Origin of the sequence: Streptomyces sp. 142MFCol3.1 (assembly GCF_000424945.1) — a bacterium.
GTDB lineage: Bacteria > Actinomycetota > Actinomycetes > Streptomycetales > Streptomycetaceae > Streptomyces > Streptomyces siamensis.
The window spans coordinates 1-57,671 of sequence record NZ_AUKV01000038.1 but is presented as its reverse complement, the minus strand read 5'-3'; the positions used below and the strand labels follow the sequence as shown (position 1 = coordinate 57,671).

Sequence of the window (57,671 nt, the reverse complement as noted above, 5' to 3'; positions counted from 1 at the left end):
TCCTCGCCACGGCCCGGACGGTGTACGACTCCGGCGTCACCCCTGTCTCCGTCGGTGGCGCCGACGGCTGGACCCTCACCGACTGGTTCGAGAACGTCTATCTCTCGCAGGCCGGACCGGAGAAGTACGACCAGCTCGCCCAGCACAAGATCAAGTGGACGGACCCGTCCGTGAAGGACGCCCTGACCACACTGGCCGAACTCTGGGGCAACAAGGACTACATCGCGGGCGGCCCGGACGGCGCGCTCCAGACCGAGTTCCCGGCCTCGGTGACGCAGACGTTCACCGGCGGCGACCAGCCGAAGGCGGGCATGGTCTTCGAGGGCGACTTCGCGCAGGTCAACATCGCGGAGACCAAGGCGAAGGTGGGCACGGACGCCAAGGTGTTCCCGTTCCCGGCGGTCGGCGACAAGGCGCCCGTCGTCAGTGGCGGTGACGCGGCCGTCATCCTCAAGGACTCCAAGGCCGCGCAGGCACTGGCCACCTTCCTGGCCTCCCCGGACGCGGCGACCGTCCAGGCGAAGCTCGGCGGCTACCTCTCCCCCAACAAGGCCGTCGCGCCGTCCGCGTACCCGAACGCGGTGCAGCAGAAGATGGCCGAGGCCCTGATCGCCGCCGGGGACGACTTCCGCTTCGACATGTCCGACCAGGCCCCGCAGGCCTTCGGCGGCACACCCGGCAAGGGCGAGTGGAAGGCCCTGCAGGACTTCCTGAAGAACCCGAAGGACGTGGCGGGGACGCAGGCGAAACTGGAGGCGGACGCGACCGCGGCGTACAAGGGCTGATCCGGCGATGACGTCGGCTACGGCGGGAGGGGCCTCCGGGGCCCCTCCCGCGGCACCGCGGCACAAGAGCGTGACCGGCACCCGCAGAACGGTGGTGGCGCTCTTCCTGCTGCCCGCGCTGGTGCTGCTCGGCGCGCTCGTGGTCTACCCGATCGGGTACTCGGTCGTCCGCAGCTTCTACGACCAGTCCGGTGACGGCTTCGCCGGGATCGACAACTACAAGTCCCTGTTCACCGACGACGGCATCCGTGCCGCGCTGAAGAACAACATCATCTGGGTGGTGTTCGCCCCGACGGTCGCGACCGCGCTCGGTCTGATCTTCGCGGTGCTCACCGAACGGGTGCGCTGGGGCACGGCGTTCAAGCTGGTCGTCTTCATGCCGATGGCGATCTCGATGCTCGCCGCGGGCATCATCTTCCGGCTGGTCTACGACCAGGACCCGGAGAAGGGCGTCGCGAACGCGGTGTGGGTGGGTGTGCACGACACCTTCGCCGAGTCGTCGGCCTTCCCGAAGGCCCATCCGGGACGGCAGTCGCCGCTCCGGCCCGACCAGGGCGGGTTCATCACCAGGCAGCCCGTCCGGGCCGGGCAGCCGGTCTCCCTCCCGCTCGTCGGTGTCGCCCCCGACCAGATGCCCGGCAACGCGAAGAAGGCCGCGCAGGCGAGGACCGAGCCCGGCAAGGTCACCGGCACGGCCTGGCAGGACTTCACCCGCGGCAAGGGCGTGGGCAGGCTCGGCCAGGTCGACGCGAGCGAACTCGGCTACCCGGGCATGAAGATCGAAGCCGTCAAGGACGGCAAGGTCGTGGAGTCGGCGAAGGTCCGCGACGACGGCACCTTCACCCTCTCGGACAAGGCCGACGGCGCGCTGCTCCGCCTCCCTGCGGACAACTTCCGCGAACCGTACAACGGGCTGGACTGGCTCGGCCCGTCGCTCGTCACACCGGCCATCATCGGCTCGTACGTGTGGATGTGGGCGGGTTTCGCGATGGTGCTGATCGCGGCGGGGCTCGCGGGTGTGCCGCGTGAGCTCCTGGAGGCGGCGCGGGTGGACGGCGCGAACGAGTGGCAGGTGTTCCGCAGGATCACCGTGCCGCTCCTCGCACCCGTGCTCGCGGTGGTCACCGTGACGTTGATGATCAATGTGCTGAAGGTCTTCGACCTGGTCTTCATCATCGCGCCGGGCTCGTCCCAGGACGACGCCGACGTGCTGGCCCTGGAGCTGTACCGCAAGGGCTTCTCCGAGGACCAGCCGGGCGTCGCGAGCGCCATCGCGGTGTTCCTGCTGCTGCTCGTGATCCCGGTGATGCTGTTCAACGTCAGGCGGCTCAGGCGGGAGGTGCGGCGATGACGGCGCACACCGGAAGTCCCACGAAGACGGGTCCCACCGCGGAGTCCCGTGCGAGGAGGTCGCTGGGCGCCCGGCTCGCGGAGGGCGTCAGCGGCGGACTGCTGCGGCTGTTCCTGATCGTGGTCGGCCTGTTCTGGCTGGTGCCCACGATCGGGCTGCTGCTGTCCTCGCTGCGCGATCCGCAGGACATGAGCGCGAGCGGCTGGTGGAAGGTCTTCACCGAGCCGTCGCAGCTCACCGTGGACAGCTACCAGAAGCTCCTGGAGAACGGCGACATCACCGACTCGCTGGTGAACACGGTGCTGATCACGGTGCCAGCGACCCTTCTCGTCGTGGTGATCGGCGCGCTCGCGGGCTACGCCTTCGCCTGGATGGAGTTCCCGGGCCGCGACTGGTGGTTCCTCGGCGTGGTCGGCCTGCTGGTGGTGCCCGTGCAGGTGGCGCTGATCCCGATCGCCGAACTCTTCGGCAAGATCGGCATCTTCGGGTCCGTGATCGGGGTGGTCCTGTTCCATGTGGGCTTCGGTCTGCCCTTCGCGGTGTTCCTGCTGCGGAACTTCTTCGCGGAGATCCCGCGGGAGCTCCTGGAGGCGGCCCGGCTGGACGGCGCGGGTGAACTGCGCCTGTTCGTGCGGGTCGTGATGCCGCTCGGCGGCCCGGCGATCGCCTCGCTGGGGATCTTCCAGTTCCTGTGGGTGTGGAACGACATGCTGGTCGCGCTGGTTTTCTCCGACTCGGGCAGCCAGCCGATCACGGTCGCGCTGCAGACCCAGGTACGCCAGTTCGGCAACAACATCGACGTCCTGGCCCCCGGCGCGTTCATCTCGATGGTCGTCCCGCTGGCCGTGTTCTTCGCGTTCCAGCGTCAGTTCGTGTCCGGTGTGATGGCGGGCGCCGTCAAGTAGGACACGGAGGAGCGCAGTTGAGGGGCGGGCCGGACGCCGGCCCGCCCTTCGTCGTTCACCCGGCATCCCCCGGATGCCACATCTGGCGTAACCAAGTCACCCCTTCGGCCGTTGCCGGGCAGGTATGCCCGCGCCGACCCATGGATGTCCCGTGCCCAGGTTCAGTGTCATCGTCCCCGCGTACAAGGTTCAGGCATACCTGCACGAGTGCCTGGAATCAGTGCTCGGACAGTCCTACCCGGACCTCGAACTCATCGCCGTGGACGACTGCTCACCGGACGCCTGCGGCGCGATCATCGACGAGTTCGCGGCCCGCGACCCCCGCGTGCGGGCCCTGCACCTGCCCGAGAACGTGGGCCTGGGACGCGCCCGCAACGCGGCCCTGGAGCACGCCACGGGCGACTACCTGCTCTTCCTGGACAGCGACGACACCCTGACCTCGGACGCGCTGCGCGCCATCGCCGACCGGCTGAAGGAGACCGCCGAACCGGACGTGCTGGTCTACGACTACGCACGCACGTACTGGTCCGGTGAGGCCGTCCGCAACCAGTTCGCGGGGCAGCTGACCGAGGAAGGCCCGGCGCCGTTCCGGCTCGACGACCGGCCGGGGCTGCTGCGGGTCCTGATGGTGGTGTGGAACAAGGCGTACCGCCGGGAGTTCGTCGAGCGGGAGGGCTTCACCTTCCCTCCCGGCTACTACGAGGACACGCCCTGGACGTATCCGGTGCTCATGTCCGCCGAGTCGATCGCCACGCTCGACCGGGTCTGCGTCCACTACCGGCAGCGGCGGCACGGCAGCATCCTCGGCACCAGCAGCCGCAAGCACTTCGACATCTTCGACCAGTACGACCGGGTCTTCGCGTACATCGACGCCCACCCGGAACTGACGCGCTGGCGCCCGGTCCTGTTCCGCCGCATGACCGACCACTTCTCGACGGTGTTCCTCAAGCGGGGCCGGCTGCCGCGCGGCTCGCGGGCCGAGTTCCTGCGCAAGGCCCGTGTCCACTACCGCCGTCACCGCACCCCGGGCGCCCCCGTCCGCCCGCGCACCCGGCTGCGGCACGCCCTGGTCGGCCTGGGCGCCCACCGTACGTACCGGCTGCTGTCCCTGGCGTCACGTTCGGGCCGTCTGGCCCTGCGCCGCTGCGCCGCCCTGCTGCGCGCCGTACGGGCGGCCGCGCTCCAGTTGCACTACCGCGTCCAGCTCCGCCTTCCGCTGCGCTCCGACCGCGCCGTCTTCTCCAGCTACTGGGGCCGCGGCCACGGCTGCAACCCGGGCGCCCTGGAGGCCGCCTTCCGCAGCCACGCCCCGCACATCACCACCGCGTGGATCGCGCACCCCGAGCACCACCACACGATCCCGGCCGCGACCCGCCGACTGCGGCCCGGCACGGCCGCGTACTGGACGGCGCTCGCCCGCTCCAAGTACCTGGTGAACAACGTCAACTTCGACCGGAGGCTGGTCAAGCGGCGCGGCCAGATCATGATCCAGACGCAGCACGGCACGCCGCTCAAGCACATGGGCCTCGATCTCCAGGACCGCCCGGCGGCGGCGCGCGGCACCGACTTCGCCGAGCTGCTGCGCAGCGCCGACAAGTGGGACTACTGCCTGTCCGCCAACCGCCACTCCACGCTGGTGTGGGAACGCGTCTTCCCGTCCTCCTTCACGACGCTGGAGTACGGCATGCCCCGCAACGACGTGTTCCAGCAGGCGACTTCGGCCGACGTGTCGCGGCTGCGCGAGTCGCTCGGCATCCCGCAGGGCACGGTCGCCGTGCTGTACGCGCCGACGTACCGGGACTACCGGCGCACCCAGCGGCGCACCCTGGACCTGGAACGCGTCCTGCGCCGGCTCGGCCCGCGCTTCGTGGTGCTGACCCGCGCCCACCACTCGTACGAGGCGCCGCTCGCCCAGGCGGCGGGCGGGCGGCTCATCGACGTGTCGGACCATCCGAGCGTCGAGTCGCTGTGCCTCGCCTCGGACGCGCTGGTCACCGACTACTCGTCCCTGATGTTCGACTACGCGAGCCTCGACCGGCCGATCGTCGTGCACGCCGACGACTGGGAGACGTACGAGGCCTCCCGCGGCACCTACTTCGACCTGCGGGCCTTCCCGCCGGGCGCGGTCGCGCGCAGCGAGGACGAACTGATCGACATCTTCGCCACCGGTCACTGGCGCGGCTCGCGCTCGGCACAGCTGCGCGCCGCGTTCCGTGACCGGTTCTGTCCCTACGACGACGGGCAGGCCGCCGAACGCGTGGTGCGCCGGGTGGTGCTCGGCGAGAGCGCCGGTCTGCCGCCGTTCGTCCCGCTCGCCGACCGCCACCCGGTCCCCTCGGCGATGGCCGCCCGCCCGACGGCCGCCCTCACGACCGTCCCGGCACCGGGTGGTCCCGTCACCGTCACCGAGAACCTCTGAATCGCAGGCCACGTGCCCTCCAGCTCGTCGCGACCCACCCCGACGCGACCCACCACGTGGCGGCCCACCGGACGCCCCGGGCGTTGAGAACCGATCCCGGCGCCCCTGAGAGAAAGAGCAGAATGCCCCGCTTCAGCGTCATCGTGCCCACCCATGGAGTCGCCGGGCGCCTGTCCCAGGCCCTGGACTCGGTCCTCACCCAGTCCTTCGGCGACGTCGAGCTGATCCCGGTCTGCGACGCACCCCGGTCCCCGGCGGGCGAGGTCGCCGCCTCCTACGCCGCGCGGGACGGCCGGGTCTCACCGGTCCACTCGCCGCCGTCGGGAGGGCTCGGCGCCGCGCGCAACGCCGGGATGGCGGTCGCGACCGGTACGTATCTGCTCTTCCTCGACGGCGACGACGTCCTGGTGCCGGGCGCGCTGGCGGACCTGGACGCCGGGCTGCGCGACGACGACGCGGACGTCCTCTGCTTCGCGCACGAGCGGGTGCACTGGTGGGAGGGCGAGTCGAGCGTCCCGCCGCTCGACAAGGGCCCGCAGGTCATCGGCGTACACGTCCCGGCGTGGAGCGCGGCCTACCGGCGGGCTTTCCTCCAGGAGCAGGACCTCACCTTTCCCGACGGGCACTTCACGGACGCCGGCTGGGGCGGCCTGATGGCCCTGGCGGGCGGGCGGACGGCGGTCCTGCGCTCGGTGTGCGTGCGGCATCACCTGCGGCGCCAGGGCAGCCGCCTCAACGCGCCGGGTGAGCACCAGCTCGATCTCCTCGACCAAGTGGAGCTGGTGCTCACCCGTGCCTCCCGGACCGCGGCTGTGCCCGCGGCCGTGTCGCAGGCACTGTTCGGCGGGCTGTTCGCCCTGGTGCTGAAGTCGGCGGCCCATCCGGCACGGGTGCCCGCACGCCGCCGCCGGTCCTTCTTCCGTCGCGCCGGCCGGCTCTACCGGCGCCACCGCCCGGACGGCTTCCGGCCACCCGAGGGCAGTCTCGGGGTGCAGCACCGGCTCCTCGCGGCCGGCGCATACGGAGCGTTCCGTGCGCTGCGGGGCGCCAACCAGGGGGCGGCGAGGACGATGCAGTGGTTGCCGCGACCGCGCGGCCTGCGCACCCGCGTCCGCTACGCGGCGCAGCTGCGCCGCCCGCTCGACGAGAACCTCGCCGTGTACTGCGCGTACTGGGGCCGCGGCTACGCCTGCAACCCGGCCGCGATCCACGCCAAGGCCCGCGAACTCGCCCCGCACATCCGCTCGGTGTTCCTCGTCGAGCCCGACGCGGTGGACGCGCTGCCGCCCGGCGTCGACCACGCGGTGATCGGCAGCCACCGGTACTGGGAGGTGCTGGCACGCGCCAAGTACCTGGTCAACAACGCCAACTTCGCGGACGCCGTCGTCAAGCGCCCCGGCAGCGTGCACGTGCAGACCCAGCACGGGACGCCGCTGAAGAAGATGGGGGTCGACCAGTCGACGTACCCGGTGGTGGCCGCGGCGACCGGCAGCTTCACCAAGCTGCTCAACCGGGTGGACCGCTGGGACTACAACCTCTCCTCCAACCGTCACTCCACGCAGATGTGGGAGCGGGCCTTCCCGGGCACGTACGAGGCGCTGGAGTACGGCTATCCGCGCAACGACGTCTACTACACGGCGACCGCCGAGGACGTGGCCCGGGTGCGCCGGTCCCTCTGCGTCCCCGAGGGCGCGACGGCCCTGCTGTACGCGCCCACGCACCGCGACTACAGCACCGGCTTCGAGTCCCGGCTCGACCTGGAGGCCTTCTGCGAGCAGCTCGGCGACGACTTCGTCGTCCTGCTGCGCGCCCACTACTTCTACGACGCGGGCACCGCGCGCGGCAGCGGCCGGATCATCGACGTGACCGGACACCGGTCCTCGGAGGACGTCTGTCTGGCCGCCGACGCGCTGATCACGGACTACTCGTCGATCATGTTCGACTACGCCAACCTCGACCGGCCGATCGTGGTGTACGCGGACGACTGGGAGGTCTACCGGGAGACGCGGGGCGTCTACTTCGACCTGCTCCAGGCGCCCCCGGGGCCGGTGGCGCGCACACCCGGGGAGCTGGCCCGGGTCTTCGGTGACGGCATCTGGTCGGACGCGGTCTCGACTTCCCTGCGGGCCCGGTTCCGTGAGCGCTTCTGCCAGTTCGACGACGGAAGGGCCGCCGAACGGGTCGTCCGCAGAGTGCTGCTGGGCGAGCCGCCGGAGGCGATCCCGCCCGTCGTGCCGCTCGCCGAGCGCATCCCGGCCCCCGCCGCGACCCTGGTCAGGAGCTGACGTGCCCCGCTTCAGCATCATCGTCCCCGTCTTCAAGGTGCAGGGCTTTCTGCGCGAGTGCCTCGACTCGGTCCTGGAGCAGTCGTACACCGACCTGGAGGTCGTCGCGGTGGACGACTGCTCGCCGGACGGCTGCGGCGCCATCCTCGACGAGTACGCGGCCCTCGACCCGCGCGTCCGGGTGCTGCACCTGCCCGAGAACGTGGGGCTCGGCCGGGCCAGGAACGCCGGGATGCCGCACGCCACCGGCGACTTCCTGTTCTTCCTGGACAGCGACGACACGCTCACGCCGGGCGCACTGCGCGCCATCGCCGACCGTCTCGACGAGACCGCCGACCCGGACGTGCTGGTCTTCGACTACGCCCGCACCTACTGGTGGGGAGGCACCCGCAGGAACGTGCTCGCCCGGCTCCTCGCGACGGAGGGCACCTTCACCGCCGCCGAGCAGCCCGAGATCCTCGACCTGCTGATGGTGGTGTGGAACAAGGTCTACCGGCGGGAGTTCGTCGAGCGCGAGGGCTTCGCGTTCCCGCCCGGCTACTACGAGGACACGCCGTGGACGTTCCCGGTGATGCTCAGCGCGAGGCGGATCGCCACGCTGGACCGGATCTGTCTGGCCTACCGCCAGCGCCGCCAGGGCAACATCCTGTCCACCACCAGCCGCAAGCACTTCGACATCCACGACCAGTACCAGCGGGTCTTCGCGTTCGTCGACGCCCGTCCCGAGCTCGCCGGCTGGCGTCCCTACCTGCACCGCAAGATGGGCGAGCACTGTCTCGACATCCTCTCCAAGCCGGACCGGCTCCCCGAGTCCGACAAACGGGAGTTCTTCCGGCTGACGGCGGCGCTGTTCCGCACCTTCCGGAGCGGTCCCGTACCCGCGGAACTGCGCGTCCTGGAGGGCGGCTTCACGCGCTACCGGGCCCGGCGTGAGGCGGGCCGGGCGGTCCGTGAGCTCGGGCGTCGCGGCGCACAGGCACGCAGGGCCGCCGCGACGCGGGCCGGGCGGGCCTGGTCGGCCGTCCACGAGCACCGGCCGCTGGACCCGGATCTGGCGGTGTACTCGGCGTTCTCGCACCGGGGTGTGCTCGGCGACCCGGCGGCCGTGTACCGCGCGGCGCGCGAACTCGCCCCGCACATCCGGGGGGTGTGGGTGGTGCGCGACGAACAGCAGGCGGCACTGCTGCCCCCGGACGTCGAGCATGTGCTGCTCGACTCGCCGCGCTATCGCCGGATCACCGCGCGGGCCACGTACTTCGTCAACAACGTCAACTGGCCCGGCGCGCTGGTCAAGCGCCCCGGCAGCGTCCACATCCACACCCACCAGGGCACCCCGCTCAAGCACATGGCGGCCGATCTGCTCGACAAGCCGGGCGCCCGGCACGGCATCGACGTGCCGCAGATGCTGCGCCGCGCCGACCGCTGGGACTACAGCCTGGTCGCCAACCGCCACTCCGAACTGGTCTGGGACCGCGCCTACCCCTGCCACTTCGCCTCGCTGCGCACCGGCAGTCCGCGCAACGACGTCCTGGTGCGCGCCCGGTCCGGGGACGGCACGGCGGCTGCCGCGGTCCGCGCCCGCCTCGGCATCCCGGACGGCCGGCAGGTGGTGCTGTACGCGCCGACGCGTCGCGACTACGTCCGGGGCGGCCACGCGGACCGGCTCGACCTGGCCCGCTTCGCCGACGACCTCGGCGAGGGCCGCACGCTCGTCGTACGGCTGCATCCGTCGCTCGCGGACGGTCCGGCACGCGGGATGGGGCTGTCGGAACTGCACCGGCGCGGCGTCGTCGTCGACGCGACGGACGAACCGCACGTCGAGGACCTGATGCTCGCCTCCGACGTCCTGATCACGGACTACTCGGCCCTCATGTTCGACTACGCCAACCTGGACCGGCCGATCGTCGTGTACGCGGACGACTGGGGCGCCTACGCGGCGAGCCGGGGCGCGTACTTCGACATCACCGCCGACGCACCCGGCCATGTGGCGCGCTCCTACCGGGAACTGGCGTGGCTGTTCGCCTCCCAGGCGTGGCGGGACGACGAGTCGGCACGGCTGCGGGCCGGGTTCCGGGCGCGGTTCTGCGAGTTCGACGACGGGCGGGCCGCCGAGCGGGTGGTGCGGACGCTGATGCTCGGCGAGCGGCCCGGGGAGCCGGCCTCGGTCGTCACGGTGCCCGCGCAGGCGGCGCACGACGCCGTCACCGCCTCGTGAAGCCGCGCTCGCCCCGGTTCTGGGTGCTCGTCCTGGCCGCCGTGTTCGCGCTGCTCCAGCTCGCCAACGTCACCGGCCGGGACACCCCCGACACCAAGAACTACCTCTCTTACGCGTTGAGTCTGCGCGGCGAGAGCAAGCACGACGCCGCGGCCGCCACGATCGACTACGCCTGTGCGGGCAAGGTGGCGATCGCGCACCGCAACCACGACGTGGACGTGATCCGCTTCCACGCCGCGAGCCCCGACGCCCGGGTGCTGGAGGAGTGCCGGCGCGACCAGTGGCGTGGGGTGTCGAAGCGGCTGGCGGCCGGGGAGACGGCCGGGCACACCGTGCCGTTCATGCCGCCGCGGTTCATGCGGATCTTCGAGGTGCGGCCGGGCTATCCGGTGCTGCTGGTGCCGTTCATCACGGTGCTGGGGGTGACGTGGGGGCTGTGGGCGTCGGCCGTCGTCATCACCGTCGCCGGGGGCGTCCTCGCCTTCCTCGTGCTGCGCAGCCTGCGCGCCTCCACCGTGACGGCGCTGACCGGGCAGGCCCTGTTCTACGTCCTTCCGTGCGGCACGACGGCCATGCGCCCGATGACGGAGGGGCTGCTGCTGACGCTGACCCTCGCCGCCCTGTGGGGCTGCGCACTGGTGCTGGAGTGCCGGGCGCGGGCCGGGACCTGGCTCGTCGTGGCGGCTCTGGCGCTGCTGTTCACGGTGAAGCACTCGCAGGCGCTGTTCCTCGGCCTGTGTCTCGCGGGTGGTTGCGCGCTGCTCTGCCTGCGCCGGCGGCGGTGGTCGGGCCCGCTGCGGACGCTTTCGGTGGCCGGCGGGTGCGGGGCGGCGGCCACGGTCCTGCTGGCGCGGGTGCTGCACTACCCGTCCGAGACCGAGAGTCTCCAGGATCTGCTGACGAACCACTTCGCGCGTCCCGACCGCGTCCAGGTGTGGCCGGAGTTCTTCCATCTGCAGCTGAACTTCTGGCTGGAGTGGCTGCGCCGCCAGTTGTGGGAGCCGCTGCTGCCGGCGGCGCTGGCGGCCGCCGCGTGGGGCGTGCTGCGCCGGCGTCCTGCCTTCGGCGTCCTCCTGCTGGCGGCGGCGTTCACCGGGGTCCTCAACCAGGCCGGGCACCCCGACATCAACATCTGGGGCGACCGGCTGATCGTGCTGGTGTGGCTGCTGCCGGTGGTGGGACTGCCGCTTCTCCTGGAGGAGGCCGTACGGCCGCGGCCGCGGGCGGCGGGCGCCACCGTGCCGGGACCGCTGCGCAGGGGCACCGAGGTCGCTCGATGAGGTGACACTCGGCTAGCGCGTTGACGTTCGCGGGAATATACGGCAAATGCCGCAACCCGCCCTGGTCCGCCCGCCTGCCCGTGCCCGCCTCCGCCCGCGGGCCCGCACTCGGCCCCGCCCGCTTCCCGGGCGGGTCCCGGCACCGGCGGGGCGGCTCCGGTGAGCGCCGACGTCCTCGTCCGGCGGGCCGCGCGCGGCGCGACCGCGCTGCGCTGCCGATCACCCTGGTGGCCCACCCCGTACCAGCTGTTCGGCGGTCTGTTCTTCCTGGTGATGACGGTGGCGTACTGGCGTGTCCCGCTGTGCTGCGACGCCGGCCAGCACGCGGCCGTCGTCGAACGCCTCAAGGCGCATCTGCTCAACCCTCGGCATCCGATGGCGGACCTGCCCGGCGCGGGCAGTCCGTACTACTCGCCGTACGCCGTGGCGCAGGGGGCCTTCGCCCGGCTGACCGGGCTGGGCGGCTGGGCGATGGTACGGCTGTCGGGGCCCTTCAACCTGCTCGTGCTGCTGACGGGCATCGGCCGGTTCGTCCGTGTCCTGACGCCCCGTCCGTGGGCGCCGGTGCTGGGGCTGGGCGCGATGGTGCTGCTGTGGGGCACCGAACGGGCCTGGTGGAGCGGTTATCTCGGACTGATGTCGATGACGGGCAATCTGGGCTACCCGTCGACGTTCGCCATCGGACTGGCCTTCTGGGCCTGGGCGCTGACGGGCGCGCGCGCCGGGGGGACCGGCGGCCCCGTCCGCTACGTCGGACCGAGCGGACTCGGCAGCGCCTCCGGATACGCGGGGGTCGGCGCCCTGTACGGGCTGATCGTGCTCGTGCACCCGATCACGTCGATCGCGGCCGTGCTCGGCGCGGTCGCGTTCGTGGCGGGATGGTGGCGCGGGACGGGGACCGGCGCCGGACCGGCGGCGCGGAGCGCGGCGGCGGTCGCGGGCCGCTGGCTGGTGGCCGGTGCGGCGGCCCTGCTGGTCGCCGCCTGCTGGCCGTACTTCGACGTCTTCGCGCTGGCCGGCGACCGCAGCGTGGACGCGATGCACGAGCGGCTCTACGAAGGGATGCCCGGGCACTTCTGGCTCGCGCTGACCGGGGTTCCCGCGCTGTGGCTGCGGGCGCGACGGGCGGAGCGGGAGGCGGGTCACCGGTGGCGTGACCCGCTGGTGCTGATGTTCGCGCTGGAGTGCCTGGCGGTGGCGTACGGCTGGGCCAGCGGGCACTACACGTACGGCAGGATCCTCGGGCTGACGCTGGTGCCGCTCCAGTTCGCGCTCGGGGTGGAACTGGCGGCGCCGAGGCCGTGGCCCCGGTGGCGGAGCGGCCTCGGCCTGGTGGCGGCGGCGGGGGCGTGCGCCGGTTTCCTCACCGTGCAGGCCGGTGCGGTCGTGCCGCCCGCGCTCGACCCGGTCGGCTTCGACCAGCCGCCGCGGTGGCCGGCGTACGCCTGGGCGGCGCAGCACATCGAGCCCGGCGAGGCGGTCATCACCGACGGGTACTACGCCGTCCACCTGATCTCGGGCTACGGACCGGACCTCGCCGCGCCCGCCTGGCCCGACCCCGCCCTGGACGAGGGCGAGCGGCTGCGGCGGCTCGCGGCGGTCCGTTCCTATCTCGACCCGGCGTCGACCCGGGCCGAACGCACCGCCGTCGCCCGCCGGTACCACGTCCGCTGGCTGCTGCTGACGCGCTGGCGGAAGGTTCCCGAGGAGGCGACGGTGGTGGCGTGGAGCGGGGAGACGGGCGAGGTGCTGGCCCGGGTGGGGCCCTGAGCCGTCACACCCTGCCGGGCGACTACTCGACGACGAGGTCGACCGGGATGTTGCCGCGGGTGGCGTTGGAGTAGGGGCAGACCTGGTGGGCCTGCTCGACCAGCTTGCGGCCGGTGGCCTCGTCCACGGTGTCGGGCAGCTCGACGCGGAGCGTCACCTTCAGACCGAAGCCCTCGCCCTGCTTGCCGATGCCGACCTCGCCGGTCACCGCGGCTTCGCTGACGTCGACCTTCGCCGCGCGGCCGACGAGGCCGAGGGCGCTGGCGAAGCAGGCGGCGTAGCCGGCGGCGAACAGCTGCTCCGGGTTGGTGCCCTGCCCGTTGCCGCCCAGCTCCACCGGCGGGGCCAGCTGGATGTCCAGCTTGCCGTCGGAGCTGACGGCGCGGCCCTCACGGCCGTGGGTGGCGGTGGCGACAGCGGTGTAGAGCGCGTCCATGGAGACCATCTCTCTCAAGTCGGGGGGCTTGCCGGGGCGGCCGGTCCGGCCGCCTTGCGAGCACTATTAGAGCACACAATTCAATTGCGTACAACCAAATGGCTCGCCGGGGCTATCCTTGCCCCATGACCGCCACGCCCGCCCCGAGCCCCGAGAACACGTCCGACGACGCCTTCCTCCGTCTCGACGAGCAGATCTGCTTCTCCCTGAACGCCGCCTCGCGCGCCTTCGGCGGCGTCTACCGGGTACTCCTCAAGGACCTCGGACTCACCTACCCGCAGTACCTGGTGATGCTGGTGCTGTGGGAGCACGGCGAGCAGCCCGTGAAGAAGCTCGGCGAACGCCTGCGGCTGGACTCCGGGACACTGTCGCCGCTCCTCAAGCGCCTGGAGACGGCCGGTCTCGTACGGCGCGAGCGCAGTGCGCGCGACGAGCGCTCCGTCCAGGTCCACCTCACCGACGAGGGCGCCGCGCTGCGCGAGCGCGCCCGGGTGGTGCCGCGCCGGATCGCCGCGGCGACGGGCGCCGGCCTGGAGGAGATCCGCGAACTGCGGGCCCGCCTGGACCGGCTGACCGCGGCCCTGGACAGCGCCGCGCTGGAGGAGACCCCGGGCTGCGACTGAGCCGTCAGCCGGCCGGCGAGGTCCTGCGCACGTACAGCCGCAGCGTCACGCCCTCCCGCACCACCTGCTCCCGGGGCACGAACTCCTCGTCGACCACGGCGAGTTTGACCCGCTCGGTCGCGCTGTGCGGGTACCAGGACGGGCTCAGCGCGAAGGGCTCGGCCACCATCCACACCCGGTCGAGCCGGTCCAGCCGGCGACGCAGCTCCTCCGGTCCCGCCTCCTGTCCGTACAGCGTCCCGGACAGCGGGCCCGGCACCCTCAGGGCGACGTCGCGCACCCCGCAGAACCCCCGCGGGTACGCCAGTGCCGAGCGCCGCACGATCGACGGCAGATACAGCACCGGGTCCCCCGGGCGCAGTGCGCGCCGGGCGGCGGCGGAGACGGCGGCGAGATTGTCGGCGCCGTGATGCTCGGGCGTGCGGTCCCGGCGCATCAGGGGCAGTTGGACGGCGAAGGCGAGGGCGACGGTCAGCACACCGGTCAGCGTGACGGCCGTGGCACCGGCGGGTCGGGGACGCGGGCGCCGCCGCACCCCGCCCAGGAGCCGCGCGCCCCTCGTCGCGGACCGGGACCCGAGCCCGGCGTCGGCACGGCCCCTCGCGCGGGAGCGCACCCAGGCTCCGGCCCGTGCGCCGGCGATCAGCGCCGCCGCGCGTTCCGCCCCGGCCGCGGCCAGCAGCGGCGCCCCGGCGAGGGAATACAGCACGTACCGCTCGTCGTAGAGCGGCCAGGCGCGCGAGACCGTCATCAGCACGGCCGGCGGGACCACCGTCAGCGGCAGGGCCACCGCGGGGAGCGAGAGCCCGCCGTACCGCAGCCGTGACGGCCGCACGGCGAGGGTGACGAGGAGCAGGTACGGGACGGCCACCGGCAGCGCCGGGCCGGTGAACGCCCCGAGCAGCCGTCCCACGCTGCCCGGACCGGGCGGTGTCAGCCAGGCGACCTGCGCGGACTGCCCTCGCGAGACGAGGACGAGCGGCGCCAGCGCCACGACCGCGGCCCCGGCCGCGCACGCCCACCGCGACCACACCCGCGCCGGCACCCGGGCCAGCGCCAGCGTTCCCGCGTGCGCCAGCAGCGCGAGCGCCGCCAGCTCGTGCAGCAGGCAGGTGACGGCCACCGTCCCGCCGTACGCCGCCCACCAGCCGCCTGCCCGCCGGGTCCGTGCCGCCCGGACCAGCAGCAGGGTCGCCCCCGCCGCCCCGGCCGCGACGAGCGCGTACGACCGCCCCTCCTGGGCGTAGTGCCCGGCCATCGGCGTGACCGCGTACAGCAGTCCCGCCCACAGTCCGACGCGCGGGCGGCACAGCCGGACGCCGAGCGCGGCGACGCCGGCCGCGGCCGCCGCCGCACCGCAGACGGAGGGCAGGCGCAGGACGAACTCGCCGGGGTGCACGGCGAGGACGGGGTGCATGAGGAGGTAGTACAGGCCGTGCACGGCGTCGACGGTGTGCAGCAGGTGCCAGATCTGCGGCACCGAGCGCTGCGCGACCTGGAAGGTCACCGCCTCGTCGCGCCACATCCCGCCGCGGTCGAGCCCCCAGAGTCCGACCGCGGTCATCACGAGCACGGGCAGCAGGACGGCCACCGCTTCCGGATGTCCGCCCCCGACACGCCTCAGCCACGCACCGACCATGCGCCCAAGTTTTTACTATTAACCAACCTATGCGGGGCATTGACGGCGTATCAACTCCGCTGAGGCTTTCGCGCGGCTTACGATCCGGGCTTGATGAGCACCTTGAAGAACCTCAGGAGCAGCCCCCGGTACCCGAAGAGCGCTCCGGACGGCCAGAGCCCGCCGGACCGGGGGAACAGCCCGCGCGGGCGGCACCGCCCATGGGCCGTCGCCGCCGCCTGGATGGCGACCCGCGCCCTGATGGTGTGGCTGCTCGCGCACGACCACCTCGCACCGCTCGGCCGGGGCGGAGTCTCGCGCGAGGTGCGCCACCTGTACTTCGGCTGGTACGGCGTCCTCGAACAGGGTGCGTTCCCGGCGGGCGACCACCTGTGGCAGTACCCGCCGGGCGCCGGCCCGGTGCTGCTCGCACCCGCCCTGCTGCCGGCGCTGACGTATTTCACGGCCTTCGTGACGCTCACGCTCGCGACGGACGCGGTGATCACATGGGCCCTCGCGCGCGCGGGGCTCCGGCCCGGCCGCAGCCTGCGCGGCGCCGCCCTGTGGGTGCTGGCCCTCCCGCTCCTCCTGCATCTGCCGCTGGCCCGGTACGACGTCCAGGTCACCGCCTTCGCCGTCCTCTCCCTGCTGGCGCTGACCCGCTCCACGCGCGCGTGCGGCGCGTTCGCCGCGCTGGGCGCCCTGGTGAAGGTCTGGCCCGCGCTGGCGCTGATCGGCACGCCGCGCGGCCGCACCACCCGGGAGGCGTGGACGTCGGCGGCGGTCGCCGCGGTCGCGCTGCTCGCCCTCCTCGCCGCCCTCTTTCGCAACTCCTTCGACTTCCTGCGCCAGCAGGGCGGCCGGGGCGTGCAGATCGAGTCGCTCGGCGGAACGGTCCTGGGCCTGGCGCGCCGCGCCGGATGGCCGGGCAGGGCGCGCTACCGGTACGGCGCGATGGAGTTCGTGGGCCCCTGGGTCGCCGAGGTCGCCGCGGTCTCGCTGGCCCTCACCGTCGCCGCGTTCGGGCTCCTGCTGCTGTGGCGGGTGCGGGCGCGGCACTGGACGACGGCGACACCGTACGACGCGGCGCTCGCCGCCGTGCTGCTGTTCACGGTGACGAGCCGGGTGATCAGCCCCCAGTACATGGTGTGGCTGCTGGGCCTGTCGGCCGTGTGCCTGACCTCGCGGCACACCACGCAACGACCGGTGGTGGCCCTGCTGGTGGCCGCGACGGCGGTCAGCTCGGTGATCTATCCGGTCCTGTACGGCGAGGTGGTCCACAGCAGCTGGACGGGCTGCGCGCTGATGGTCGTGCGCAACGGTCTGCTGGCGACGGCGGCGGGCCTCTCACTGGTGCGGCTGTGGCGGCAGGGCCCCGGCGCGGCCCTGCCGGACCCGGCGGCCTTTGACCGGCACGCCCGTGCGGCCGGCGAAACTCCCGTGCCCTCCCGCGCAGGACACTGACCACCCCTTAACGGATAATTGCCCCAAAAGCCTACGATTCGGGCCACGGGATCCCATGAAACCTCAGCAGTCGCAGGTCAGCGTGGTCGTCATCGGGTACAACGACGCCGCCCACGTCGCGGACGCGGTGCGCTCGGCACTCGCACAGGGCCCGGCCGTGCACGAGGTGCTCGCCGTGGACGACTGCTCGACGGATGGCAGCGGGGCCCTGCTCGACGGCCTCGCCGCGGACGAGCCACGCCTGAGGGTGATCCGCCGTACGGCCAACAGCGGCGGCTGCGGCACCCCGCGCAACGACGGGATCGACGCCGCGACCGCCCCGTACGTGATGTTCCTGGACAGCGACGACGTGCTGCCGCCCGGCGCGGTGGACGCGCTGCTCTCGGCGGCCGACGAACAGCACACCGAGGTCACGGCCGGCCTGTGCGTACGGCGCGAACTGCCCTCGGGCCGCGAGACCCCCTGGGAGCGCGCCCTCTACGCGAGGCCCGCCCTCGTCCCCCACCCCGCGCGGCGCGCCCGGCTGGTGCACGACACGCTCTGCGTCAACAAGCTCTACCGCACCGGCTTCCTGCGCGAGCACGGCATCCGCTTCCCCGAGGGCCGCTTCCGCTACGAGGACTTCGTGTTCGGCGCGCGCGTCCTGGCCGCGGGACCGCGCATCGCCCTCGTCCCCGACACGGTCTACGTCTGGCACGTACGGCGCGACGCCGACCGCCTGTCCATCTCCCTCGACCGCGCGGACGTCGGCAACTGGCGGGCGCGGACCGAGGCGAACCGGGCCGCCCACGACATCCTCCTCGGCGCGGGCGAGAAGGGGCTGGCGCGGGCCGTGCACGCCAAGTTCCTCGACCACGAACTGCGGATGTACACGCGCGAGCTGGAGCTGCGCACACCCGAGCACCGCCGCGCGTGGTGGGACCTCACGCGCGCGTACCTGGCGACCTTCGACGCGGCCGACCTCACGGTGAACCCGACCGCCCCGGGCCGGCTGGTCGCCCGGGTCGTGCTGGCCTCCCCCGTCCCCCGCGACCTGCCCCGTCTCACGGAGCTGGCGGCCCGCCCGGCCCGGCTGCTCCCGCCGTACGCCCGCGCCGGCGACGGCACGCCCGTCTGGTCGGACGACCTGCCCCGGATCACGCTGGACCACTTCCTGGTGCGCCCCGCCCATCTGCTGCCCGCCGCCGTGGACGCGGAACTGCGGCCACGCACGCGTGGCACCCGTCTGCGGCTGCGTCTGCACGAGCTGTACGGGCGGCTGGCCGAGGCCGGTCCGGCCTCGATGGACGTGGAATTCGTGCACCGGGACGACGGGCGGGTGGGTCTGCGCCGCCAGGTCCTTCTGCGGCCCGACCGGTACGGTCGCCTGTGGTCGGCCGAGGCTCCGGTGGACCTGTCGGCGCTCGGCGCGGGCACCTGGGACCTGCGGCTGAGGCTCCGCTTCCGCGAGGGCTCCGCCCGGGACGTCACGGCGCACGCGGTCGCCGGGCGCGGTCTGCTGCGCCGCCGCGCCGTCCCGGACGCCCGTCACGGCGTACTGCTGGTGCACCCGTACCGCACGCACTCCGGCGCGCTGGCGTTGCGCACAGCGCCCGGATGGAGAGGAATGACCGTGGTGGTGCGTCGCCGCCTCCGCCGCCTGCTTCACTGATACGCGACCGAACGAATCGTGCAGCACCGGGCTCACTGACGAGGGGACGGCCCACATGACCTGGCTGATCACCGGCGGCGCCGGCTACATCGGGGCGCACGTCGTCCGCGCCATGCTCGAGGCGGACGAGCGGGCGGTGGTCTACGACGACCTGTCGACCGGCATCCCGGAGCGCGTGCCGTCCGACGTGCCGATGGTGATCGGCTCGACCCTGGACGCCGAGACGCTGGCGAGGACGATCAGGGAGCACTCCGTCACCGGCGTCGTCCACCTGGCCGCGAAGAAGCAGGTCGGCGAGTCGGTGGACCTCCCCCTGCACTACTACCGGGAGAACGTCGAGGGTCTGCGTGTCCTGCTGTCCGCCGTGACCGACGCGCAGGTCCCTTCCTTCGTCTTCTCCTCCTCCGCCGCCGTGTACGGCATGCCGGACGTGGACCTGGTGCGCGAGGAGACGCCGTGCGCGCCGATGAGCCCGTACGGTGAGACGAAACTCGCGGGCGAGTGGCTGGTGCGCGCGACGGGCCGTGCCACCGGCCTGTCCACGGCCTGCCTGCGGTACTTCAACGTGGCGGGCGCGGCGACGCCGGAGCTGGCCGACACCGGCGTCTTCAACCTGATCCCCATGGTCTTCGAGAAGCTCACGGAGAACGCGCCGCCGCGCATCTTCGGCGACGACTACCCGACCCCCGACGGAACGTGCGTACGCGACTACATCCATGTGGTCGACCTGGCTGAGGCGCACGTGGCCGCGGCCCGCGCCCTCCAGGCGTCCCCCGGCCGCGACATGACCCTCAACATCGGCCGCGGCGAAGGGGTTTCGGTCCGCGAGATGATCGACCGCATCAACGCCCTCACGGGCTACGACCGCCCGCCGGTGACCACCCCCCGCCGGCCCGGCGACCCGGCCCGCGTCGTCGCCTCCGCCGACCGCATCGCCACCGAGCTCGGCTGGAAGGCGAAGTACGACGTCCAGGACATGATCACCTCGGCGTGGGCGGGCTGGGTGCGCCTGCACCCGGAGGCCAGCCGGTCCTGACCGCCCTCGCCGGGCCCGCCGCCGCGGGATTCCGGCTACGGCGTGATCACAGCGCCTTGAGCGCCGCTGCCGTGGCGCGGGCCAGACTGGCCAGGTAGCCCTTGGGCAGCTTGGGCCCGCGGACCACCACCGCCCGCCAGTACAGCGGGCCGGAGATCAGGTCGAGCGCGAGTTCCTGGTCGACGTCCGCGCGCACCTCGCCCCGCTCGGCCGCCGCCGCGACGATCCCGCTGGCGACGCTCTGCTGCCCCTCGCGCAGCGCCTTCTGCATGGCGTCCGCCATGTCCGGGTTCCGCGCGGCCTCCGCCTGGAGGTCGGGGATGATCTGGCCGGCCACGGGGTGGCGCAGGGCGCGCGAGGTGACCTCGTACAGCAGCCGCAGATCGCCCTCCAGCGAGCCCGTGTCGGGGGCGGGCAGCCCCTGGACGGCGACGGCCGACACCAGGTCCAGGACCAGATGGAGCTTGGAGCGCCAGCGCCGGTACACGGCGGTCTTGCCGACGCCCGCACGGCGCGCGATGCCCTCGATCGACATCCGGGCGTACCCGACGGCGGCGAGCTCCTCGAAGACAGCGGCGCGGATGGCTTCCGTCACGTCCTCACGGAGGACGGCCGCGCCGGCCGGGGCCCGGCGGCGCGGGGCCTTGGCGGAGGCACTCGCGGTGGCATCGGCGTTCGTCATGCCGTCCAGCATAGGCCGTTACGACGAAACGGTTGCGTTCCGACGTCGAGAAGCCCTACGCTCGCGTTGCGACGATACGGTCCCGTCCCGACGCAAGAAGACGGCAGGAACGACATGAGACACGTCGAGCGGACCCCTCTCGCACCCCCACCCCCCGAGCGAAAGCAGCGGATGTGAGCCAGGTCCTCGACACGCCGCCCCCGACAGCGACACCGGGCCGCCCCTCCGACGACGCCGCGGCGCTCGCCGCCCGGTACGGACTCACCGTCAGCGGCGCCCGCCCGTCCCTGCCCGAGTACGTCGGCCAGCTGTGGGCGCGGCGCCACTTCATCACCGCCTTCGCCACCGCCAAGCTGACCGCGCAGTACAGCCAGGCGAAACTCGGCCAGGTGTGGCAGGTGATGACCCCGCTGCTGAACGCGGCGGTCTACTACTTCATCTTCGGCGTGCTGCTCGGCACCAAGCACGGCGTGCCGGACTACATCCCCTTCCTCGTCACCGGCGTGTTCGTCTGGACCTTCACGCAGAGCTCGATCATGGCGGGCACCCGGGCGATCTCCGGCAGCCTCGGCCTGGTCCGCGCCCTGCACTTCCCCCGGGCGGCACTGCCCGTCTCGTACGCCCTCCAGCAGCTCCAGCAACTGCTGTTCTCGATGGCCGCGCTGGTCGTCATCCTGCTCTGCTTCGGCGTCCCGCTGAGCTTCTCCTGGCTGCTCGCGGTGCCCATCCTGGTCCTCCAGTTCACGTTCAACGCGGGCATCGCGATGATCATGGCGCGGATGGGCGCCAGGACGCCCGACATCGCGCAGCTCATGCCGTTCCTGCTGCGCACCTGGATGTACGTCTCCGGCGTCATGTGGAGCATCGACAAGGTGCTCAGCCGCAGCGACCTGCCGCACTGGGCGATGGTCCTCCTGGAGAGCAACCCGGCGGCCGTCTACATAGACCTGATGCGCTTCGCCCTGATCGACAGCTTCCACGCGCACCAACTGCCGCACCACGTATGGGCGCTGGCCATCGGCTGGGCGCTCGTCGCGGGCGCCGGCGGCTTCATCTACTTCTGGAAGGCTGAGGAGACGTACGGCCGTGGCTGACACCATCACCCTGACCGAGGACATCCGGCCCCAGGACCCGGCCGCTGCGGCCGAGGCCCGCGTGCCCACCGTCATCGCCGACCGCGTCGACATCGTCTACCGCGTCAACGGCACCGGCGCGGGCCGCGGCAGCGCCACCGCCGCGCTCAACCGCATCCTGCGCCGCAAACACGCCGAGAAGGCGGCGGGCGTCCGCAAGGTGCACGCCGTCAAGAGCGTGTCCTTCACCGCGTACAAGGGCGAGGCCATCGGCCTGATCGGCACGAACGGCTCCGGCAAGTCGACCCTCCTGAAGGCCGTCGCCGGCCTGCTGCCGGTGGAGAACGGCAGGATCTACACCGACGGCCAGCCCTCGCTGCTCGGCGTCAACGCGGCCCTGATGAACGACCTCACCGGCGAGCGCAACGTCCACCTCGGCGGTCTCGCGATGGGCATGTCCAGGGAACAGGTCCGCGAGCGCTACCAGGAGATCGTCGACTTCTCCGGCATCAACGAGAAGGGCGACTTCATCACGCTCCCCATGCGCACGTACTCCTCCGGCATGGCCGCCCGGCTCCGCTTCTCCATCGCCGCCGCCAAGGACCACGACGTCCTGATGATCGACGAGGCCCTGGCGACCGGCGACCGTTCCTTCCAGAAGCGCTCCGAGGCCCGCATCCGCGAGCTGCGCAAGCACGCGGGCACCGTCTTCCTGGTCAGCCACAACAACAAGTCGATCCGGGACACCTGCGACCGGGTGCTCTGGCTGGAGCGCGGCGAACTGCGCATGGACGGGCCGACGGAGGACGTCCTCAAGGAGTACGAGAAGTTCACGGGCAAGTAGCGCGGGCGGCGCCCGCGCGGGCCTGAGCACCCGCGCGGGCCCGCCTCACCCCGGCGGCTCACCTCTCCAGGAAGGCGAACAGGTCCTCCCAGCGGCGCACGATCTCCTCAGCCGCGTAGCGCTGGATGTTCACCCGGGCCGCCTCACCCATCGCGTCCCGCATCCCCTTGTCGGACATCAGCGTGTCCATCCGGCGCGCGAGTTCGCCGGTGTTGCCGAGGGTGGCGAGCAGACCGTCCTCGCCGTCGCGGATGATCTCGTGCACGCCCGGCGCGCAGTCGAACGCGGCGCACGGCACGCCCGCCGCCATGGCCTCCATGACGGCCAGCGGGAAGCCCTCGCCGCGCGAGGGCAGCACGAAGACGGAACTGTCGCGCAGCGCGCCCGGCACATCGCTCGTCGGGCCCATCCAGTCGACGCTGCCGTCGAGACCCAGCGTGGTGCACCGCTCCTGCAGGATCTCCTCGTCCTCCCCCGTGCCATAGATCCGCAGCCGCCACCCGGGGTGGTTCGGCGCGACCTCGGCCCAGGCGTCGAGCAGCATGTCGATGCCCTTCTGGTCGTGCAGCCGGCCGATGCTGACGACGGCCTTCTCGGTGCGCGGGGACGGCGACTCGGGCATGAACGGGATCGGGTTCGGCATGAAGGAGGCGTTGTTCATGCCCTGCCGGATCCACAGATCGGCGTCCTCCCGGGTGAGCGCCAGCATTCGGTCGACGTTCCGGTAGTGCCGCTGCACCCGCCCGAAGCGGGAGGTCTTCCGGCAGTACGCGAACGACTCGTGGCTCATGCCGACGACGAGGAGACCGGTCGTGTCGGCGAGCGCCACCCATTCCATGGCCCACACCTGGGTGACGATCACGACGGCGCCGGGACGCGCGGCCCGGAAGAGCGCGGTCAGCTTGGCGGCCTGCTCCCGCATGCCCTCCGCGCGCGCGGCGCGCCGTCTGCGCTCGGCCACGTTGAGCCGCCCCTTCAGACCGCGCATGGGTCCGATCTGGGGCGGATGGACGTCGTACAGCGTGGTGGTGGGGTACGCCGTCTCGCCCAGCTCCTGCGGGACTTCGGGCTCGGTGATGCCGACGACGTGCACGCGGTGGCCGCGCCCGGTGAACAGGCGGGCCATCTGGTGCGACCAGCTGGTCACCCCGCCCAGCTCGTCGACGCTGTTGGAGACGATGAAGACGTCCCGTGGACGCTCGCTCGTGCCGGTCGCGACGCTCGCCGCCGGCCGCTCGGTCAGCCACGCCTGGTCGGTCATGCACGCCTCCACTGCGCGAAGAACTGGTCGACCACGCTGCGGGCCGAGGTCCCCTTGTCGTACTCCCCGAACTCGGCGGTGAACTGCTCGCGCGCGGCCGCGTACTTGACCGCCTGCTCCTCCAGCGAGCCGAGGACGGCGTGCAGTTCGTCCTCGGTACGCACCACGGGACCGGGCGCGCGCTCCATCAGGTCGAAGTAGGTGCCGCGGCCCTCGTTCACGTACTCGTCGTAGTCGTAGGCGAAGAAGAACATCGGCCGGTCCAGCAGGGCGTAGTCGAACATCACGGACGAGTAGTCCGTGATCAGTCCGTCGGCCAGGGCCAGCAGCGGGGTCATGTCGTGGTGCGCGGTCACGTCGACGACCCGGCCGCGCACGGAGGGCGGCAGCACGACGTGGTTGAGGTAGTGGGAGCGCACGAGGAGGACGTAGCGGTCGCCGAAGGTGTCGGCGAAGCACTCCACGTCGAAGGGCAGCTCGAACCGCCGCGGTGCGCCGCCGTGCTGCCGGAATGTCGGGGCGTACAGCAGGACCTGCCGGTCGTCGGGGATGCCCAGCTCGGCGGCGAGCGGGCCGCGTACGCGCCGTCCCGACGACTCCTCCAGTTCCCTGGTCCGCACCAGTTCGTCGTTGCGCGGGTAGCCCACCCGCAGCAGGGTCCGCTCCTGGAGCCGGAACGCCCGTGCGAGCGTGCGCACGTCGTGCTCGGAGCGGATCAGGAACCGGTCGAAGCGGTCGAGGACCCGCTGCTGGGCCTCCTGTTGCGCACGGGACTTGAGTTTCCAGCCCGGTTCGTCGAAGCCCATCCGCTTGAGCGCCGAGCCGTGCCAGGTCTGGATGTACGTCGTCTCCGGGCGCTTGTTGAGTTTCAGCGGATAGCTCTGGTTGTCGACCCAGAACTCGGCCTGGGCGAGTGCCTTGAGGTACGGCAGGGACCAGCGGCGCACGAGCGTGGCGTCGGCGGGGAATCCGTCGGGACTGCCCGCGTACGACCAGACGGCTTCGAACCGGAGGTCCTGGCGGCGCATCTCCTCGTAGACGGCCTTGGGGCTGTCGCTGTACTGCCGGCCCAGGTGGCTCTCGAAGACGACCAGGCCCTTGCGGACCGGCAGCCTGCTGAACACCTCGTGGTACAGCCGGATCTTGGTGTCGCCGGAGTCGAGCCGTTTGCGCAGGGACTTGGCCTTGCGGTAGCGGGACTTGGCCAGTCGGGCGAGCTTGCCGTGCACCTGTCTCTGGAGGAGTTCGTTGGCCTTCTTGTCCGGGACCAGCCGGAAGGCGAGGTGGCCGCGCGAGGAGATAACCGGCTCGATGCGGTCGGCCACCAGCCGGGTGAGGCGGGGGCGGACCGGCACCCGGCCGGCGAACGGGCCGGGGCCCGCGGCCGTGAGCCGGGTCGAGGTGCGTGCACCGTCGACGTCCAGGCGCAGACGCACGTCCCACACCGCGTCGACCAGGCCCAGCGGCCGCAGGGCCGTCAGGTCCGGCACGGCCTCCCAGACGAGGGACTCGCCCTCGTGCCGCACGCTCGCCACGGGGAAGCGGAAGGTCTGGAAGCGCACACCGGCGCGGCGGGCGTAGAACTCCAGCTCCGCGGTGAGCCGCGCGCCGGGCGGGACGACACCGAGCGGGTTGACGACGCGCCCGGCGAGGCGCACGGTGCCGCCGGCCCCCCGGGGCCCCTCGTAGTGGGTGAGCGCGTTGCGCAGGAACATCCTCTCGACCGGCCTGGTGTGGTAGCCGAATTCGGTGACGTCCAGGATGTGCCGGCCGAACGGGTCGCCGAGATGCTCGGCACACCAGTACACCCGCCCGTCGCGCTCCACGAGCGAGGAGGAGATCTTGTCCCGGTTGGTGAGCGTGTCCACGGCGGGCAGCAGGTTGTCCCAGTCGCCCATCTGGAGGAGATAGGCGCAGATGGCGTGGATGGGCTCGGCCTCGTCGAAGGCGGCCCGGTCGATCGACTCCAGGTACTGACGCGCGATCCCGGCGAACTCCCGCCGGTACGGTGCGTCGCGGGAGGGCAGCTCCCGAAGGTGCAGCACCAGGTCGTGCTTGAGGAACTTCACGTCCTTGGCGAACTTCAGCTCCAGCATGCCGCGTTCCGCGAGGAGCCGGTCCACCCGGCGGTGGATCTCCATGCGGTGCGCGAAGTTGGCGATCTCGTCGCGCCGGTTGCTGATGGACCGCGCCGCCGTCTCGGCCGGCTTCTCCACGACCCGCCATTCGTAGACCCGGTTGGGGATGAGCGTGATGCGGCGGGCGGCGGCGTAGGCCTGGGCGGAGAAGAGCAGGTCCTCGTAGTGGATGCCGACCGGGAACTCCAGCCGTTCGTCGAGCAGGAACTGCCTGCGATAGCACTTGTTCGTCGACAGGGTGTCGAAGACCATCAGGTCGGGCAGTTCGGTGATCGACTCCAGGGTGCGGGTGCGCTCGTACAGCCAGGGGTACCACTTGACCTGCTTGCGTGTGCGCGAGTCGACGTGCACCCGTACGCACAGGCCGGAGACGAGGTCGGCGCCGGTGGTCTCGGCGGCCTCCAGCATGTTGCGGCAGGCGTTGCGTTCCAGCACGTCGTCGCTGTCGAGGAAGAGGACGTAGTCGCCACGGGCCTCGGCGATGCCGCGATTGCGGGGGGCGCCGCAGCCGCCGCTGTTCTCGGGCAGGCAAAAGGCGCGGACGCGGTCGGGGTGCTGGGCGGCGAGCAGCCGCGCCGTCTCGTACGAGCCGTCCGTGCTGCGGTCGTCGACGATGACGACCTCGACGCCGTGCAGCGTCTGGTCCAGGACTGAGCGCACGGCCGTGGGCAGTCGGCCGGCGTCGTTGTAGACGATGACGACCACGGAGACGGCGGGGCCGGCCGGCGCGCGACATTGATCCACATTCATCCTATTAATCGTAGACACAATGTTCCGCTGTGCGGCGTTATCGACCGTGCTTCGCGTGTTGGAAGACCCAGGTCCGGTACACCACGAAGCGGAAGGCCGACGCCAGCACGATCGACAGCGCCTTGGCGGCGTTCGAGGCGAGCGGACCGCTCATCCCGAGACTGCGATAGCCGAGATAGAACAGGGCGCTCTCCATGGCGACACCGAGGCCGCTGAACGCGAAGAAGAGGACGATCTGCCGCGTGGTGCGCGAGGCGCGGTCCCGATAGGCGAAGAACCGGAATCCGAGGTAATTGGCGCCCATGGCGACACAGCTGGCCAGCACCGTGGCGACCATCGGGGGCCGCACCAGAACGTGCAGCAGCAGATTGAAGAAGAGGATGTTGACCGCGACACCGGTGCCGCCGACCACCGAGAACCGGGCCACTTCGAGGGCGAGCCGGCGGGTGCGCACGAACGGCCTGGAGCGGGGAGCGGGCACGGTCGCGACCGTGGCCCGCCGCTCGCCGAGTTGCACTGTCACGGGTCCGAGTCCTCCAGCCAGCCGTCGACCATCGGGCCAAAACTAACCCAAATGTCCTATTTAGCATGAATAGGTGAATTCAGGGCCGGATTCCCTTCGAAGGTCGGAAAGAAGAGCCCGATCAGGCCGCGCCGGAAAACACGAACGGGGGCGCCCCGGACCTCGTACGAGGTCCGGGGCGCCCCCTCGGCGTATCGCCGCGTCGCCCTGCGGCCTGAGGGACGGCCTACGAATGCGTCCGCATCAGCGTGCGCATCGTCCGCATCGCCACCGACAGGTTCGCCAGGTCGAACGCGTCCGAACCCCGGATCTCCTCCAGGGTCGTGCGCGCCCGGCCGAGGATCGCCGCGTTCTTCTCCTCCCAGGCCTTGAAGCGCTGCTCGGGAGTGGCGGAGTCGCTGCCCGCTGCCAGGACGTCCGCCGTCAGGGAAGCGTGCGCCGCGTACAGGTCCTCACGGATCGACGCACGGGCCATGGACTGCCAGCGGTCCGCGCGCGGCAGCTCGATGATGCGGTCCATGAGCTGGGTGATGCCGAGGCGGTCGGCGAGGTCGTAGTACACCTCGGCGACGGCCATCGGGTCCTTGCCCATCCGGTCGCCCACCGCGACGATGTCCAGCGTCGGGAAGGCGGAGGAGAACCCGGCCACCCGGGTGGCCAGTTCGTCCGGGACACCCGCGCCCGTCAGCTCGTCGTAGATCTGCTGGTACCACTCGAGGTCGGCCCCGCGCAGCAGCTTCGGCAGCTCGGACCAGACCTGCTCGACGCCCTCGCTGAAGAAGCCGATCGTCTCGGCGAGCTGGAGCGGCTGCGGCCGGTTGTTGAGCAGCCAGCGCGTGCCGCGCTCCACCAGACGGCGCGAGTGCAGCCGGATACGGGTCTGGACGTCGGCGGCGACGATGTTGTCGAGTGCCTCCACCGCGTCCCACACCTTGCTCGACTCGAAGATCGCGCGGGCCGCGGTCTGCGCCCGGACGATCTCCTCCAGCGACGCGCCGGTCTCCTCGCGCAGCCGGTGCAGGAAGCTCGTACCGCCCGTGTTGACCGTGTCGTTGACCAGGACGGTCGTGACGATCTCGCGGCGCAGCGCGTGGCCGTCGATCTGCTCGCGGAGCTTCTCGCGCAGCGCGCTCGGGAAGTACGCCAGCAGCAGCCTCTCCAGGTGCGGATCGTCCGGCAGCGACGTGGCGAGCAGCTCCTCGGCGACCGTGATCTTCGTGTAGGCGAGGAGGACGGCCGTCTCCGGGCCGGTCAGGCCCAGCCCGGACACCATCCGCTCCCGGATCTGCCGATCGCTGGGCAGGAACTCCAGCGCCCGGTCGAGGTGGCCCTCGCGCACCAGGTGGCGGATGAACCGCTGCTGGGCGTGGAGCATGCTCGGCGACTGGGCCAGCGCGTTGGCGATCGCCACGTTCTGCGCGTAGTTGTTGCGCAGGACCAGCGCGCCGACCTCGTCGGTCATCTCGGCGAGCAGCTTGTTGCGCTGCTTGACCGTCAGATCGCCGTTGGTCACCACCGCGTTGAGCAGGATCTTGATGTTCACCTCGTGGTCGGAGGTGTCCACGCCCGCGCTGTTGTCGATGGCGTCGGTGTTGATCTTTCCGCCCTGCTGCGCGAACTCGATCCGGCCGAGCTGGGTCAGACCCAGGTTGCCGCCCTCGCCGACGACCTTGACGCGCAGGTCGGCGCCGTCCACGCGGATGGCGTCGTTGGCCTTGTCGCCCACGTCGGCGTGCGACTCCGCGGACGACTTCACGTACGTGCCGATGCCGCCGTTCCACAGCAGGTCGACCGGCGCCTGGAGGATCGCCTTCATCAGGTCCGCCGGGGTCATCTTGGCGACGCCCGACTCGATGCCGAGGGCCTCACGGATGTGCGCGTTGACCGGGATGGCCTTGGCGGTGCGCGGGAAGACGCCACCGCCGGCGGAGATCAGCTCGGTGTCGTAGTCGGCCCACGAGGAGCGCGGCAGCTCGAACAGGCGGCGGCGCTCGGCGTACGAGGTCTCCGCGTCCGGGGTCGGGTCGATGAAGATGTGCCGGTGGTCGAACGCGGCGACCAGACGGATCTGCTCGGAGAGCAGCATGCCGTTGCCGAACACGTCACCGGACATGTCGCCGACGCCGACGACCGTGAAGTCCTGCGTCTGGGTGTTCACGCCCAGCTCCCGGAAGTGCCGCTTGACGGACTCCCAGGCACCGCGGGCGGTGATGCCCATACCCTTGTGGTCGTAGCCGGCCGAGCCGCCGGAGGCGAAGGCGTCGCCGAGCCAGAAGTTGTAGCTCTCGGCGACCTCGTTGGCGATGTCCGAGAACGTCGCGGTGCCCTTGTCGGCGGCGACGACGAGGTACGTGTCCTCCCCGTCGTGACGCACCACGTCGACCGGCGGCACGACTTCCCCGCCGACCATGTTGTCGGTGATGTCGAGCAGCGCGGAGATGAAGGTGCGGTAGCTGCGGATGCCCTCGGCGAGCCAGGCGTCGCGGTCCACCGACGGGTCCGGCAGCTGCTTGGCGACGAAGCCGCCCTTGGCGCCGACCGGCACGATGACGGTGTTCTTCACCATCTGCGCCTTGACCAGGCCGAGGATCTCCGTGCGGAAGTCCTCACGGCGGTCGGACCAGCGCAGACCGCCTCGCGCGACCTTGCCGAAGCGCAGGTGCACGCCTTCGACGCGCGGCGAGTACACCCAGATCTCGTACGCCGGCCGCGGCGCCGGGAGGTCCGGGATGGCGGTCGGGTCGAACTTCATCGAGACGTACTCGTGCGGCTTGCCGCCGAGCGCCTCCTGGAAGAAGTTCGTCCGCAGGGTCGCCTTGATGAGGTGCAGGAAGGACCGCAGGATCCGGTCCTCGTCGAGCGAGGCGACCTGGTCGAGCGCCGCGTCCAGCTCCTCCAGCAGGGCGTCGGTCAGTTCGACGCCGGCGCGCTGGCGGTCCGGGGACATCCGCGCCTCGAACAGCGAGACCAGCAGCCGGGTGGTGTGGACGTTGTTGCGGAGGGTGTCCTCCATGTAGTCCTGGCTGAAGGTGGATCCGGCCTGGCGCAGGTACTTCGCGTACGCGCGCAGCACCATCGCCTGCCGCCAGTTCAGCCCGGCGCTGAGCACGAGGGCGTTGAAACCGTCGTTCTCGGCCTCGCCGGTCCAGGTGGCGGAGAAGGCCTCCTGGAACCGCTCCCGGCCGTCGTCGCCGAGGGCGTCGCCGTTGCCGCTCGCGGACTTGGGCAGGCGCAGCCCGAAGTCGTAGATCCAGGCCGTCGTACGGTCCGAGCAGCGCAGCTCGTACGGGCGCTCGTCGGTGACCTCGACGCCCATGCGGTTGAGGGCCGGGAGGACCGCGGAGAGCGAGACCTGCTCGCCGGTGCGGTAGATCTTGAAACGGCGCTCGCCGGGCGCGGCGCCCACCGGCTCGTACAGGCTGAGCGCGAAGTCCTTGCTCGCGTCCTGCGTGAGCGCCTGGAGGTGGACCAGGTCGGCGACCGCGGCGCGCGGGGTGTGGTCGGCCTTGTAGCCCTCGGGGAACGCGTTGCCGTACCGGCGCAGAAGTTCGGCGGCGCGCTCCTCACCGCACTCGGCGGTCAGGGCCTCCGCGAAACCGTCGGCCCAGGAGCGGGCGGCCTCGACGAGCCGCGCCTCGATGCGGTCCTTGTCGTTGTCCGACAGCTGCGGCAGCTCGGTGCCCGGCTCGACCCGGACCACGAAGTGCAGCCGGGACAGGATCGACTCGGTGTTCCAGGCCGTGAAGTCGACGCTGGTGCCGTGCAGCTCTTCCTTCAGGATGTCGATGATCCGCAGACGCACACCGGTGGTGTAGCGGTCGCGCGGCAGGTAGACGAGGGCCGAGTAGTAGCGGCCGTACTCGTCCTGGCGCAGGTAGAGCCGCAGCCGGCGCCGCTCCTGGAGGTACAGGACGGACGTGACGATCGAGCGGAGCTCGTCCACGGGCGTCTGGAACAGCTCGTCGCGCGGGTAGGTCTCCAGGATCTGGAGCAGGTCGCGGCCGTCGTGGCTGTTGGGCGAGAAGCCCGCGCCCCTGAGGACCTCCTCGACCTTGCGGCGGATGACGGGCACCCGGCGCACGGACTCGGTGTAGGCGGCGGACGAGAACAGGCCCAGGAAGCGCCGCTCCCCGACCACGTTCCCCTGCTCGTCGAACTTCTTGACGCCGACGTAGTCCAGGTACGACGGGCGGTGCACGGTCGCCCGGCTGTTCGCCTTGGTCAGGACCAGCAACTTGTGCTCACGGGCCTTGGCGCGCGCGTCGGCGGGCAGCCGCTCGAAGGACGGGCTGACCGGGTGACTGTCCTCGCCCGTGTGGTGCGGGTCGGAGCGCAGGATGCCGAGGCCGGTGCCCGGCACGGCGCCCAGCGAGTCGTCCTCGCGCAGCTCGTACTCCCGGTACCCCAGGAAGGTGAAGTGGTCGTCCGCGAGCCAGCGCAGCAGCTCACGGGCCTCCTCGACCTCCTGGTCGCGCAGGTCGTCGGCAGTCGGCTCGGTGGGCAGCTCCTCCGCGATGCGCAGCGCGGAGTCGCGCATCTTCTCCCAGTCCTCGACGGTCTCGCGGACGTCGGACAGGACGCGCAGCAGGTCGGAAGTGATCTGCTTCAGGTCGGCACGGTCGGTCTCGCGGTCGATCTCGACGTGGATCCACGACTCGACGTGCGCGTCGTGCGGCAGTTCCCCGGCGGCCGGACGGGCGGGCAGCACCTCGATGAGCCGGCCGGTCAGATCGCGCCGCACCACGAACTGCGGGTGGATGACGACGTGGATGCCGCGCCCCTGACGGGACAGCTCGTTGGTGACCGAGTCCACGAGGAAGGGCATGTCGTCGGTGACGACCTCGACGACGGAGTGACTGCAGGTCCAGCCGTTCTCCTCGACGGTCGGCGTGTGGACCCGCACGTTGGCCGTGCCCTGTGGGCGGTTCTCGGCCAGCCGGTAGTGCGAGAAGGCGGCTCCGAAGACATCGACCGGGTCACGGTCGGTGAGGTCCTCCGGGGCTGTGTGCAGGTAGTAGCGCTGGAGGAACGCGAGCACGGTGTCCCGGTCGGGGGTGCCCTCGCCCGTCGTCCCAGTCGGTAGGTGCCCCCCGACCGGGCTGTTCTCAGCTACCCGGGCGGCCCGTTCGAGCAGCTCGGCCTTGGCTTCGTCCAGCTTGGTCTGCATTGTCCTCTGGCTCCTGTCGCGCGCCGTTGCGTGACGTTGATGGAAGTACGGTCTCAGTGCTTGCGGCGAGACGCCGTGACGCGGGGTGTCCGGTCTGGTCCGACGCTATGCCGCAGGATGAGATGGGCGGGGGGTTATCGGTCATTCTCGACACCGCCGGGGACTGTGACACCGCTCTCGTCGGCGTCCGTTCCCGGGGCGTCCTCGACGTACGGAGGGCATGCGGCCCGCTCGCCGTCGTCCTGTCCCGCCCACGAAGATCAGCGATTGCCGCCCGGTCACGGATGTGGTCCGTGCTCTCCGGGCGCGGGGCAGGGGCGACGATGCCCCCGCGAGATATCGCGCTGATCACGCCACAAGGCTATCGCCCCCTACCCCGCACCCGTCATGAGCCGTATGTGTACAAAACCGGGGGTGGAACTTTGACAGTATGCACAGGGACGAAAGGGGCGAGGGCGTGCAGTGAGGGCGGAGACGGGGGTGACCGGCCGGGCTCCGGGACGCCTCCGCGTGGCCGGAAACGCACCCCCCGCATGCGGCCGGAAACGCGCCCGTGCCCTCTTGGCGCGGCTCCCCTTCGGCTCCACGCCGTCAGGACGGCCGCCCGGGACGGCAGCACAATGGACGTGGGACATGGCTGACGCACGACTCGGACACGGCGAGGGGAGCGGCCGACATGACTACGAAGATCCTGATCGTCACGGGCGATGCGGCGGAGTCGCTGGAGGTCCTGTACCCCTACCAGCGCCTGCGCGAGGAGGGCTACGAGGTCGACATCGCCGCCCCCGCCCGCAAGCAGCTCCGGTTCGTGGTCCACGACTTCGAACCGGGCTTCGACACGTACACGGAGAAGCCCGGCTACACCTGGCCCGCCGACCTCGCCTTCGCCGAGGTCGAGCCCAGCCGGTACGCCGCTCTCGTCATCCCCGGCGGGAGGGCACCGGAGTACCTCCGCAACGACCCGGAACTCCGCAAGATCCTCAAGGCCTTCTTCGACACCGACAAGCCGGTGGCACAGATCTGCCACGGGCCCCTGCTGACAGCTGCCGTGGACGGCCTGCGCGGGCGGCGGGTCACGGCGTATCCCGCGTTGGAGCTCGACATGCAGGCCGCCGGGGCGACCTTCCAGGACGCGGAGGCCGTGGTCGACGGCACCCTGGTCTCCTCCCGCGCCTGGCCGGACCACTCCAGCTGGATGCGGGAGTTCCTGAAGGTGCTGCGCGCGAAGGCGCCGGCGAGCTGAACGGAGACCGACGGGCGGGCTTGCGCGGGGTCTTCACCGATCCGGCAGGGGTCCTGGGCAGCCCCTGCGGACTCCGGCGAGGCCCGCTCCCGGCGGCGGTCAGGCCGCCAGCCGCTGCGCTTCCTCGACGGCCTCGGCCAGGCTGTCCACCACGGGCACGCCGGCCTCCTCCAGGCTGGCGCGGCCGTGCGAGCCGCCGGTGTAGAGCACGGCTCCCGCCCCCACGCTCCGGGCGGCGAGCGCGTCGTCGGCCGCGTCGCCGATCACCACGACACGGGACGGCTCCACACCCGAGAGCGCACCCACGTGCCGCACCATGTGCTCGGCCTTGCTGCCACCGGACGGTCCGGTCCGCCCGTCGACCCGTATGAAGTGCGACTCGATCCCGAACCCCCGGACCAGCGGGACCAGTTCGTCATGCACGTACATGCTGAGGATGGACTGGCTGTGCCCCGCCGACCGCCACCCCGCGAGCAGCTCGGTCGCGCCCTCGGTGAGCCCGCACGCGACCCGGTGCTCCGCGTAGTACCGGTGGAATGTCTCGTCCATGATCTGCCACTCGACGTCCGTGGGCAGCCGGCCCATCAGCCGTTCGTAGAACTTCGGCACCGGTACGCAGTACAGCGCTCGGTACCGCTCCAGCGTGATCGGCTCCAGCCCCAGCTCGGCGAAGGCCGCGTTCGTCGCGCCGATGATCGCCTCATTGTCGTGGAACAGCGTGCCGTTCCAGTCCCAGACGATGTGCGCAGCTCCGTGCATCCCCATACGAAGAACGTACCTGCCGCCACCGACATCGCGCCCCCGACTTACGCCAGGGCCGTACCGCGGCGGGCGTCAGTCGCCGTGCCCCACCAGGTTGGGGATCTCCTGCGTGGCGAACCACAGCAGCTCGTGGTCCTCGGCCCCGTCCACGACGAACTGGGCGTCGTCGTCCCCCATGTCCGCCGCGCCGAGCGCCTGGGCCGCTGCGGCGACGTCCGCCTCCGCGTCGTCCGCGTCGACGTGCACGGCCGCCGCCCTGGCCAGCGTCACGGCCTGGGAGACCCGCACCTCACCGAGCGCCGCGGGATCGAGCCCCCGGTCGGGGTCGGCGACGGCGGCACGGTCCGGCACGTCCACCGCGACGACGACCCGCCGCCGCACGGCACCCGGGTCGACGGCGAGCAGCCGCAGCGAGGCCAGCGCGGCACGGCTCAGCGCCGCGTACTCCAGCTCCTCGATGTCCTCGGAGAGGTACCACTCGCGCAGCGCGGGCGTCACGGCGTACGCGACGAACGGTCCCGCGGCCAGCTCCCCCGTCTTGTACGCCTCGGCGAGACCGGAGAGGGTCAGGGGGACGTAGACGCGCATGGCTGCCACTTTCGTCGTCGGACTGCGAGGAGGGCGGTCCTCCCTGGAGGGACGTGAACGCCTCCCGGAAGGGCCTTCAGGATACGTGCGGGCGTCCCCTTTCGAGTCCCCGGAGGCACCCTCCACGACGTCCACCCCGAGCCTGGGATTCACCCGGCACTCCCCCGTGACGACAGGGCCGACGTGCACCCGACGCCCCTGATAGGTGAACCTCCCGGGCCGCCGCGACACGCGCACCGCTTCATTGCGAAGGCCTTCCCCGGACCCGTACAAGATCCCCAGCACGCAAGTTACCGCCCGGTATCGGCCGGGCCCCAGCGACCGGGGACGACGTATGAACAAGGTGATGACCAGGACGAAGCCCCATCCGGGTTCCCGCCCGCCGGGCCGCCAGGACACCCGCGGGCCGGGCGGCACACCGCCCCGGGCGCCGGGTGCGCCCCGCAGGACACCGGGCGGCAGCCCGCCACCGGCCCCGCCCGGCACGGGCGGCGCCCTCCCGGCCCCGCCGGGCACGGGAAGCCGCCGTCCGACAGCGCCGGGCGCGCCCCCTCGCACCTCGGCTCCAGGCACGCCCCCTCGCACGTCGGCGCCGGGCGCGCCCCCTCGCACGCCGGCTCCGGGCACGTACGCCCGTTCCGCCCCGGCGGGCACACCGCCGCGTACGACTCCCGCTCGCGGCCGTACGGCGACGACGACGGCCGAGGGCGCCGCGGTGACCGCACCGGGTGGCGACGCGGCCCTCGGCACGCCCGTCCACGGCCCTGGACGCACCGCCCCGCAGCCCCGGCCCACCGACCTCTTCGCGGAGCGCCTCGTGGCCGTCCTGAGTGGCCGGCGTCCCGTGCACTGCATGCTGCGCCACACCGTGGGCCGCGCGTACGACGAGCTGGCCTGGCTCGCCGAACGGGGCCCCCTGCGCACCCGCGGCACCCAGCCCGTCGTCCGCGACATCGGCTATTACGTGCCACGTCGCGGCGCCATCGAGGCGTTCGCCCGGATCGGCGCCGGTGACCAGCTGCGCGCCATGGCCTTCCGCCTGGAACAGGGCCCCGACCTCCGCTGGCGCTGCACGGCGGTCGAACTGGGCGGCCCTCGCATGCCCCACGACTGAGCCCGCCGCACACCCGGGCACCGCCACGGCCCTCCTGGCACGGCGGCGCCTCGGGCAACGCGACGGGGCGACGCCCAGGACGCCGCGAAAGGCCGATGCCCCGGCGCAACGCGAGAACCGGCGGCCCCGGGCAACGCGAAGGGCCGGGCACCCCCGAGGTGCCCGGCCCTTCCACGCACCGGCGGCGCGCGGCGAACGTCACTTCCTGCGGCGACGCCCGCCCTTCTGCTGCTTGCGGCGCTCCGCGCGCGTGAGGCCGTCGGCCTCGGAGCGCACGGGCTCGTCGTCGTGGGTGAAGTCGCCCTCGACGATGCCTCCCTCGCCGTCCACGGTCGGCGCGGAGAAGTGCAGCCGGTCCCGTCGCTGCGGGACGTCGAGGCCCTTGGCGCGGATCTCCGGACGCGCACCGGCGGGGACGACGTCCTCCTTGTCGAGGGACGGCGCGGTGTCCTCGACCGGGACCTCCTCGACCTGCTGCTCGACCTGGACCTCCAGGTTGAACAGGTAGCCGACGGACTCCTCCTTGATGCCGTCCATCATGGCGCTGAACATGTCGAAGCCCTCGCGCTGGTACTCGACCAGCGGGTCCTTCTGCGCCATGGCCCGCAGGCCGATGCCCTCCTGGAGGTAGTCCATCTCGTAGAGGTGCTCACGCCACTTGCGGTCCAGGACCGACAGCACGACCCGGCGCTCCAGCTCACGCATGATCTCGGAGCCGAGCTGACCCTCGCGCGACTCGTACTGCTCGTGGATGTCGTCCTTGATGGACTCGGAGATGAACTCGGCGGTCAGACCGGCGCGGTCACCGGCCGCCTCCTCCAGCTCCTCGATGGTCACCTTCACCGGGTAGAGCTGCTTGAAGGCGCCCCACAGCCGGTCCAGGTCCCACTCCTCGGCGAAGCCCTCGGCGGTCTCGGCCGCGATGTAGGCGTCGATCGTGTCGTCCATGAAGTGCTGGATCTGCTCGTGCAGGTCCTCGCCCTCCAGGACGCGGCGGCGCTCGCCGTAGATGACCTCGCGCTGGCGGTTGAGGACCTCGTCGTACTTCAGGACGTTCTTACGGGTCTCGAAGTTCTGCTGCTCGACCTGCGACTGGGCCGACGCGATCGCGCGCGTGACCATCTTGTTCTCGATGGGCACGTCGTCGGGGACGTTGGCCATCGACATGACGCGCTCGACCATCTGCGCCTTGAAGAGCCGCATCAGGTCGTCGCCGAGCGACAGGTAGAAGCGGGACTCGCCCGGGTCGCCCTGACGGCCGCTACGACCGCGCAGCTGGTTGTCGATACGGCGCGACTCGTGCCGCTCGGTGCCGAGGACGTAGAGCCCGCCGAGGTCCTTGACCTCCTGGAACTCGGCCCGCACCGCCTTCTCGGCCCGCTCCAGGGCGTCCGGAAGCGCGGCGGCCCACTCCTCGATGTGCTCCTCCGGGTCGAGGCCGCGCTGGCGCAGCTCCGCCTCGGCGAGGTCATCGGGGTTGCCGCCGAGCTTGATGTCGGTACCACGGCCGGCCATGTTCGTGGCCACGGTCACGGCGCCCTTGCGGCCGGCCTGGGCGACGATCGTCGCCTCCCGGTCGTGCTGCTTGGCGTTCAGCACTTCGTGCTGGATGCCGCGCTTGCTGAGCTGCTGCGAGAGGTACTCGGACTTCTCGACGGACGTCGTGCCGACGAGGATCGGCTGGCCCTTCTCGTGCTTCTCGGCGATGTCGTCGACCACCGCGTCGAACTTGGCGACCTCGGTGCGGTAGATCAGGTCGGACTGGTCCTTGCGGACCATCGGCTTGTTGGTCGGGATCGGGACGACGCCGAGCTTGTAGATCTGGTGGAACTCGGCGGCCTCGGTCATGGCCGTGCCGGTCATGCCGGAGAGCTTGTCGTAGAGGCGGAAGAAGTTCTGCAGGGTGATCGTGGCGAGCGTCTGGTTCTCGTCCTTGATGTCCACCCCTTCCTTCGCCTCGATCGCCTGGTGCATGCCCTCGTTGTAGCGGCGGCCGGCGAGGATACGGCCGGTGTGCTCGTCGACGATCATGACTTCGCCGTCGATGACGACGTAGTCCTTGTCCTTCTTGAAGAGTTCCTTGGCCTTGATGGCGTTGTTCAGGTAACCGACGAGCGGCGTGTTCACCGACTCGTAGAGGTTGTCGATGCCCAGCCAGTCCTCGACCTTGGAGACACCGGACTCGTGGATGGCGACGGTGCGCTTCTTCTCGTCGACCTCGTAGTCGCCGGTCTCCTCGATGCCCTTGAGAGGGTTGCCGGCCTCGCCCTTCTTGAGGCGGACGACCAGCTTGGCGAAGTCGCCGTACCACTTGGTGGCCTGGTCGGCCGGGCCGGAGATGATCAGCGGCGTACGGGCCTCGTCGACGAGGATGGAGTCGACCTCGTCGACCACCGCGAAGTTGTGTCCGCGCTGCACCAGTTCGTCCTGCGACCACGCCATGTTGTCGCGCAGGTAGTCGAAGCCGAACTCGTTGTTCGTGCCGTAGGTGATGTCGCACGCGTACTGCTCCCGGCGCTGGGCCGGCGTCATGTTGGCGAGGATGCAACCGACCGTCAGGCCCAGGAACTTGTGGACGCGGCCCATCATCTCGGAGTCGCGCTCGGCCAGGTAGTCGTTGACCGTGATCAGGTGGACGCCTTCTCCGGAGAGGGCGTTCAGATACGTGGGCAGGGTGCCGACGAGCGTCTTGCCCTCACCGGTCTTCATCTCGGCGACGTAGCCGAGATGGAGCGCGGCGCCGCCCATCAGCTGCACGTCGTAGTGACGCTGGCCCAGGACACGCTTGGCCGCCTCGCGGACGGTCGCGAACGCCTCGGGCAGCAGGTCGTCGAGGCTTTCGCCGTCGGCGTACCGCTGCTTGTACTCATCGGTGAGGGCCCGCAGCTCGGCGTCGGAGAGGTCGACGAAGTCCTCTTCGATGGAGTTGACCTGGTCCGCGATGCGGTGCAGCTTGCGCAGGATCTTGCCTTCGCCTGCACGCATGATCTTCGAGAGGACGGACACGGGGGTTTGTCTCCTTGCCGGTCGGGCCTGGGACGGTCGGTTTCACTGACACTTACAAATCACAGCTTGAGCAACGGCCATCGTAAGCGAGGACCACACCGCGCCGGGAGGTCTGCCCGCGACAGCCACTAGGACAACGGACGGGGGTTGCCGAAGGTGCCGCGTTCGCTCGTCGAAAAGTAACCGACCGGTCACTCACGGCAAAGGGATGGCGCCCCTCCGGCCTCCCCGAGCAGAATCGCCCGATGGACCCCGTCACCCTGACCACCGACCGTCTCGTGCTGCGCGTCGTGGGCCCGCACGACACCGACGCCGTGTACGAGGCCGCCCAGGATCCGGACATCCAGCGCTGGACCACCATCCCGTCGCCGTATCTGCGCGAGCACGCGGCGGGTTTCACCGACCAGATGGTGCCGGACGGCTGGGCGGAGGGCTCCATGTTCACGTTCGGTGTCTTCCTCCCCTCCGGCGAACTGGTGGGCATGCTCGGCATCACGATGCGTTCCCTCGGCGTCGGCGAGGTCGGCTTCTGGGCGACGAAGGAGCACCGCGGCCGCGGCTACATCACCGAGGCCACCGTCGCCGCCTCCCGCTGGGCCTTCACGGATCTGTCCGTCGACCGCGTCGAATGGCGCGCCGAGGTCGGCAACGCCGGCTCCCGCGCCGTCGCCGAGCGCGCCGGCTTCGTCATCGAGGGCACCCTCCGCTCGGCCATCAACAACAAGGGCGTACGGCGCGACTGCTGGGTCGGCTCGTTGCTCCCCTCGGACCTGGGCCTGCCCTCGACGGCCCCGTACCTGCCCGCCGCCGACCGCGCGTCGGGGGTCTGAGGGCCGGCGCGGCCCGGCGCACCTCGGCCTCCTCGGCCCGAGGTGAGCCGGCTCGGGGCCCACTGTCAGTGGCACCGCCTACCGTGTGGGCATGACGAGCCTCCCGCGTCCCATCGCAGAACTCTCCGCCGACGAAGCCCGCCGCATCGCCCTGCGGGCCCAAGGCTTCCTGGGAGCGCCGGACCGCAGGTCCGGCGTCCGCGGAGTCCTGCGACACCTGGGTGCGGTCCAGCTCGACACCATCTCCGTGCTCGCCCGCTCCCACGAGCTCGTGCCGTACGCCCGTCTCGGCGCCGTGGGCCGCAAGACGGTCGACTCGGCCTACTGGACGGGCACGCACGCCTTCGAGTACTGGTCGCACGCCGCCTGCATCCTCCCCGTCGAGGAGTGGCCCCACTTCGCGTTCCGTCGCCGCGCCTACCGCTCCCGCCCGCACTGGAACCACTCCCTGCCGGACGGCACGTACGACCAGGTGATCAAGCAGCTCCGGGCGGAAGGCCCGCTCACCGCCACGGATCTGGGCGGCGCCAAGAAGACCAGCGAGTGGTGGGACTGGTCGGGCACCAAGGTCGCCGTCGAGCGCGCGCTGATGTACGGCGAGGTGGTGTGCACGGAGCGGCGTGGCTGGAAGCGGGTGTACGACCTCGCGGAGCGCGCCGTCCCGGCCGAGCTGCTGCACGACGAACTGGACGACGCGGAGTGCCTGCGCCGTCTCGTCCGTCTCGCGGGCCAGGCACTCGGCGTCGGCACGCGCGCGGACATCGCCGACTATCACCGCCTCAAGGGCGAGCAGGTCGACGCGGTGATCGCGGACTCGGGCCTGGTTCCGGTGAAGGTGGAGGGCTGGGGCAAGCCGGTGCAGGGCAGGAGCGGCGCGAGCCAGGCCGGACGGACGGCGGCGGACGCCTGGGCGGACCCGGCGGCCTTGGAGACGGCCCCGCGCGGGCGCCACCGCACCACACTCCTGTCGCCGTTCGACTCGCTCATCTGGGAGCGGACGCGCACCGAGCGGATCTTCGGCTTCACCCACCGCCTGGAGGCGTACACGCCCAAGCCGAAGCGGGTGTACGGCTATTTCGCGATGCCGGTTCTCGCCGGCGGCCGTCTGGTCGGCCGTGTGGACCCCGCCCGGGAGGGCCGCACCCTGGTCGCCAGGCAGGTCGGCCTCGACGGCCCCAAGGCCGTCCCCGCGGTGGCCCAGGCCCTGGTGGAGGCGGCCGGCTGGGTCGACTGCACGGACGTACGGGTGGAGCGGGTCGACACTCCGGAGCTTCGCGAGCCGCTCGCCCGGGAGCTTGCACGCGCCCTGGGATGACAGGGGGCCGCCCCGTGTGATCACGGCGGGCCCTGGCGGACACCGGCGGCTCCGCCGGGACGGGGGCCGGCCGGGCGCCCGGGCGGTCACGCCCTCACGCGGTCACGCCCTCTGTCAGCGGATTTCGAGGATCTTCTCCCGCATCGCGTACACCACGGCCTCCATCCGGGAGTGCAGCTGGAGCTTCTCCAGGATGTTGCGCACGTGGTTCTTGACCGTGTTCTCGGAGATGAACAACTCCTTGGCGATGTCCCGGTTGTTCATTCCCGTGGCGACGAGCTTGAGCACCTCCAGCTCACGGTCGGTGAGCCGTGGTGCAGGCACCAGGCGGCGCTCGTCGGTGCGCTGGATCATCGACTTGAACTCGGTGAGGAGTTTCGACGCCATCGAGGGACTGATCTGCGACTGGCCGTCGGCCACCGCACGAATGGCCGTGGCCACTTCGTCCGTGGAGATCTCCTTGAGGAGATAGCCCGTGGCGCCCGCCTTGATGGCGTCGTAGAGGTCGGCCTCTTCGTCACTGATCGTCAGCATGATGATTTTCGCGCTGGGGGCGACCTCCTTGATGGAGGTGCACGCCTCGATGCCGCCGCGCTTCGGCATCCGCACGTCCATGAGCACGATGTCGGGCAGCAGGTCGGCCGCCTTGTCGACCGCCTCCGCCCCGTCGCCCGCCTCACCGACGACCTGGATGTCCTCCTCGGCCGCGAGCACGATCTCCAGACCGCGGCGGAAGAGGGCGTGGTCGTCCACGACGAGGACCCGGATGGGCTCCTTGCGCGAAGAGCCCGTGTCCGGGCCCATGCCGACCACGCCGTCGTCGGCGCCGTCGTCACGCATCGGTCCGAAGCTGTCCGCCATCGTTCCTCCCCCTGAAGGCCGTGGCCTGTGTTCCTGTGCCATCGCCAACCCAAGGCAACGGCCCACCGGTTGGGCCGGTGCGGCCATGATTCCATGCCCGGACGACAGTGCGGTGACAGAGCGGTGCTCCAAGTGGTCGCACACCGGTGCCCCTGGGGGCGCACACGCGCTCCAGGGGCACCGGCTCAGCTGTCACCGGGAGGGTCAGCCGCCGAGCGCACCGCCCGGCGCGTCCGCTCCGGCCTGCGTGACCATGGGGTCCGTGCTGAGGTGGATGACGCCGTAGTCGTACGCGTGCCGTCGGTAGACGACACTGGGCTCCTTCGTCTCGGAGTCGACGAAGAGGTAGAAGTCGTGCCCGACCAGCTCCATCTCGTAGAGCGCCTGGTCGAGCGTCATCGGGGCAGCCACGTGGGTCTTCTCGCGGACGACGAGAGGGCCTTCGCCCATGACCTCGAGCGAGCCGATCTTCTTGGTCGGCACACCTTCCGGTTCCTCCTCGCGAACGACGCTTCCGTTCCCGTTCAGCGTCGCGGCGCCGGGAACGTGGTCGGCGACCTCCGCTGCCGAGATCCTGCCGTTGCCACGGCGGGTGTAGCGCTTGTCGTGCTGCTTGCGCAGCCGTGCCTCGAGTTTGTCCGCCGCCAGATCGAGTGCTGCATACGGGTCGCTCGCCGCTGCCTCCGCCCGGATCACCGGACCGCGGGAGCGGAGGGTGATCTCCACTCGGTCGCAACGGTCGGCCTGTCGGGGGTTGGGCTCCTTGGACACCTCGACGTCGAGGCTGATCACCTTGCCGTCGAGCTTCTGGATCTTCTCCAGCTTCAGCTTCTCGGCCACGTGCTTGCGGAACCGCTCGGGCACCTCGGTCTTGCGGCCCTTGACGACGATGTCCACGCAGAACTCCGTTCCCGGATAGCTCCGCTCCACTGGCGGAGCATCTCCCTTTTGCACCCGGCTCCGGTGTCTCCCGGAACCTCGGACTCGGTGACTTTCACCTCCTCCTCCCCCACGGGCAAGATCTCCACCCCACCGATGCGGGTGATTGCCGGAAACCCGCAGCACGGCATTCGGATTAGCGAGGTCCGGCCTGCGCCATTGCCTCACAACCGAACATATCTCGCCCGGACGGATGGCGTCACCCTCTACTGCGGCATACCTCCGTTCAGGTGAATTGACCCTCTCATTACCTGCAACGATGCAAGTTCTCTGTCAGTTCCGGTTTATTTCGAAGGCGTCCGGTGACGCCGCGATCACGGCCGCGCAGGTCGTGTCGGGCCTCCCGTCCACGACTTCGCCCCTACCCGCCATTCGCCGAATCACTTCCGTCAGATCCGCCCCGTCCTCCTCTTCACCCACTTGCCGTACGGCCGATCGAGCCACCCGGACGGCTCGTGCCGCCTCCGCCAACGAGGCGCCCGTCGTCATCAGGTCGTCCACCAGCACCACCGGTCCGCCGTCCACCAGCAGTCGCGCGCCCTTGGCAGCCACCTCCAGGGCGCCCGCGAGATTGTCCAGCCGCTGGCGGGAATCGAGCCCCGACTGGTCGGCCACGGCACGTCGCTGCCGCAGCACGGCCGCCACCCTGGCCGGTGTCCCCGTGCGCCGCAGTTCGCCCGCCGCCGCGAGCGCGATCCGGCGCACCGGATCGTGTCCCCGGGCCCGCACGGCCCGCCGGGACGACGGCACGGGGACGAGGAGCAGCGGCCCGGCTCCCGCGTCGCACGTTTGCCCCTTCCCGCTCCTGAGCCGCCCCTGCGGAGCCGTGTGGCGTGCGCCCGGACCAGCACGTCGCGCGCAGCCCGGGCCTACCCGTACGGCCCCCGCCAGGGCCGCTCCGAGAGGGGCCGCGAGCGCCAGAGCTCCCCTTTCCTTGTGCGCGAGCAGCGCTGCCCGCACCTCGTCCTCGTAGGGAGCCGCCGCGTGCACCACGGGCAGCCCGCACGGCTCCGGCACCGGTCGCACCCGGCGTGGTGCGGCCCCGGTCAGGGCGGCACGGCACTCCGGGCAGAGCACCGTGCGAGGCCGTCCGCAGCCTCCGCACTCGGCCGGCAGCACCAGGTCGGTGAGGTCCTGCCACCACCCCCGCATGACCACCACTGTGCCAATACGGGGACCTACCGGCCACCCCTGTGGACAACTCCCTGTGGACAACGCGGGCAGGCGTCGGGAGCGGCCGCCCGGGGCTCGGTGCACGCCGGACGAGGACCCGTACGACACGGGGCCTGCTGGCGTACGGCGTTACAGGCGTGGCCTGGCGGCCGGTGCACGTCTGGCGTACGCGTACAGCGCACGCCGCCGGGCGGAGGGCCGGCACAACTGTGTACGCGGCCGGACGGACGCCCGCCGGCCTGGCGCGCCGTCCGGCGAGAGGGACCCCTATCCGGGATAGACCGGCGCCGTCCCGTCCTTGACGACCTTCTGCCACTGCTCCCCGGACGAGAGCCGCACGATGCCGTCCTCCTCCGAGTGCGCCACCAGCGGCAGCCGCTCGTCCTCGGACGCGGCGATCTCCTTGACGCCCGTCAGCGTCGAGGGCGCCGTGCCGACCGGGGCGGAGCCGTCGACCTGGACGTACCGCATCTGCTGGACGCCGTCCTGCTCGCGTCCGATGACCACGAGCCGGCTGTCCCCGGCCCACGACATCGCCGTGACCTCCTCCAGCTGAGGCGCCACGGAGCGGGGTTCGAGGATCGACACGGTGGGCTGGTCACCGCTGGTGTCCCGGACGATGCGTCCGATCTGCAGCGAGCTCTTCCCGTCCTTCTCGACGATCAACGCGATCCGCACCCCGTCGGCGGCCACGCGCACCGCCTCGACGCGACCGTCGAGGCTCGGTGTCTCGACCGTCAGCGGTTCGCCCTCGCCCTTGCGCAGCAGAAGCAGCCGGGGCTTCTTCGGGTCGCGGTCGGCCACCCACAGGTCGCCTCGCCCGTCCCAGCTGGGCGTCGTCAGCCGGTCGTCCTCCGTGCGGCCCGCGCTGTGCAGCACCGCCTCACCGAGCGAACCGCCCGACACGAGCGACCCCACGTACAGGGAACTCCCGTCGGTCGATACCCCGGCCGCGCTGCTCTCGTCCCGCGACACCGCCGCCGCCCGCAGCTTCTTCTCGCCCTCGCCGAGCGCACCCGGCACCGGCTCGGGCTTCTTGTCGCCGTTGGGCATCCGCACGAGCCGCTGCTTGTCGTCGATGAAGTACTGGTACTCGGGACGGTGCCCCGTGCCGTGCGAGGCGACGCTCCCGGCATCGTCCTCCGTGAGCACGCACAGCTGCGATCCGTCCGGCTTCTGCAGCTCCACCTCGTCCACACCGGTGGGCGTCAGGTCCTGGAAGGTGAAAAGGAGTTGGGCGGCCATCCTGGTGCACTGGGACCGTCCGACGTGATCCGCCTTGTGGTTCAGCGGCACGGTGACCCTGTTGCGGTCGTCGGGCGACAGCGACTTGACGCCCTTCTTCAGCTCCGTGCCCGAGGGGAAGCTCGACCTGACGACCGGGTCCAGCCAGCGCGTGGGGCCCTTCAGGAGCGCCCGGACCATCTGGGTCATCGGGTCCACCTGCTCGCGCACGTATACCGGATCGGCGACCGTCCCCAGCGGGCTGCCGGCCCCGGAGTTCGAGTTCGACGTGTAGTAGTACTTGTTGATCGACACGTAGTTGCGCTGGAAGTCGGATTTGCCCATCACCACGCCCTGCGGCAGCCCGTCGATGCGCCACTGCTTGGTGCCCTTCAGCCGCGTGAGGTGCACCGTCTTGCTGTAGGCGCCGGAATCGGGCGAGTACGCGTGCTGCCCGTCCACCGTGGCGACCTTGCTGCCGCTGAGCCGGTACAGGGAGTTGCCGTCGGCGCCGTCACGGTTTCCGGCGTTGCCCGACTCGGGGTTCGGCGCGTCCGTGAGTACGGTCGTGGACCGGTACGGGTCCCACACCTTGCCGGCGCTCTCCGTCAGGTACTTGCGCGCCGTCTCGTACTTCGCGTCGTCGCTCGTCAGCGCTTCGAGGAAGCCCTGCACGATCTCCGCGGGCTGGGCGTCGTCCCTGGGCGGCATCGCGTAGACGCGGACCTGCGAGTCCTGCCTCGGCGTGGACTCGACGCCGCGCAGGTCCCCGCTGTCCGGCATCGACGCGCACCCGGTCAGCAGCAGGGCACCACAGCAGGCGTACGCCCCCACCCGAACCGGACGTCGACTACCACCGCTCCCCTCGCGGTCAACGCCCACGAAATGCCTCCCCATGCCCGAGTTCCTCCGGCTCCGCGCCGTCCCGCCCCCGCTCCTGCCCGGTCCGCTCGCCGTCCGTCGGCGCGTCGTCCTGGCGCCGCACCGATCCGGACGGCCGCGGTACCACCCGTGAGCCGCTGCCCGGCAGCGCCGTCGGGTCGGCCGTGGGCGATGCCCCGGCCATGCGCGGCACTATCGGGCCCCGCGACGGTGCCGCGGACGATGTGCTTCCGCCCGCCTGCTGCTGCACCGGCACCGTGGCCAGCTTGCCGCTGCCGCCGAGCGGCAGACCCGCGTCGTTGAGTCCCCGGTTGCGCCGCGAGTCCTTGGGCTCCAGCGGTATCGGCGACCCCCTGAGCGGTTCGTCCGCGGTCCGCGGCAGCGTCAGCCTGAACTGCGAACCACCGCCCGGCTCGCCCCACGCCTGGAGCCAGCCGCCGTGCAACCGCGCGTCCTCCAGGGCGATGGACAGTCCGAGGCCCGTTCCGCCGGTGGTACGCGCGCGTGCCGGGTCGGCCCGCCAGAAGCGGCTGAAGACCCGGGTCGCCTCGCCGGGCTTGAGCCCGACGCCGTAGTCACGGACGGCGATCGCGACCGCCCCGCCCGCCGAGGCGAGCTTGACGATCACGTCCTTGCCGTCACCGTGCTCCACGGCGTTGACGACGAGATTGCGCAGCACCCGCTCCACACGCCGGGCGTCCGCCTCGGCGACCACCGGCTGCTGGTCGCCGACGACGCGTATGTGCGTGCCCTTGCGCTCGGCGAGCGGCTCGGCACCGCTGACCACGCGGCGGACGACCTCCCTGAGGTCTATCGGCTCGGCCTCCAGGGCCGCCGCGCCCGCGTCGAACCGGCTGATCTCCAGCAGGTCCGCGAGCAGCGACTCGAACCGGTCCAGCTGGTCGGCCAGCAGCTCCGCGGACCTCGCCGTCACCGGGTCGAAGTCCACCCGCGCCTCGTGGATGACGTCGGCCGCCATCCGCACGGTGGTCAGCGGCGTACGCAGCTCGTGCGACACATCGGACACGAACCGCCGCTGCATCCGCGACAGGTCCTCCAGCTGCTGGATCTTCAGGTGCAGGTTCTGGGCCATCTTGTTGAAGGCCTCGCCGAGGCGTGCGATGTCGTCCTCGCCGGTGACCTTCATACGCTCCTGCAGGCGCCCCGCGGACAGCCGCTCGGCGATCCCGGCGGCCATCCGCACCGGCGTGACGACCTGGCGCACCACGAGCCAGGCGATCGCCCCGAGGAGCACCACGACGAACAGACCGGCCGTCGCCAGCGTCCCCTTGACCAGACTCAGCGACTTCTCCTCCTGCGTCAGCGGGAAGAGGTAGTAGAGCTGGTACGGGTCTCCGTTCGGGTCGTTGACCTGCTTGCCGATGACCAGCGCCGGCTGCGACGGCCTGCCGTCCTTGTAGACGACACGCGTATAGGTCTGGGCCGCGAGCGTGTTCCTGTCCAGCCGCTCGCGCAGGGGCTCCGGCACGCTCACGGTCGGATCGACGTCGCCCGAGTAGCGCGGGCCCAGTCCCGCGCCGCCGCCGGCCGCGCTGGAGCTGAGCGTCACCACGTCGAAGGCGCCCTGGCCACCACTGGACAGGGACACCACGAGGTCGCTCATCCACTGGCCGACGTTCTTCGACGGACGGCCGTCCGCACTCGAACCGTCATCACCACTGGCCGTGACCGCGGAGTCCGCCTTCTGCTTGGCCACCGAGAAACCACCCGTGGCCTGGCTCTGCGACGCCTTCACCTTGGCGTCCAGCAGGCCGTTGCGGACCTGCCCGATGACGACGAAGCCGAGCAGCAGCACGACACCGAGGGACATCAGCAGCGTCGTGACGACGATCTTGAGTTGGATGTTGCGCCGCCACAGCCGCATCACGGGCAGCAGCGGACGACGCACCCAGCGCATGAACAACCGAAGGACCGGGCTGCCCTGGACTCCGCCCTGCAGCAGCCCGCCCTCCATGAACCGTCCCCAGCGGGAGCCCGTCACCTCCCGGCCGACAGGCCGCCCCGAACGGACCCCCGACTCGCCGGGCGCCGAAGCGGCACTGTCCCGGGACATGTCAGCTCGGTCCGGCCTTGTAACCGACACCACGGACGGTCACCACGATCTCCGGCCGCTCCGGGTCCTTCTCGACCTTGGAGCGCAGCCGCTGCACGTGCACGTTGACCAGGCGGGTGTCCGCCGCGTGGCGGTAGCCCCACACCTGCTCCAGCAGGACCTCACGGGTGAACACCTGCCACGGCTTGCGGGCCAGCGCCACCAGGAGATCGAACTCCAGCGGCGTCAGCGCGATCGACTGACCGTCCCTCTTCACAGAGTGACCGGCGACGTCGATGACGAGGTCACCGATGGCCAGCTGCTCGGGCGCCGGCTCCTCCGAACGGCGCAGCCGCGCCCGGATCCGCGCCACCAGCTCCTTCGGCTTGAACGGCTTCACGATGTAGTCGTCGGCACCCGACTCGAGGCCGACCACCACATCGACGGTGTCGCTCTTCGCCGTGAGCATCACGATCGGCACCCCGGACTCCGCCCTGATCAGGCGGCACACCTCGATGCCGTCCCGGCCGGGCAGCATCAGGTCCAGAAGCACCAGATCGGGTTTGGTCTCACGGAAAGCGGCCAGCGCCTTGTCGCCGTCGGCTACGAAAGACGGCTCAAAACCTTCGCCACGCAACACAATGCCGAGCATCTCGGCCAGTGCGGTGTCGTCATCGACGACAAGGACTCGTCCCTTCATAAACGACATCATCCCATTCTCGTAACGGTGACCGGGGCGCTGGTGAGGGAGGTCACTGGCCTGTGACGATAGTCGTATGGGGTCGTCACTGTCTGCCCTCGTCCGCCGGTGTTGATGTCGGTGATGAATGTCGGGCCCGTTCGGCGACCGTCGGTCACCGACTAGCGGGCGACAGCCCGCGCTTGTCGCGGGAGTGACTTTCTTGATCTGATCGATCCTGCGCTCCGCTTCATGGTGGGCGGTCGGGAAAAGGGGGGCCTCAGTCCCCCCGGAGCTGGCGCCCGTGTACCGGACGTGCGTGGGCGATCCCAACTACGCGGCGATGGGGTACCCCCTGGGAGAGCGTGCCAGGCGTCGTCGTCAGGGAAAAACGAGGACCGGCCTCGACGACGTCTTCCACGCCCGCGGCACTGCTGACACGTCGAAGGCCGTCGACGGCCGACTGCACTGGAAGCCGGCAGCCAGGGACGAGATCATCGGCGGCCCCGTGGTCAAGGACGGCGTCGGCGTCATGTGCGCGGGCGGCAAGGACCGCTACGTGTATACGCGCTCGACGCGGAACTAGCGACTGGCACGCCCGTACCCCGTGGGACAGGGCTGCTCGGCCTGCCGAGACCGGTGCGGCGCCCGTGAGTAGGGTGCGGGCATGTGCATACGGGGGCGCAGGCTCAGATTCACAGCGGTGGCGGCGATGGCCGTACTGGCCCTGACCGGGTTCTCGTCGGGCCGTGGCCAAGGAAACAGCAGCCAGGACAGCAGTGACGGGGGCGGTTGCAGCAGCCCCAGCCAGGACCACGACAGTTCGACGTCGGGCGGCGGCGGCTCGCACGGCAGTTCGTCCAGCGGCTCGCCCAGCAGTGACTCGTACGACTCCGGGACGAGTACCGGTGACGGCGGCGGCAGTCCGCAGTCCACCCCAACGGCGTCCCCCTCCAGCGGTAAGGCCCGGCCCCTGAAGGACGGCACCGCCGTGCTCGTGCACTGCGCAAGCATGGAGGACCCGTACGCGACCGTCGAGATCAAGAATCCGAACGGACGCGACGCCATCTTCGACGTGAAAGTCACCTTCAAGGACCAGCACGGCTACACCGTCATCGACACCGGCGATCAGGTGTCGGTGCCCGCGAAGGACAAAACAACCTACCGGGTGGCCGTTGCCGGCTCGGGACGCGTGGACATGATCGATCACTGCGAGGTCGATCCCAGAGCTGCTGCCGTCCGGTGACGGGCGGTCAGGTCCTGTCCCGGCAAAGGATGACCGGAAGCGGTTATCCGACCGGCCAGCGGGCGCAGTGACGCCGCTTCGACAGGCTGTTGCAGCAACCGGCTCGCAACCGGCAGTCGGAGGCTGGTCGGTCGGACTCCAACTGCCGGATGATGTAGCACTTGGATGTCACGGCCTCTCTCCCTGCGAATCGCCGCAGGTGGAGGGGCCGCTTCCGTCGATCAGCGCGACATCCCATCGCCTAAATCGTCACCTGGCTTGACCTGTCACACAGCTCAGCAAGCGCCTCAGCCGTCACGGGCGACACGACGCCCTCTTCGGTGACGATCGCCGTCACCAACTCGGGCGGCGTCACGTCGAACGCCGGGTTGTACGCCTGGGTCCCCAAGGGTGCCACCGGCGTCCCCCCTCCCGCTTCCACTCCCGCCACCGGTACCAGCGGTGCTGTGACCTCAGTCACTTCATGACCGGCGCGCTGCTCGACCTCGATGGATGCTCCGTCCGGGGTGTCCGGATCCACCGTCGTCAGCGGCGCCACCACGATGAACGGCACGTGGTGATACCGCGCCAGTACCGCGAGCGGATAGCTCCCCACCTTGTTCGCCACCGAACCGTCGGCCGCGATCCGGTCGGCACCGATCAGTACCGCGTCCACCTCGCCCGCCGAGAACAGCGACCCCGCCGCGTTGTCCGTGAGCAAGGTGTACGCCATCTCGTTGCGCGCCGCCTCGTACGCCGTCAGGCGAGCACCTTGCAGCAACGGACGCGTTTCGTCCACCCACAGCCGTCGCAGCTTCCCCGTCCGGTGCGCCGCGAGCGCCACCGCGAACGCCGTCCCCTCCCCACCCGACACCAGCGCCCCGGTGTTGCAGTGCGTCAGGATCCGGTGCCCGCCGCCCGGCAGCAGCTCGTCGAGCAGCGCCAGCCCGTGGCCGGCCATCCGCGCGCTGGCCTCGGCGTCCTCCCGATGCAGCGCCCGCGCCGCGGCGAGCGCCGCCGCCGCGGCCTGCTCCTGATCACCGCCGCCGACGAGCGCGGCCCGGTACGCGGTCTGGGCCCGGCGCACACCGACGGCGAGGTTCACCGCCGTGGGCCGCGCCCCGGCCAGCGCCGCGGCGGCCTCGTCCACGTCGAAGCCGCGCGCGGCGGCGAGCGCGACGCCGTACGCCCCGGCGATGCCGAGCAGCGGCGCCCCGCGCACGGCGAGCGTGCGGATCGCCTCCACCAGGGCGGGTGCATCGGTGCACACCCGCTCGACTTCTTCGGCCGGCAGTCTCGTCTGGTCGAGAAGCACCAGTACGGGGCCTTCGGGGGGCTCGTCCCAGCGGATCGCGGGTATCTCCGTCGACCCGCTGTCCTCGCGGGATTGCGCGTACTGATCAGCCATCCGCCCAGTCTGCCCCGTACCGGGCGGACAATTGAAGGTGTGCAGCCCATACGGCGGCCGGTCACTTGCCGAGCCCACCGTGGCACGATGGCTGCCAAGCTGCCGCCGCGACCGCGGACGGGCACCGTGAAGGAGCGACGATGAACGACACTCCGGGCTGGGCCTCGCCCGGATCTGCCCCCTCCGACGGGCAGGAGCCGGATTCCTCCGGCACCACGCAGCCCACGGACAAGCCCTCGGACCAAAGCGGCACGGACCAGCCGGAGCAGCCCTCGAAGTGGTCCAAGGAGCAGCCCCCGCCCGGCCAGTGGTCCGCTCCCAGCCCGCAGGGCACAGGCCAGGCCCCACCTCCGCCACCGTCCCCCGCACAGGGCTGGGGCGGACGGCCCACCGCCGGAACCGGAGGCCAGGGCGGCGGGTACGGCGGCTGGGGAGGCCCCGGCCGCGGGGCCGGCGGCCCCGGCGGTCCCGCCGGCTGGCGAGGCAACTGGGGCGGTCCGCCCCCCGCCGCCAAGCCCGGCGTGATCCCGCTGCGCCCCCTCGGCGTCGGCGAGATCCTCGACGGCGCGGTCTCCACGATGCGCACCTACTGGCGCACCGTCCTCGGCATCTCGCTCGCCGTCGCCGTCGTCACCGAGATCGCGGTCATCCTGCTCCAGGGCTTCGTCCTGGACGACACCACCGACACGGACGTCCTCAACGACCCGAGCGCCACGGTCGGCGAGCTGAGCCGTGCCCTTGGCGACACCCTGCTGAGCTCCGGCGTCGTCCTGCTCATCACGCTGCTCGGCACCATCGTCGCCACGGCGCTGCTCACTTCCGTGACCAGCCGCGCGGTGCTCGGCAAGTCGGTGACGACGGCCGAGGCGTGGCACGACGCCCGCCCTCAGCTGCCGAAGCTGTTCGGCCTCACCTTCCTGCTGCCGCTCATCGCCCTCGTCGTCGTCGGCGTCGGCACGCTGCCCGGTCTGCTCGCCGCCCTGGCCGGCGCGGGTGACGCGGGCGCCGCGCTCGCCGTCCTCGGCGGACTCGGCATGGGGGTCGTCGCCCTCTGGCTGATGATCCGCTTCTCGCTCGCCTCTCCCGCCCTGATGCTGGAGAAGCAGAGCATCGTGAAGTCGATGCGCCGCTCCTCGAAGCTCGTGCGCGGCTCCTGGTGGCGGGTCTTCGGCATCCAGCTGCTGGCCACGATCATCGCGAACATCGTGGCGTCGATCGTCGTGATCCCCTTCGCGATCCTCGCCGCTGCGCTCAGCGGCGACGGCGTGAGCAGCTTCCTCGACAGCAGCGGCGGCGACCTCGGCTGGACGTTCCTCATCGTCAGCGGCATCGGCTCGGTGATCGGGTCCATGCTGACCTTCCCGATCACCGCGGGCGTCACCGTCCTCCTCTACATCGACCAGCGCATCCGCCGCGAGGCCCTCGACCTCGACCTGGCCCGCGCCGCCGGCGTCGAGAACCACGGCTCCGACTCGACCGGCACCACCTCGGGGAGCTGATGCGGTGAGCCCGGCGGGGGGAGTTCTCACTGCGGTGCTCGCACTGCCGCACACCGGCGCCGCCGGCGTCCTCGCGCTGCCGCGCGGCGACGAACCACCGGTGACGACGCCTCGCGATCCCGCGCGGGAGGCGGCCAGACGCGAGCTGTCCAAGCGGATGTACCACGAGAACGACCCCAGCCTGGTCCAGCGCGCCCTGAACGCCTTCTGGAAGTGGGTCGACGAACTGTTCAGTGCCGCCTCCTCCGCGACACCCGGCGGAGCACTCGGAGTGGTCGTCATCCTGCTGGCGGTGGTCGCGGTCGTGGCTGCCCTGTGGTGGCGCCTGGGCACCCCCGGCCGCACCCCCACCTCGTCCGCCGCGCTCTTCGACGACCGTCCCAGGAGCGCCGCCGAGCACCGGGCAGCCGCCGAGGCGCACGCCGCCCAGGGCCACTGGAACCAGGCCGTCCAGGAACGGATGCGCGCCATCGTCCGCTCCCTGGAGGAACGCGCCCTCCTCGAACCGCGCCCCGGCCGCACGGCGGACGAGGCAGCCGCCGAAGCGAGCCGCGCCCTGCCCGCCCACACGGACCGGCTGCGCACCGCGGCCCGGGACTTCGACGACGTCACATACGGCGGCAGGGCCGCCGACACGCGCGTGTACCACCGGCTCACCGAACTCGACGGCGAGCTGGAACGCACCAAGCCCGTCCTCACGAGCAGCGCGCCGAGCCCGACCCCCAACGACCGCCAGGGAGGCGCCTCATGACGGAGGCCACCCTGCCGTCCACCTCGGTGTCGCCCACCGCCCGCCAGGTGTGGACACGCGGCCGAGGCGTCCTGCTCGCCGTCGTGCTCCTGGTGGCCGCCGCGATCGCGATCGCCGTGGTCCGCTCGGACGCCCAGCACGGCCGCCTCGATCCGCGCTCCGCCGATCCCTACGGCAGTCGCGCCGTCGCCGAACTCCTCGCCGACCGGGGTGTCTCCACGCGCGTGGTCACCACCCTGGACGAGGCCCGAGCAGCGGCCGATACCGACACCACGCTCCTGATCGCCGCCCCCGACCTGCTGACCGAACGTCAGCAGAGGCTCCTGCACGCGGCGACAGCGAACTCCGGCGGCCGCACCGTCCTCGTCGCCCCGGGATCGCCCTCCGTCGGCACCCTGGCCCCCCAGGTCCGCGCCGACCCCGCGGTCAGCTTCGACTCGGCCCTTTCCCCCGACTGCGCCCTGCCTGCGGCCAGGCGGGCGGGCAGCGCCGACACGGGCGGCGTCCGCTACACCACAGCCGCCCCCGACGCCGACAGGTGCTACCCCAGCGACGGCCTGCCCACGCTGCTGCGCATCCCGGCGGCCTCCGGGAGCGGCGACATCGTCGTCCTCGGCGCCCCCGACATCTTCTACAACGATCGCCTCGACGAGCAGGGCAACGCCTCGCTCGCCCTCCAACTGCTCGGTTCCCGCACGCACTTGGTCTGGTACCTCCCTTCGCTCTCCGACGACTCGGCCACCGACACCGGCGACCAGGGCTTCTTCGAACTGCTCCCCTCCGGCTGGCTGTGGGGCACGCTGCAACTCTTCATCGCGGCAGCCTTGACCGCCCTCTGGCGGGCACGCCGACTGGGCCCCCTCGTGCCCGAACGACTCCCCGTCGCGATCCGCGCCTCCGAAACCGTCGAAGGCCGCGCCCGCCTCTACCGCAAGGCCGACGCCCGCGACCGTGCCGCGGCGGCCCTGCGCTCCACCACGCGCACCCGTCTCGCCCCCCTCGTGGGCGTGCCCCCCGCTCAGGCGCACGCTCCCGAAGCCCTGCTCCCCGCCCTGTCCGCCCACCTCCAGGGTGACGGCCGGGCTCTGCACCCCCTTCTCTTCGGGCCGCCGCCCCGCGACGACGCGGCCCTCGTCTCCCTCGCCGACCAACTCGACGCCCTCGAAAGAGAGGTACGCCGTTCATGATGGACCCGACCACTGACAACGCCGGGTACGCCGGGAATCCGGGCACCGCCCGCACCTCCCTGGAAGCCCTGCGGGCCGAGATCGCCAAAGCCGTGGTCGGCCAGGACCCCGCCGTGACCGGCCTCGTCGTCGCCCTCCTCTGCCGCGGACACGTTCTACTTGAAGGAGTCCCCGGGGTCGCCAAAACGTTGCTCGTCCGCGCCCTGGCATCCGCACTCGACCTCGACACCAAGCGGGTCCAGTTCACCCCGGACCTGATGCCCGGCGACATCACCGGCTCCCTGGTCTACGACGCCCGCACCGCCGAGTTCTCCTTCCAGCCCGGTCCGGTCTTCACCAATCTCCTCCTGGCCGACGAGATCAACCGCACTCCACCCAAGACACAGTCCTCCCTCCTCGAAGCGATGGAGGAACGCCAGGTCACGGTCGACGGCACCCCGCGCCCGCTCCCCGACCCGTTCCTCGTCGCGGCGACCCAGAACCCCGTCGAGTACGAGGGCACCTACCCGCTCCCGGAAGCCCAACTGGACCGCTTCCTCCTCAAACTGACGATCCCTCTCCCGTCGCGCCAGGACGAGATCGACGTCCTCACCCGACATGCCGAGGGCTTCAACCCGCGGGACCTGCGCGCCGCCGGCGTACGCCCCGTGGCGGGCCCCGCGGACCTGGAAGCCGCGCGGACCGCCGTCGCCAAGACCGCCGTCTCCCCCGAGATCACCAGCTACGTGGTGGACATCTGCCGCGCCACCCGCGAATCGCCGTCCCTCACCCTCGGTGTGTCCCCCCGTGGCGCGACCGCCCTCCTGGCCACTGCCCGCGCCTGGGCCTGGCTGACCGGCCGCGACTACGTCATCCCGGACGACGTGAAGGCCCTGGCCCTGCCCACGCTCCGCCACCGCATCCAACTGCGCCCCGAAGCGGAGATGGAGGGCGTCACGGCCGACTCCGTCATCAACGCGATCCTCGCCCACGTCCCCGTCCCTCGCTGATGGCACTCACCGCACGCACCGCCCTCCTGGCGGCCATCGGTTCACTGCCCGTCGGCATCCTGGAGCCGAGCTGGCTGGGCATCCTCGCCGTGAACGCCCCGCTGGCCCTGGCCTGTGCCTGCGACGCCGCACTGGCGGCACCCGTGCGGCGTCTCGGCCTGATCCGCTCGGGCGACACCTCCGTACGCCTCGGCGAGACGGCGGACGTCACGCTCACCGTCACCAACCCGTCCGGTCGCCCCTTGCGCGCCCGCCTCCGTGACGCGTGGCCGCCGAGCAGCTGGGAGCCGGGCACCGAGACGGCCGCCTCGCGTCACCGCCTCACCGTCCCGCCCGGCGAGCGCCGCCGTGTGACGACCCGTCTGCGCCCCACCCGCCGTGGTGACCGCCAGGCCGACCGCGTCACGATCCGCTCGTACGGCCCTCTCGGTCTCTACGCGCGACAGGGCAGCCATCGGGTCCCGTGGACCGTGCGCGTCCTGCCTCCCTTCACCAGCCGCAAGCACCTGCCGTCCAAACTGGCCCGGCTCCGCGAACTCGACGGCCGCACCAGCGTGCTGACCCGTGGCGAGGGCACGGAGTTCGACAGCCTTCGCGAATACGTCCCTGGCGACGACACCCGTTCCATCGACTGGCGCGCCACGGCCCGCCATTCCACGGTCGCTGTCCGCACCTGGCGTCCCGAACGCGACCGACACATCCTTCTGCTCCTCGACACCGGCCGCACCTCCGCAGGCCGGGTCGGCGACGCACCTCGCCTGGACGCCTCCATGGACGCGGCCCTCCTGCTCGCGGCCCTGGCGTCCCGCGCCGGCGACCGCGTGGACCTCCTCGCATACGACCGCCGGGTACGTACGCTCGTCCAGGGCCGCGCGTCCGGTGAACTCCTGTCATCCCTGGTCAACGCGATGTCGGCCCTGGAACCGGAACTCGTCGAGACCGACGCACGCGGCCTTACCGCCACAGCACTGCGTACGGCTCCTCGCCGTTCCCTCATCGTCCTGCTGACAAGCCTCGACGCGGCCCCCATCGAGGAGGGTCTCCTCCCCGTGCTCTCACGCCTCATCCAGCGGCATACGGTCCTGGTGGCCTCCGTGGCAGATCCGTACGTGGCCCGAATGGCGGCGTCGAGGGGAAATCCCGAGGCGGTGTACGCGGCTGCGTCCGCGGCTCAAGCCCAGGCGGAGCGCCATCGCACCGCGGAACAGCTGCGACGCCACGGTGTCACCGTCGTGGATGCTCCCCCGGGAGACCTCGCCCCGGCTCTTGCCGACGCCTATCTGGCCCTCAAGGCAGCCGGCCGACTCTGACCCACAACAAAAAAGGGCCCCTCGATGCGAGGGGCCCACTGCAATCCGAGAAGCCAAGGCGCAAAGTCACCGTAAACGCAGAAGACCCCTGTACCGGTATCCCGGTACAGGGGTCTTCTTCAATATTTGTTCGGCGGCGTCCTACTCTCCCACAGGGTCCCCCCTGCAGTACCATCGGCGCTGTAAGGCTTAGCTTCCGGGTTCGGAATGTAACCGGGCGTTTCCCTCACGCTATGACCACCGAAACACTATGAAACTGTCAACCGCACCATAGCCGTGGCCCGACTACGGGGTTGTTCGTGGTTTCAGAACCAACACAGTGGACGCGAGCAACTGAGGACAAGCCCTCGGCCTATT

General features: G+C 71.3%; 42 protein-coding genes and 1 rRNA gene (1 of these 43 running past the window's edge). 25 read left to right on the top strand and 18 right to left on the bottom strand.

The genetic code is table 11. From position 1 onward, the window contains the following. The 8 genes from H305_RS0137735 to H305_RS0137700 all read left to right on the top strand — a co-directional run. Window positions 1-785: the 3' portion of an ABC transporter substrate-binding protein gene (locus tag H305_RS0137735; protein WP_028805012.1), read on the top strand. 583 nt of this gene lie to the left of the window's left edge; the window shows 785 of its 1,368 coding nt (coding positions 584-1,368); its start codon lies off the left edge, out of view; the stop codon is at window positions 783-785. 70 nt (window positions 786-855) lie between these two features. Beyond that, a complete protein-coding gene (locus tag H305_RS0137730; RefSeq protein ID WP_028805011.1) occupies window positions 856-2,136 on the top strand; it encodes a carbohydrate ABC transporter permease in 1,281 nt (426 codons plus the stop codon). Continuing rightward, window positions 2,133-3,041 carry a carbohydrate ABC transporter permease gene (locus tag H305_RS0137725; RefSeq protein ID WP_028805010.1) on the top strand — a complete coding sequence of 303 codons (909 nt, stop codon included), beginning with the start codon at window positions 2,133-2,135 and terminating at the stop codon, window positions 3,039-3,041. The genes H305_RS0137730 and H305_RS0137725 overlap by 4 nt, the downstream gene beginning before the upstream one ends. Window positions 3,042-3,192: 151 nt before the next feature. Next, window positions 3,193-5,460 (top strand): bifunctional glycosyltransferase/CDP-glycerol:glycerophosphate glycerophosphotransferase, encoded by a 2,268-nt coding sequence (locus H305_RS0137720; RefSeq protein WP_028805009.1) that lies wholly within the window; start codon window positions 3,193-3,195, stop codon window positions 5,458-5,460. A 122-nt stretch (window positions 5,461-5,582) separates the two neighbouring features. After that, window positions 5,583-7,745 carry a bifunctional glycosyltransferase/CDP-glycerol:glycerophosphate glycerophosphotransferase gene (locus H305_RS0137715; protein WP_028805008.1) on the top strand — a complete coding sequence of 721 codons (2,163 nt, stop codon included), beginning with the start codon at window positions 5,583-5,585 and terminating at the stop codon, window positions 7,743-7,745. Between the two features lies 1 nt (window position 7,746). Further along, on the top strand, window positions 7,747-9,960 hold the full coding sequence (locus H305_RS0137710; protein ID WP_028805007.1) for a bifunctional glycosyltransferase/CDP-glycerol:glycerophosphate glycerophosphotransferase: 2,214 nt from the start codon (window positions 7,747-7,749) through the stop codon (window positions 9,958-9,960). After that, complete coding sequence (locus tag H305_RS0137705; RefSeq protein WP_420708196.1) at window positions 9,957-11,240, top strand: hypothetical protein; 1,284 nt, start codon at window positions 9,957-9,959, stop codon at window positions 11,238-11,240. The genes H305_RS0137710 and H305_RS0137705 overlap by 4 nt, the downstream gene beginning before the upstream one ends. A 159-nt stretch (window positions 11,241-11,399) precedes the next feature. Continuing rightward, window positions 11,400-13,010: a hypothetical protein gene (locus tag H305_RS0137700; protein ID WP_028805005.1), complete on the top strand. Its 1,611-nt coding sequence runs from the start codon at window positions 11,400-11,402 to the stop codon at window positions 13,008-13,010. Window positions 13,011-13,032: 22 nt separating this feature from the next. Here H305_RS0137700 and H305_RS0137695 read toward each other — a convergent pair whose 3' ends face one another. Then, window positions 13,033-13,446: an organic hydroperoxide resistance protein gene (locus H305_RS0137695; RefSeq protein WP_028805004.1), complete on the bottom strand. Its 414-nt coding sequence runs from the start codon at window positions 13,444-13,446 to the stop codon at window positions 13,033-13,035. Between the two features lie 125 nt (window positions 13,447-13,571). Here H305_RS0137695 and H305_RS0137690 point away from each other — a divergent pair, with 125 nt between their 5' ends. After that, a complete protein-coding gene (locus H305_RS0137690; RefSeq protein WP_028805003.1) occupies window positions 13,572-14,069 on the top strand; it encodes a MarR family winged helix-turn-helix transcriptional regulator in 498 nt (165 codons plus the stop codon). A gap of 4 nt (window positions 14,070-14,073) precedes the next feature. Here the strand turns inward: H305_RS0137690 and H305_RS48260 are convergent, their stop codons facing one another. Beyond that, entirely contained in the window at window positions 14,074-15,708 is a 1,635-nt protein-coding gene (locus H305_RS48260) for a glycosyltransferase family 39 protein (RefSeq protein ID WP_051371416.1), read from the bottom strand. Window positions 15,709-15,930: 222 nt separating this feature from the next. On the opposite strand from H305_RS48260, the gene H305_RS48255 reads away from it, so the two are divergent. Genes H305_RS48255 through galE form a run of 3 tightly spaced genes read left to right on the top strand, consistent with a single transcriptional unit; the run spans window position 15,931 to window position 19,838 of the window. After that, window positions 15,931-17,151: a glycosyltransferase 87 family protein gene (locus H305_RS48255; RefSeq protein WP_051371420.1), complete on the top strand. Its 1,221-nt coding sequence runs from the start codon at window positions 15,931-15,933 to the stop codon at window positions 17,149-17,151. A 55-nt stretch (window positions 17,152-17,206) separates the two neighbouring features. Then, window positions 17,207-18,802 carry a glycosyltransferase family 2 protein gene (locus tag H305_RS0137675; protein WP_028805002.1) on the top strand — a complete coding sequence of 532 codons (1,596 nt, stop codon included), beginning with the start codon at window positions 17,207-17,209 and terminating at the stop codon, window positions 18,800-18,802. A 55-nt stretch (window positions 18,803-18,857) separates the two neighbouring features. Further along, window positions 18,858-19,838: a UDP-glucose 4-epimerase GalE gene (gene galE / locus H305_RS0137670; protein ID WP_028805001.1), complete on the top strand. Its 981-nt coding sequence runs from the start codon at window positions 18,858-18,860 to the stop codon at window positions 19,836-19,838. Between the two features lie 46 nt (window positions 19,839-19,884). On the opposite strand, the gene H305_RS0137665 is transcribed toward galE, so the two are convergent. Further along, a complete protein-coding gene (locus H305_RS0137665) occupies window positions 19,885-20,532 on the bottom strand; it encodes a TetR/AcrR family transcriptional regulator (RefSeq protein ID WP_028805000.1) in 648 nt (215 codons plus the stop codon). A gap of 161 nt (window positions 20,533-20,693) precedes the next feature. Between H305_RS0137665 and H305_RS0137660 the strand changes: the two genes are divergently transcribed. Both H305_RS0137660 and H305_RS0137655 read left to right on the top strand, forming a co-directional pair. Beyond that, window positions 20,694-21,614, top strand: a complete 921-nt coding sequence (locus H305_RS0137660) for an ABC transporter permease (RefSeq protein ID WP_028804999.1) — start codon at window positions 20,694-20,696, stop codon at window positions 21,612-21,614. Window positions 21,615-21,624: 10 nt separating this feature from the next. Continuing rightward, complete coding sequence (locus tag H305_RS0137655; protein ID WP_234021385.1) at window positions 21,625-22,437, top strand: ABC transporter ATP-binding protein; 813 nt, start codon at window positions 21,625-21,627, stop codon at window positions 22,435-22,437. A gap of 58 nt (window positions 22,438-22,495) precedes the next feature. On the opposite strand, the gene H305_RS0137650 is transcribed toward H305_RS0137655, so the two are convergent. The 4 genes from H305_RS0137650 to H305_RS0137635 form a co-directional block, all read right to left on the bottom strand. After that, window positions 22,496-23,698, bottom strand: coding sequence for a glycosyltransferase (locus H305_RS0137650; protein WP_078629441.1), 1,203 nt, complete (start codon window positions 23,696-23,698; stop codon window positions 22,496-22,498). Beyond that, complete coding sequence (locus H305_RS0137645) at window positions 23,695-26,586, bottom strand: bifunctional glycosyltransferase/CDP-glycerol:glycerophosphate glycerophosphotransferase (RefSeq protein ID WP_028804996.1); 2,892 nt, start codon at window positions 26,584-26,586, stop codon at window positions 23,695-23,697. The genes H305_RS0137650 and H305_RS0137645 overlap by 4 nt, the downstream gene beginning before the upstream one ends. A gap of 37 nt (window positions 26,587-26,623) precedes the next feature. Next, window positions 26,624-27,109: a GtrA family protein gene (locus tag H305_RS48250; protein WP_037766635.1), complete on the bottom strand. Its 486-nt coding sequence runs from the start codon at window positions 27,107-27,109 to the stop codon at window positions 26,624-26,626. Window positions 27,110-27,335: 226 nt separating this feature from the next. Continuing rightward, a complete protein-coding gene (locus tag H305_RS0137635; protein ID WP_028804995.1) occupies window positions 27,336-32,276 on the bottom strand; it encodes an NAD-glutamate dehydrogenase in 4,941 nt (1,646 codons plus the stop codon). A 676-nt stretch (window positions 32,277-32,952) separates the two neighbouring features. Here H305_RS0137635 and H305_RS0137630 point away from each other — a divergent pair. After that, entirely contained in the window at window positions 32,953-33,519 is a 567-nt protein-coding gene (locus tag H305_RS0137630; RefSeq protein ID WP_028804994.1) for a DJ-1/PfpI family protein, read from the top strand. A 99-nt stretch (window positions 33,520-33,618) separates the two neighbouring features. Here H305_RS0137630 and H305_RS0137625 read toward each other — a convergent pair whose 3' ends face one another. Together H305_RS0137625 and H305_RS0137620 are read right to left on the bottom strand one after the other, a co-directional pair. Continuing rightward, the gene (locus H305_RS0137625) at window positions 33,619-34,284 is read right to left on the bottom strand and encodes an HAD family hydrolase (RefSeq protein WP_028804993.1); all 666 of its coding nucleotides are present in this window, start codon (window positions 34,282-34,284) and stop codon (window positions 33,619-33,621) included. A 69-nt stretch (window positions 34,285-34,353) separates the two neighbouring features. Next, window positions 34,354-34,869 (bottom strand): DUF6912 family protein, encoded by a 516-nt coding sequence (locus H305_RS0137620; protein WP_028804992.1) that lies wholly within the window; start codon window positions 34,867-34,869, stop codon window positions 34,354-34,356. Between the two features lie 715 nt (window positions 34,870-35,584). On the opposite strand from H305_RS0137620, the gene H305_RS56515 reads away from it, so the two are divergent. Beyond that, window positions 35,585-35,983, top strand: a complete 399-nt coding sequence (locus H305_RS56515) for an Rv3235 family protein (RefSeq protein WP_420708195.1) — start codon at window positions 35,585-35,587, stop codon at window positions 35,981-35,983. A 198-nt stretch (window positions 35,984-36,181) separates the two neighbouring features. Here the strand turns inward: H305_RS56515 and secA are convergent, their stop codons facing one another. After that, complete coding sequence (gene secA, locus H305_RS0137610; protein WP_028804990.1) at window positions 36,182-38,989, bottom strand: preprotein translocase subunit SecA; 2,808 nt, start codon at window positions 38,987-38,989, stop codon at window positions 36,182-36,184. A gap of 245 nt (window positions 38,990-39,234) precedes the next feature. Between secA and H305_RS0137605 the strand changes: the two genes are divergently transcribed. Both H305_RS0137605 and H305_RS0137600 read left to right on the top strand, forming a co-directional pair. Then, window positions 39,235-39,819, top strand: coding sequence for a GNAT family N-acetyltransferase (locus H305_RS0137605; protein ID WP_028804989.1), 585 nt, complete (start codon window positions 39,235-39,237; stop codon window positions 39,817-39,819). A gap of 91 nt (window positions 39,820-39,910) precedes the next feature. Further along, a complete protein-coding gene (locus tag H305_RS0137600; RefSeq protein WP_028804988.1) occupies window positions 39,911-41,134 on the top strand; it encodes a winged helix-turn-helix domain-containing protein in 1,224 nt (407 codons plus the stop codon). Window positions 41,135-41,248: 114 nt separating this feature from the next. On the opposite strand, the gene H305_RS0137595 is transcribed toward H305_RS0137600, so the two are convergent. The 6 genes from H305_RS0137595 to mtrA all read right to left on the bottom strand — a co-directional run bounded on the left by H305_RS0137595 (window position 41,249) and on the right by mtrA (window position 48,978). Continuing rightward, a complete protein-coding gene (locus H305_RS0137595) occupies window positions 41,249-41,995 on the bottom strand; it encodes a response regulator (protein WP_028804987.1) in 747 nt (248 codons plus the stop codon). 204 nt (window positions 41,996-42,199) lie between these two features. Continuing rightward, a complete protein-coding gene (gene hpf / locus H305_RS0137590; RefSeq protein ID WP_420708194.1) occupies window positions 42,200-42,892 on the bottom strand; it encodes a ribosome hibernation-promoting factor, HPF/YfiA family in 693 nt (230 codons plus the stop codon). Window positions 42,893-43,207: 315 nt separating this feature from the next. Further along, window positions 43,208-44,086, bottom strand: coding sequence for a ComF family protein (locus H305_RS0137585; protein WP_037766643.1), 879 nt, complete (start codon window positions 44,084-44,086; stop codon window positions 43,208-43,210). A 288-nt stretch (window positions 44,087-44,374) separates the two neighbouring features. After that, window positions 44,375-46,228 carry an LpqB family beta-propeller domain-containing protein gene (locus tag H305_RS0137580; RefSeq protein WP_107440187.1) on the bottom strand — a complete coding sequence of 618 codons (1,854 nt, stop codon included), beginning with the start codon at window positions 46,226-46,228 and terminating at the stop codon, window positions 44,375-44,377. Continuing rightward, window positions 46,203-48,287 (bottom strand): MtrAB system histidine kinase MtrB, encoded by a 2,085-nt coding sequence (gene mtrB / locus H305_RS0137575; protein WP_028804983.1) that lies wholly within the window; start codon window positions 48,285-48,287, stop codon window positions 46,203-46,205. Before mtrB ends, H305_RS0137580 begins: the two co-directional genes overlap by 26 nt. A gap of 1 nt (window position 48,288) precedes the next feature. Further along, window positions 48,289-48,978, bottom strand: coding sequence for a two-component system response regulator MtrA (gene mtrA, locus H305_RS0137570; protein ID WP_015659998.1), 690 nt, complete (start codon window positions 48,976-48,978; stop codon window positions 48,289-48,291). Window positions 48,979-49,264: 286 nt separating this feature from the next. On the opposite strand from mtrA, the gene H305_RS56510 reads away from it, so the two are divergent. Both H305_RS56510 and H305_RS0137560 read left to right on the top strand, forming a co-directional pair. Further along, complete coding sequence (locus H305_RS56510) at window positions 49,265-49,531, top strand: hypothetical protein (protein WP_158690650.1); 267 nt, start codon at window positions 49,265-49,267, stop codon at window positions 49,529-49,531. A gap of 81 nt (window positions 49,532-49,612) precedes the next feature. Further along, window positions 49,613-50,191 carry a hypothetical protein gene (locus H305_RS0137560; RefSeq protein WP_028804980.1) on the top strand — a complete coding sequence of 193 codons (579 nt, stop codon included), beginning with the start codon at window positions 49,613-49,615 and terminating at the stop codon, window positions 50,189-50,191. Between the two features lie 241 nt (window positions 50,192-50,432). Here H305_RS0137560 and mtnA read toward each other — a convergent pair whose 3' ends face one another. Then, entirely contained in the window at window positions 50,433-51,578 is a 1,146-nt protein-coding gene (mtnA, locus tag H305_RS0137555; protein ID WP_028804979.1) for an S-methyl-5-thioribose-1-phosphate isomerase, read from the bottom strand. A gap of 140 nt (window positions 51,579-51,718) precedes the next feature. On the opposite strand from mtnA, the gene H305_RS0137550 reads away from it, so the two are divergent. The 5 genes from H305_RS0137550 to H305_RS0137530 are packed head-to-tail and all read left to right on the top strand — an operon-like array spanning window position 51,719 to window position 57,314. Further along, on the top strand, window positions 51,719-53,077 hold the full coding sequence (locus H305_RS0137550; protein ID WP_028804978.1) for a glycerophosphoryl diester phosphodiesterase membrane domain-containing protein: 1,359 nt from the start codon (window positions 51,719-51,721) through the stop codon (window positions 53,075-53,077). A gap of 4 nt (window positions 53,078-53,081) precedes the next feature. Then, complete coding sequence (locus tag H305_RS0137545) at window positions 53,082-53,828, top strand: DUF4129 domain-containing protein (RefSeq protein ID WP_028804977.1); 747 nt, start codon at window positions 53,082-53,084, stop codon at window positions 53,826-53,828. Then, window positions 53,825-55,015 carry a DUF4350 domain-containing protein gene (locus H305_RS0137540; RefSeq protein ID WP_037766632.1) on the top strand — a complete coding sequence of 397 codons (1,191 nt, stop codon included), beginning with the start codon at window positions 53,825-53,827 and terminating at the stop codon, window positions 55,013-55,015. The genes H305_RS0137545 and H305_RS0137540 overlap by 4 nt, the downstream gene beginning before the upstream one ends. Next, a complete protein-coding gene (locus H305_RS0137535) occupies window positions 55,015-56,004 on the top strand; it encodes an AAA family ATPase (RefSeq protein ID WP_107440186.1) in 990 nt (329 codons plus the stop codon). Before H305_RS0137540 ends, H305_RS0137535 begins: the two co-directional genes overlap by 1 nt. Further along, entirely contained in the window at window positions 56,004-57,314 is a 1,311-nt protein-coding gene (locus H305_RS0137530) for a DUF58 domain-containing protein (protein WP_028804974.1), read from the top strand. The genes H305_RS0137535 and H305_RS0137530 overlap by 1 nt, the downstream gene beginning before the upstream one ends. 128 nt (window positions 57,315-57,442) lie before the next feature. On the opposite strand, the gene rrf is transcribed toward H305_RS0137530, so the two are convergent. Continuing rightward, window positions 57,443-57,559, bottom strand: a 5S ribosomal RNA gene (rrf, locus tag H305_RS0137525). Between the last annotated feature and the right edge of the window lie 112 nt (window positions 57,560-57,671).

Coding starts and splice junctions, on each gene's coding strand:
- H305_RS0137665 (WP_028805000.1), bottom strand. CDS start 20,532: ATGCTGGACGGCATGACGAACGCCGATGCCACCGCGAGTGCCTCCGCC.
- galE (WP_028805001.1), top strand. CDS start 18,858: ATGACCTGGCTGATCACCGGCGGCGCCGGCTACATCGGGGCGCACGTC.
- H305_RS0137675 (WP_028805002.1), top strand. CDS start 17,207: ATGAAACCTCAGCAGTCGCAGGTCAGCGTGGTCGTCATCGGGTACAAC.
- H305_RS0137690 (WP_028805003.1), top strand. CDS start 13,572: ATGACCGCCACGCCCGCCCCGAGCCCCGAGAACACGTCCGACGACGCC.
- H305_RS0137605 (WP_028804989.1), top strand. CDS start 39,235: ATGGACCCCGTCACCCTGACCACCGACCGTCTCGTGCTGCGCGTCGTG.
- H305_RS0137635 (WP_028804995.1), bottom strand. CDS start 32,276: ATGCAGACCAAGCTGGACGAAGCCAAGGCCGAGCTGCTCGAACGGGCC.
- H305_RS0137695 (WP_028805004.1), bottom strand. CDS start 13,446: ATGGACGCGCTCTACACCGCTGTCGCCACCGCCACCCACGGCCGTGAG.
- H305_RS0137595 (WP_028804987.1), bottom strand. CDS start 41,995: ATGGCGGACAGCTTCGGACCGATGCGTGACGACGGCGCCGACGACGGC.
- H305_RS0137645 (WP_028804996.1), bottom strand. CDS start 26,586: ATGAATGTGGATCAATGTCGCGCGCCGGCCGGCCCCGCCGTCTCCGTG.
- H305_RS0137550 (WP_028804978.1), top strand. CDS start 51,719: ATGAACGACACTCCGGGCTGGGCCTCGCCCGGATCTGCCCCCTCCGAC.
- H305_RS0137585 (WP_037766643.1), bottom strand. CDS start 44,086: ATGCGGGGGTGGTGGCAGGACCTCACCGACCTGGTGCTGCCGGCCGAG.
- H305_RS0137625 (WP_028804993.1), bottom strand. CDS start 34,284: ATGGGGATGCACGGAGCTGCGCACATCGTCTGGGACTGGAACGGCACG.
- mtrB (WP_028804983.1), bottom strand. CDS start 48,287: ATGTCCCGGGACAGTGCCGCTTCGGCGCCCGGCGAGTCGGGGGTCCGT.
- H305_RS48260 (WP_051371416.1), bottom strand. CDS start 15,708: ATGGTCGGTGCGTGGCTGAGGCGTGTCGGGGGCGGACATCCGGAAGCG.
- H305_RS0137540 (WP_037766632.1), top strand. CDS start 53,825: ATGACGGAGGCCACCCTGCCGTCCACCTCGGTGTCGCCCACCGCCCGC.
- H305_RS0137650 (WP_078629441.1), bottom strand. CDS start 23,698: ATGACCGACCAGGCGTGGCTGACCGAGCGGCCGGCGGCGAGCGTCGCG.
- H305_RS0137560 (WP_028804980.1), top strand. CDS start 49,613: ATGTGCATACGGGGGCGCAGGCTCAGATTCACAGCGGTGGCGGCGATG.
- H305_RS0137535 (WP_107440186.1), top strand. CDS start 55,015: ATGGACCCGACCACTGACAACGCCGGGTACGCCGGGAATCCGGGCACC.
- H305_RS0137715 (WP_028805008.1), top strand. CDS start 5,583: ATGCCCCGCTTCAGCGTCATCGTGCCCACCCATGGAGTCGCCGGGCGC.
- mtnA (WP_028804979.1), bottom strand. CDS start 51,578: ATGGCTGATCAGTACGCGCAATCCCGCGAGGACAGCGGGTCGACGGAG.
- H305_RS0137630 (WP_028804994.1), top strand. CDS start 32,953: ATGACTACGAAGATCCTGATCGTCACGGGCGATGCGGCGGAGTCGCTG.
- mtrA (WP_015659998.1), bottom strand. CDS start 48,978: ATGATGTCGTTTATGAAGGGACGAGTCCTTGTCGTCGATGACGACACC.
- H305_RS0137725 (WP_028805010.1), top strand. CDS start 2,133: ATGACGGCGCACACCGGAAGTCCCACGAAGACGGGTCCCACCGCGGAG.
- H305_RS48255 (WP_051371420.1), top strand. CDS start 15,931: ATGGCGACCCGCGCCCTGATGGTGTGGCTGCTCGCGCACGACCACCTC.
- H305_RS0137580 (WP_107440187.1), bottom strand. CDS start 46,228: ATGGGGAGGCATTTCGTGGGCGTTGACCGCGAGGGGAGCGGTGGTAGT.
- H305_RS0137620 (WP_028804992.1), bottom strand. CDS start 34,869: ATGCGCGTCTACGTCCCCCTGACCCTCTCCGGTCTCGCCGAGGCGTAC.
- H305_RS0137600 (WP_028804988.1), top strand. CDS start 39,911: ATGACGAGCCTCCCGCGTCCCATCGCAGAACTCTCCGCCGACGAAGCC.
- H305_RS0137530 (WP_028804974.1), top strand. CDS start 56,004: ATGGCACTCACCGCACGCACCGCCCTCCTGGCGGCCATCGGTTCACTG.